The sequence below is a fragment of the Bradyrhizobium sp. SZCCHNR1017 genome, assembly GCF_032381375.1.
Taxonomy (GTDB): Bacteria; Pseudomonadota; Alphaproteobacteria; order Rhizobiales; family Xanthobacteraceae; genus Bradyrhizobium.
In genome coordinates, this window is record NZ_JAUHIR010000004.1 from 171,412 (window position 1) to 228,274 (window position 56,863).

Below are 56,863 nucleotides of genomic sequence, written 5' to 3' on the forward strand. Positions count from 1 at the left end.
GTGGCGACACCACCGTGTTCAACCCATCGATTCCCTACGCCTTCATCGGCAACGCCTCGCTGACGATCATTCCCGGCGTCGTCTCGATCCCCTGGCTGTCGGTGATCGCGCTGCTGGTGATCCTGGGCTCCTGGCTGATCCTGCGCCGGACCGTGCTCGGCGTGCACATCTATGCCGTCGGCGGCAATGAGAGCGCCGCGCGGCTCGCCGGCATCAAGGTCTGGGCGGTGCTGATCTTCGTCTACGGCATGTCCGGCCTGCTCGCCGGCCTCGGCGGCGGCATGCAGGCGGCGCGGCTCTATGCGGCGAACGGCCTGCAGCTCGGCCAGTCCTACGAGCTCGACGCGATCACCGCCGTCATTCTCGGCGGCACGTCGTTCGTCGGCGGCATCGGCTCGATCTGGGGCACGCTGGTCGGCGCGCTCATCATCGCGGTGTTGTCGAACGGGCTCATCTTGGTCGGCGTGTCCGACATCTGGCAATACGTCATCAAGGGCCTCGTGATCATCGGCGCCGTCGCGCTCGACCGCTACCGGCTGCAGGGCTCGGCCCGCACCTGAGACAACATGGCGGGCGCCCCCGGGGCCCGCCACAACGCATTCTTCCACGGCCACTGGTCCGCCGTGCGTAGACGAACAGGAAGGACCAGGGAGGAAACACATGGTCAAGTCGATGTTATCAGCCGGTGCCGCGCTGGCGCTCGTGATGAGCTCCGCGCCGTCATCGGCCAAGGAGCTGAAATCGATCGGCGTGTCGCTGGGTTCACTCGGCAACCCGTTCTTCGTCGCGTTGTCGAAGGGCGCCGAGTTCGAGGCCAAGAAGACCAATCCCAACGTCAAGATCACCGCGGTCGGCTTCGAATATGATCTCGGCAAGCAGGTCACCCAGATCGACAATTTCATCGCCGCCGGCGTCGACATGATCCTGCTCAACCCGGGAGATCCCAAGGCGATCGGCCCGGCGATCAAGAAGGCGCAGGCGGCCGGCATCCTCGTCGTTGCGGTCGACACCGCGGCCGAGGGCGCCGATGCCACCGTGACGACCAACAACGTGCAGGCCGGCGAGATCTCGTGCCAGTACATCGTCGACAAACTCGGCGGCAAGGGTGACGTGATCATCGAGAACGGGCCGCAGGTGTCGGCGGTGATCGACCGCGTCAACGGCTGCAAGAGCGTGTTCGCCAAGGCCCCCGGCATCAAGGTTCTCTCCAGCGACCAGGACGGCAAGGGCTCGCGCGAGGGCGGCCTCACGGTGACGCAGGGCTATCTCACCCGCTTCCCGAAGATCGACGCCATCTTCGCCATCAACGATCCGCAGGCGATCGGCACCGATCTCGCTGCGCGTCAGCAGCAGCGCACCGGCATCATCATCACCGCGGTCGACGGCGCCCCCGACATCGAGGCGGCGCTGAAGGATCCGGCCTCGCAGCAGATCCAAGCCTCGGCCTCGCAGGATCCGTTCTTCATGGCCCGCCGCGCCGTGCAGATCGGCGTCGGCCTGCTCAATGGCCAGAAGCCGGCCTCGACGGTCGAGCTGCTGCCCTCCAAGCTGATCACGCGCGACAATGTCGGCGAGTACAAGGGTTGGACCTCGGAGCGGAAGGAATAGAGCTCGATCGTCGACCCGCATCTGATTGAAAGCATCGAGAAGCGCCGCCCTCTCTCGGGCGGCGTTGTGCTTGGAACCACATTCTGTCTCGTCGGCGTGCCTTCAACGACCGATCGCCGTAGACTCGCGCGTCGATGGCAGATGTGGCAAACAACGTTCTCGACGGGGGAATTCAACCTGCGCTGCGCCCTGTCGCATTTGCGACAAGACTCCCCTGTTTGTCCCGCTTTCCGCTGGTCCGGAACTTGCGTGGGCCTGCCTGACCGCATCAATCAGCAGGCGATCCGATGGCTTTCACCGCAGTCTGTCCGACAAGCGCCATGACCGAAGGCGGCATGGGCCTGTACCAGGTCGGCAAGAAGAGCGTGCTGCTGCTCTGGCCCCGTGGCGGCGAGCTGAAGGCCTATCGCGGCCGCTGCCCGCATGCCGACGTGCCGCTGGCGGAAGCGACCTTCGACGGCCGGACGATCACCTGCCCGCATCATCAATGGGGCTTCGACGCCACCCACGGCAAGTGCGTCACCCACCTCGTCCGCAATGCGTTGCACGCCTACCCGCTGCAGGTCGAGGGCGATGAGATCCAGGTGGATGTCGGGCCGGTGAAGCCGGCACGCGCCGCGAGCTGATCGGGCCCAGGCCGGCCGGGCGCTCGACGGTCGCGCGGCAGACACCTGCCCGCACACCGCCGCAGCTATCCCGTTGCCATCAGCCGCTTCATGAACTGGTCGACCTCGCGACGCAGCGTCTCGACCTCACCATGGACCCGCTCGGAGGCATTGTTGACCCGCGCCGCGATCCGGCCGGTGTCGGCGGCAGCGCTGCTGATCGCGCCGACATTGGACGCGACCCGTGCCGTGCCGGACGAGGCTTCCTGAACGTTGTGCGCGATGTCTCGCGTCGCCGCCGCCTGCTGGTCGACCGCGGCCGAGATGGCGGAAGCGATCTCGTCGATCTCGGCGATCGTTCGCGCGATCGCCTCGACCGACGCGACCGACGTGGAGGTCGAGTGCTGCATCTCGTTGACCTTGGCGCTGATCTCTTCGGTCGCCTTGGCGGTCTGATCGGCAAGACTCTTGACCTCGGCCGCAACGACGGAAAAACCGCGCCCGGCGTCGCCGGCCCGCGCCGCTTCGATCGACGCGTTGAGCGCCAGGAGATTGGTCTGTTCCGCGATCTCGCTGATCAGCTTGACCACGTCGCCGATCCGGACCGCGGCATCGGCCAGTTCGCGGATCTCCCCGCCGGCACGATTGGCCTCGCTGACCGCACGCCCGGCGCTTTCGGTGGAGCGTGAAACCTGCCGGCCAATTTCGGCGATCGAGGACGCGAGCTGATCGGCCGCGCCCGCCGCCGTCTGAACATTGGACGACGCGCGCCCCGAGGCGGCGATCACATCCTCGGTCTGGCGGCTGGTTTCCGTCGCGGCCGTCGCGACGTGGCCGGCATCGGACTCGAGATCCTCCGCCGCACCGACGAGGCTGACGACGATCTGATCGAGTTGGGTGCCGAACTGCCGGGCCAGACCCGCAATGTCGACCACCCGGCGGCCGAGGCTGTCGGTGCCCTGGTTGATGATCGCCGCGGACCGGCGGAATGCGCCAGGCAGGCCTCGCGCCATGATCTTGCGGAAATGCTTGCCGCGGCTGGCATAGTCCATCGAGGCCGACGCTTCGCGCACGAAGGCGTCGGTGATGTCGAGCATGTCGTTGATCGATTTCTGCAACAAACCGATGTCGCCGTGCTGGCGCCGGCTCAGCACCCGCGGCTCAAGGTTGCCTTTGGCCGCGCTGTGACACACCATGGCCGCCTCCGCGACCACGGCGGCCGCCAAGCGCAGCTGCCACAGGGCAAGGCCGAGCAGCAGCGCGACCGCGATGAGCAGCGCTCCGCCTGCCGCGGGCGGGGTCGCGCCGGCGACGACGAGCCAGGCCAGCGCGCCAAGCGCCAGCAGCGCAGCGGCCGCGATCGCGATCTGCGCCTTAGAGAGAGAGCACGAACTCATCATATTCAACGCCTTGTTGTTTGATCACCGCGACCATCATGTCAAAGCTTGCGCGCAGGCCGTCCTTGGCATTGGCGTGGCGCGCCTCTTCGTCGCACAGCGCCTTGTAGATGGACTTGAGCCGCTCGATCGGCGCACGATCGGGTCTGCGGCGGTTGGAATGGTAGCCGATGATATTGCCCTGGTCGTCCAGCGTCGGCGTCACATGGGCGAGCACCCAATAATGGCTGCCGTCCTTGGCCAGGTTGACGACATAGGCGAAGATCTCGCGCTTGGCCTCCAGCGTGTCCCACAGCAGCTTGAAGACGCAGCGCGGCATCTCGGGATGGCGGATCAGGCTGTGAGGCGCTCCCAGGAGCTCGTCATAGCTATACCTGGCCATGCGAACGAAGACGTCGTTGGCGTAGGTGATGCGTCCCTTGCGGTCGGTCTTCGAGACGATCAGGTCTTCTTCGCCGAGCATGTGCTCGATTCCCGTCGGCTTCACAACGTGGGCCATGGCTGGTCCTCCTTGCGGTCATCACGATGCGGGGCGGACAGACGGGATGTCCCGGCCTTCATGGACGGTCCGGTCGACGCGCTGGCGGAACCGGCGTCGTCCGGCATGCGGCCGGGTGTCGCCGAGACCCCCATCGACCGGCTTTCGTCGGCTCAGGAAAAAGGCTGTCCGCCTCACCGGCCTCAATCTGACGTTAACTGTCAAACATCGCGTTAACCGGGAGGTCCGCCAAACTACAGAGACCGCCCGCGGCAGGGACGGGACGCGCCGGCTCGATGGTCGGCGTTGGGTCTGGACCGCTGGCCGGAGGATCGCATCGGCCGTCGCCTTGTCGGAAGGTGTGGCACAAGGACCAGGAGGTGCGTACGTGACGCCACGCAACCTCGTGAGACGCGCACGGGCCGGTCGGGGCGCTCATGCCCGACCGGCCCGGCGCCCCCTGCCTCAGAAGAAGCCGAGCTTCTTCGGGCTGTAGCTGACCAGCATGTTCTTGGTCTGCTGGTAGTGGTCGAGCATCACCTTGTGGGTCTCGCGTCCGACGCCGGACTGCTTGTAACCGCCGAACGCCGCATGCGCCGGATAGGCGTGATAGCAGTTGGTCCAGACGCGCCCCGCCTGGATGTTGCGGCCGAAGCGGTAGCATGTGTTGGCGTCGCGGCTCCACACGCCGGCCCCCAGGCCGTAGAGCGTGTCGTTGGCGATCGCCAGCGCCTCGTCCTCGGTCTTGAAGGTCGTGACCGAGACGACCGGCCCGAAGATCTCCTCCTGGAACACGCGCATCTTGTTGTGTCCCTTGAACACCGTCGGCTTGACGTAATAGCCGCCGGCGAGATCGCCGCCGAGCATGTTGCGCTCGCCACCGATCAGGAGCTGCGCACCCTCGTTCTTGCCGATGTCGATGTAGGACAGGATCTTGGTGAGCTGCTCCGAGGAGGCCTGCGCGCCGATCATGGTGGCGGGATCGAGCGGGCTGCCCTGCACGATCGCGCCGACGCGCTTCAGCGCGCGCTCCATGAAGCGCTCGTAGATCGACTCGTGGATCAGCGCACGGCTCGGGCAGGTGCAGACCTCGCCCTGGTTGAGCGCGAACATCACGAAGCCCTCGATCGCCTTGTCGAGGAAGTCGTCGTCCTCGGCGCAGACGTCCTTGAAGAAGATGTTGGGCGACTTGCCGCCGAGTTCGAGCGTGACCGGGATCAGGTTCTGGGACGCATATTGCATGATCAGCCGCCCCGTCGAGGTCTCGCCGGTGAAGGCGATCTTGGCGATGCGGTTCGACGACGCCAGCGGCTTGCCTGCTTCGAGGCCGAACCCGTTGACGACGTTGAGCACGCCCGGCGGCAGCAGATCGCCGACGATCTCCATCAGCACGAGGATCGAGGCCGGGGTCTGCTCGGCCGGCTTGAGCACGACGCAGTTGCCGGCGGCGAGCGCGGGCGCGAGCTTCCAGGCCGCCATCAGGATCGGGAAATTCCACGGAATGATCTGGCCGACGACGCCGAGCGGCTCGTGGAAGTGATAGGCGATGGTATCGTGGTCGATCTCGGCGATCGAGCCTTCCTGCGCGCGGATCACGCCGGCGAAATAGCGGAAGTGATCGATGGCGAGCGGGATGTCGGCGGCGGTCGTCTCGCGGATCGGCTTGCCATTGTCCCAGGTCTCGGCGAGCGCGAGCTTGTCGAGATTGGCCTCCATGCGGTCGGCGATCCGGTTGAGGACCATCGCGCGCTCGGTGACGCTGGCGCGGGCCCAGCCGTCCTTGGCGGCATGCGCGGCGTCGAGCGCGGCCTCGATGTCGGAGGCATCGGAGCGCGCGATCTGGCACACCGGCTGGCCGGTGATCGGCGAGATGTTGTCGAAGTATTTGCCGGCGTTGGGGGCCTTCCAGGCGCCGCCGATGAAATTGTCGTAACGCGCAGCGAACGGCGGCTTGAACGCCGCATTGACGTCAACCTTGGTCATCTGTCTCTCCCATTCACGCCGATGCACACGGCGTTGGAGACAGGCTCGATCAAACCGACGCAACAGACCAGAGGCCGGAGCGAGCGCGTCCGAGGAAGTGTCGCAGTTCTGCGACATCTTGGCTGCGATTCGACAGCCGCGGCGCGTTCACCGCTCGAGCCCGAGCCGCTTCATCTTCCGGTGCAGGGTGGCGCGCGACATGTCGAGCTCCTTCGCCGCCTTCGAGACGTTGCCGCCGGCGCGCGCCAGCGCGCGCTTCAGAACGGCACGCTCGGCGGCGTCGATGTCGTCGCCCTCGGTGGTTGCGTCCTTGATCAGGTCGCCGGCTGGCACCGGGCGCGCCAGCGCGGACGAAGAAAGGTTGAGCGCACGGCGCGCCGCCCGTGTGGCACCGATGACGAGGTCGTTGCGATCGACCGCCAGCAGCGAGTTGATCTCGCGCTCGCTGTCCGGCGTGAGCACGATGCGGGCGTGCGGAAAGGCCTGGCGGAAATTCTCCGCCTCGATCAGGCGCGCGGCATCCGCGACGGTGGTCGCGATCAGCCGGCTGAAGCCTTCGGTGAGATCGGCACGACAGGAGGAGACGTCGAGCGCGGCCTTGAGCTGACCGTGCTCGTCGAAGATCGGCGCCGTGGTGCAGAACAGGCGCGCGTTGCGCGACAGGTAGTGCTGATCGCGGTCGATGGTCAGCGGCCGCTTCTCGACCAGGCAGGTGCCGATGGCGTTGGTGCCCTCGTGCCGCTCGCTCCACACCGCGCCGGTCCAAAGGCCCCAGGATTCGAAGGTGGCGTCGTCCCCGCGGGCGCCGCGGCGCTCGAGCACGGTGCCGTCGGCATCGGCGAGCAGCACCGAGCAGCCGACGCCCCCAACCGCCAGGAACAGCCGGTCGAGGCTCGCCTGCGCGATCGCGAGCAGCCGCCCGAGCCGCGCGCGCGCGTCCGCGATTTCGGCGGCAGTCAGGCGAGCCGGCAGCTTCGGCGTGGCGGGATCGAGCGCATGGAGATGGCCGGAGCGGCGCCATGATGCCGCGAGCGCCGAGACCGCCGGCGCGCCTCTGTCGGCTCTGCTGTCAGCGTCAGCCTTCGCATCCCCCTTGGCCAAGGCCTCCAGGACGCGATCCGAATGGGCATTCCCGGGCGAACGCCCCATGTCCCTCCTCCCGGCTCTGCCCGCGTTGGCGCGGCTTATTGCTAGACTAGCGCAACTACAGCACCGCGGTTTGACCGGCGTCAAGGAACGCCGACCAGGCTGCAATCCTTCGCTCGCCGCCGGGGCCGCGACCGATGCCTCACTTTCCCCGGACGACTACGGGGGTGTCGCAACACTGCGACACTCCCTCGCCCGAACTGGTCCGTGCGCCCTGAAATGGAGCCGGTGCCTTAAAGCACATTAATCCTCAGCCCGGATGGTTCCCGCACGCGCTTCGCACCGACGAACGTCATTGCCGGTGTCGCGAGGCAACCATGAGAGGGAAACATGCGCCTATCCTTTGCGGCAATACGCTCCATCCAGACCAAGATCGCCTTGATCGCCGGCTTCTGCCTGGCGCTCACCTGCGTCATCCTGATCGGCTACGGTCTGTTCTCGACGCAGAGCATGAACCAGTACGTCAACCACGAGGTGATGCAGCTGGTCGATCGCCAGACCAAGGAGAGCCTGATGAACCGGGCCTCCACCGAGGCCAACGTCATCAAGGCCGAGCTGGAGGTCGGGTTCGACGCCGCGCGCACGCTGGCGCAGTCCTTTGCGGTGTTGGCTGACGCCAAGAACGGGACCGCCACGAGCGCCCGCCGCGCGCAGCTCAACGCCGTGCTGCGGCACGTGCTGGAGCTCAATCCCGCCTTCAACGGCACCTATTCGGCCTGGGAGCCCGACGGGCTGGACGGCAACGATGCGGCCTTCAAGGCCAACAAGGAAATGGGCTCCGACCACACCGGCCGCTTCCTCCCCTATTGGACGCGAAGCGCCGGCGGCGCAATCGCCGTGCAGCCGCTGGTCGAATACGACAGCAGCGAGCGCCATCAGAATGGCCTCGTGAAGGGCGCCTGGTACATCAACCCGAGCACCACCGGGAGGGAGAACATCCTAGGACCGCTGCCCTACATCGTCCAGGGCAAGCCGGTGTTCCTGGCCACGATGTCCGTTCCCGTCATGATTGACGGCAAATTCCGCGGTCTCGCCGGCGCCGACTACAATCTCGACTTCGTGCAGAAGCTGGCGGTCAAGATCAACACCTCGCTGTTCGACGGCAAGGGCAAGGTCGTGATCCTCAACGACACCGGCCTCGTCGTCGCCGACAGCGCCGACCAGAACGTCATCGGCAAATCCGCCGCCGAGGCCGACTCGCGCTGGGCCGACAGCGCCGCCATCGTTCGAACCGGCAAGGGCACCGTTCTCGACGAGCCCAACAATCCCAACGTCGACATCTACGCCCCGATCACATTCGGTCTCACCGACACGCCCTGGTCGGTCGTGATCTCCGTCCCGCGCGACGTCGTTCTCGCCTCCGCACGGCAGCTCGACGCCTCGCTCAGCGGCCGCTCGACCAACAACACGCTGTGGCAGCTCGGGGTCGGAACGGTGATCACGGCGCTTGCGATCTTCCTCATCTGGGTGGCGGCACGGGGCATTGCCCGTCCGATCCAGGATTGCGCCGTGTTTGCCAATGGCATCGCCAAAGGCGACTTCAACCAGACCCTCACCATCGAGCAGGCGGACGAGGTCGGAGCCCTCGCCACCTCCCTGAAAGCCATGCAGGGCGACCTGAAGCAGAGCATCGCGCAGCGCGCCGAGGACCAGGCCGCCGCCGACGCCCAGCGTCGCCACGCGATGAGCCAGATGGCGGATCAGTTCGAGGCGTCCGTCGGCGGCATCGTCGAAACCGTGTCGGCTGCCTCGAGCACGCTGGAGACGTCGGCCGGCTCGTTGAGCGCCACCGCGGAGCGGGCGCAGACGCTGGCTACGACGGTCGCCGTGGCATCGGAGCAGGCGTCCACCAACGTGCAGTCGGTGGCGTCCGCGACCGAGGAGATGGCCTCCTCGGTGACCGAGATCAGCCGCCAGGTGCAGCAGTCCGCGCGCATGGCCAACGAGGCCGTCACGCAGGCACGCTCCACCACGGGGCGGGTCGGCGAGCTGTCGAAGGCGGCCGCGCGGATCGGCGACGTCGTCGAGCTCATCAACAGCATCGCCGGCCAGACCAACCTGCTCGCCCTCAACGCCACCATCGAGGCGGCACGGGCGGGCGACGCCGGACGCGGCTTTGCCGTGGTCGCCACCGAGGTCAAGGCGCTTGCCGAGCAGACCGCGAAGGCGACCGGCGACATCGGCCAGCAGATCGCGGGCATCCAGACCGCCACCCAGGAGTCCGTCGGCGCGATCCGCGAGATCAGCGAGACCATCGAACGTCTGTCGGAGATCTCGGCCACCATCGCCGCCGCAGTCGAGCAACAGGGCGCGGCGACGCAGGAGATCTCGCGCAACGTCCAGCAGGCGGCCCAGGGCACGCAGCAGGTCTCCTCGAACATCACGGATGTGCAGCGCGGCGCAAGCAGCACCGGGACCGCGTCCTCCGAGGTGCTGTCGGCCGCAAAGCTGCTGTCGCGTGACAGTGGCCGCCTGAGGGACGAGGTCGGCAAGTTCCTGAGCTCGGTCCGCGCGAGCTGAGCGCCGGCCGACCAAAACCGAAAAGGCCGCCTGGATGAGCCAGGCGGCCTCGTCGTGTTGGATGCAATGCGTCTGCTGCTGATCTCAGCGGCCGCCGCGCGACAGCATCTCGAAGCGGTAGTTGACGCCGACCATCGCCGTGTGGAGCTGGGTCTTCTGGCTGACGACGTTCGGCCCTCCGGTGATCGCGGCGGCGCCCGGCAGCGTGCCGGTCACGGTGCCGAAATCGGCGTAATCATATTCGGCGAAGGCCGACCAGTTGCGGGCGAACATCCACTCGACGCCGGCGCCGACCGTCCATCCGCTGCGGTTGAACGCCACGCTCGCCGACTGCCCGGTGGCGGTGTTGACGACCGAAACGTTGGTCCGTGTCCACGCCGCACCACCGCGCACGTAGGCCAGGATCTCAGGTGTCACGAGATAGCCGGCACGCACCGTGGCGGTGTAGAGGTTGCTCGTCCGCGTGTTCATCGTCAGCGCCGGCCCGAGCGGGCTCGACGCGTTGATGATGCCGATATCGGCCATGGCCTGGATGCCGACGACGAAGCGGTCCATCTGATAATCGCAGCCGAGCTGCAGGCCGCCGATGACGTCGCTGCCATTGCTCGAGATGGCGGTCGGAATCTGCACGGCAGCGACGGGCAGCGGCGCCACGTTGCCGCCGCCTGCCACCGGCGGCTGGTTCTGCGGCGGCGGGTTGCCATTGTTGCCCTGCGGCGGCGGGTTCGGCTGGCCGCCGCCATTGTTCGGCGGCGGATTCTTCGGCGGCCAGGGCTTGTCCGGATGATACGGCCATCCGCCATGATGGTAGTTGCCGCCCTGCTGCTGCCAATGATCCTTGTCGGGCTGCTTGTCGCCATAGCCGCCCTTGCCGTCATCATTGTCGCGCGGCTTGCCGCCCCAGCCATAGCCGCCATGCTTGTCGTCGTCGCGTTGATCCGGCTTCAGCCAGGCGTAGCTGTCACGCTCGCTCTTCAGCGGCTGCTTCGACCAGCCGAAACCGAGTGGCTTGTCGTATCCGTCGTCCTTCTTCCCACCCCATCCGGAAGCCGGCTTGTCGTGATCGTCCTGCCGATCACGGTGCAGCCAAGCCGATCTGTCGGAGTAGCCGTTTGAATGCAGCTGCGACCAGCCGCTCGACTTGTCATGGTCGTCGTCGTGATGCTTGTCGAACCAGCCGCCACCATATTTGACGTCGTTGTAGTTGTTGTCCTTGTTCTTGGATGGCGCCGACGGCCAGGACGACTTGTTGTCGCCGCCTTTCGATCCAACCTTTGGCCAGTCGTGATCCTTGTCGCCATACGGCTTGCCGGGCTGCCACCAGCCCTTGTCGCCGCGCTCACAGATCGGGGGCTTTTGCGGCGGCTTATGCGGCGGCTTCCACCCGCCGTTATTCCCGCCGGGGTTGTTCGGCGGCGGCGGGTTCGGCGCAGGGTTTGCAACCACAGGCGGCTTGACCACAGGCGGGTTGTTCGCGTTACCGACCGGTTGCTGCACGGGCTGAACGGGCGCGGCAGCGGCATTGGCGACCTGACTCCACGTCTGCTGCTGGCGTGACCAGGCCATCCCGGCATTCGCGCCGGCATGGCAGCCACTCCACCTGTAGGCGAAGACGTCGGGCGGCGGGAGCGGGGGAGGCAGGGCGAGATCAGTCGCCCAGACCGATGTCGTACTTCCTGCGAAAGTAGATAGGCAAAGGCATACGCCAAATACGCGACGCATCGAACTCACAACTCCTGAACACGTGCCGCAACAAACGGCGGCCGCATCAGGAGGGTGAGATTGTGTCGCGAACTGAATTGAAAAATGTCATTCGGAAGGAATGCAGATCGGCCCCCCGACGCGATCGAGATTCGGCTTTGACTGTTGCACGCAAGATGCAGGATTCTGGCAAAAAGAAGCAGCGCGCGACACGATTGCGACAAACGGCGCGATGCGCGATGCCGTCGCGGCTCACGAGTTCATTCGTAGACGAACGTGCGCACCGAACTCACTGGATGCGCTGCGCGCGGCCCCGCGCTCGACGGCATGCTTCCTGATCGCGCGCACCTCGCGATCGTCGTCCTTCACATCTACTACACGTCTCGATTGCATCACATCGAGCAGGGCGGCATATCGGCTGCACGGCCGCCATCGTCTTCGACGCGCCGACGCTCGGCTGTCCATGCGTGTCGACAACCCCTGCTCTTGGTTTCGCCGTTATCGCGCAGCCTGTGCGACGTCATCGATCGGGAGAGAAAGCGGCGGACGCCGCCGTAATCGCACCGAATGAGGCGTGGCTCCGTCAACGTTGCGGCAACTCATCGGGGGCGCGTGCCGCGAAGCATCCATAATTGCGGCCGGTTGTGTCGTGCTCACTCGCCGGGCTCGAAGGCCCCGCAGAGGGTGTCGATCCGATCCTGCACTCCGCAGAGATGCACCCATTTCCGCTCGTTCTGGATTGCGATGAGGATGGAACGGAGCAAGGGCACGGCCGATCGCGACCGGAAATACGGATTTGAGCTCGCCGCCAAATCGTCCGGTCATCAGCACAAGCGCCGCCTGCGCCGCCCGCGCATCATGGCTGGGCTCGCCTCGGCCATGACGACAGACTGAGGCCCGTCGGGCGGATCAGCGCAGCGTGATCCGCCGCGCCGCGCGGTGCGCACGGCACATAGCGTGTCATGCCACCATCATCACGGATTGCGCCGGGAGAACGAGATGGCATAGGCGCCGTTGCGGATGTCGATCATCGGATCGTCGGAGGCCTCGATACCGTCGGTGAGCTGGCCCGGCAGGAACAGCAGCTTCTTCTGCGCGGCGTCGCTGTCTTCGACCGCCTTGTCGATCGTCAGCACGCCGAGCTCGACCAGCTTGCGATCGTCAGGCCACGGTTTGGCCGGATCCTTGGTGTCGTCGCCGGCCGCGGCGAGCTGCGCCTTGAAGCGGAACGTCACCGGCCCCTGCTTCAGCCGCGCCGGCAGCTCGGCCATCAGGAAGTCCGGCGCGCGTTTCGCCGCGTCCTCCTGGTCGATATGCACGACCTTCTCCGGCAGCATCTGCCAGCGCACCGCCTGCTTCTCGCCGGCCTTGTTGACGAGGACGAAGGCGTTGACGCCGAAATAGGCCTCGTCGGCAAGACTGTCTGGCGTCGCGATGGTGCCGAGCGCCGCCGGCACCGAGGGATGGCTGGCGATGAACTGCTCGAGCCTGGTCGGCTTGACCGCGTTCGGTCCAGAGTCCGCGATCGCCAGGAACAGATCGCGCAACTCCGCACCGGTCGAGACGGGGAAGAATTTCAGCGAATTGATCACGAGGTCCATGTCGCTGCCATCGGCGAGATGAAACTTCACCGCCATGCCGTGCGGATTGGCGTCGCCGGAGCCGTCCGGCAGGTTCGGCACGCCGGTGGAGTCCGAGAACCGCACCGTCACCGGAATCTCGCCGCCGCTGAACAGCGACGCCTTGCTCAAGGTTGCCGCCTCGGTCGACGGCTTGAACTTGCCCTCGACCACGACGCCCTTGGCGTGATTGGCGCGAAAGCCGGCGTGCACGCCGAACACCTTGTTCATCGCATTGACGAGTTGCTCCTCGACCGGCGGTTCCTGCGCGAGGGCAGCGGCGGGCAACGCGAGAGCAATCCCGGCCAGCGCGGCAACGAGTGTGCGTATCGTCATGAGCGGCGTCCTCCTGTATGAGCGATGCAGCATAGCAGCATGAATTGACGCGTGAGCGATTTTCGAGCGCGGCCGATTGGGCGCCCATCACAGCGGCATGATCCACCTTGCGGTCTGACAGGAGCCATCACGCCCCATCACCGCTCCTTGCGGCGAGATGGCGAATGTCTCTATTGTAGCCACACGTGCCCGGTCTGCCTCCCTCCGCCCTGCGGTGCGGATCCGGGGATCGTGCCCCCTCCGACCCTGACGCCGGACGGCGCGCCCACGACGGAGTTTCGACTGTGTCCGCACCGGAAAGCTTCCCCATCGACAAGATCCACATCCCCGACAAGAAGCGCAAGGCGCTGAAGCAGGACGCGATCGACGCGCTGGCCGAAAGCATTTTGGAGGTCGGCCAGCGCGAGCCGATCCTCGTCCGCCGCGACAAGGACCATTTTGTCCTGGTCGAAGGTCTGCACCGCCTCGAAGCCTGCAAGGCCCTCGGCGAAAGCGCCATCATGGGTCTGCTGATCTCCGCCGAGGAAGCCCGCCAGCGCGAGCTGCCACCGCCGCCCGTCGATCCTGAGCGCGAGAAGATGGAGCGGCTGCGCAAGCTGCGGCTGGAGAAGGAGGAAGCGGAGAAGCTCACAACGGCGCCGAGGGGCGTCTCTGGCGCCCATGCCGCGACGCGCCCGCGCGCGCCGACGGAGACGACGAGCCGGAGCAACAGGCCTGCCACCGCGAAACCATCGCGCCCCGGACAAGGATCGTCGCCCCGGACCTTGTCGGATTGGATCAAGCAACAAGAGCGCAGCGGCGGGCGATACTGACGGTTTCAACGCGCGAGTTCCTCCCCGGCCACGGTCTGATTGAGCGGCAGTCCTTCTGGCGGGTCAGCGCAGCGCGATCCGCCCGGCGGCCTCTCCGATGCGCCTTGCGCAGCGGGATCAGGCTGCATGCAGATCGGACCGGCCTGGATCTGCCCGTAGGCGCCGCGAGTCCGTCCCGCATGTTGCTCCGCGGAGGACGGTGCGGGACGGGATCGCTAGGCAACTCGGATCAAGCCCGTCCGACTCAGCGCGACGCGAGGGAGCGCGGCAATCACTGCGAGCATGCCAAAGGCTGCGACGTTGGCCCCCACGTCCCTCGTCGCAACCGCCTTCGGCTGAAAAAGCCTATTCTCGGAGAAGATGCTCGCCGTCTGGATCATCGACTTTTTGCGCGCTTACGGGTTCGGACGCCGTTTCCGGTATTTCACGATTGCGCCGATGCGAGGTCTGTCGCTCGGCCAGGGGCTTATCGCGGCCGCCAAGGCCGATACGATTTCGATCGCGTCTTGGCCGGTCGGAATGCACGGCTTCACACTTGCCATTTCCACGGCCTCCGACACGTGCTCGGCACGCGACTGGAGGTCTACGGCTCGTGAAGGTCAGCAGCCCGGAGTTCCGTGCTCCTGGGTTCCTCACTTCCCACCCGGCGAACTGGTGGCTTCTGACTCGGGGCTCGAAGGAGAAGAAGTAGCGACCTCCGCGGCCGATCGAGGCCCGTTTGGTATTGAGCTGCGGATTGTCTCACGCCCCCCGCTATACCGACAGTGCCAGAGATAGTCCGCCATGCGCCGAGGAATTGGGTTGGCAAACCGGATGGGGGCCCTTCTCGGCCCCGAACGGGTACGGATGCGGCGCGTGGAACCCCTGCTTCGACGAGACATTCTTTTCTCGTCCGTTGAATCACCGCCGCTGCCCCGCGCTCGTCGGCCATGAATCTTGGAGCGTTGACTTGACCTCATTTGAGCAGAGGCCGCTCGGCCCGATCATCATCCTCGTGGCAGCCGCCGCCGGCACGCTGCTCGGCCTCTACGACTACCTAGCTCCTTTGACCGGGGTCACTGGCGCCCCGGGCGCGTTGCTCGTCATCGGATCCAGTCTGGCACTCGTCTTCGACGCCTTCGTCCTGTGGTTTGGTCGAAGCGGGTGGCTCTTCTGGGTGTTCTGGTCCCTCGGGCTGCTCGGCGCGCTCGGCACAATAACCGCCGCCTGCTTTCTGCATGCGTGGTGGCTGGCGGCGGCCACGGTCGTCGCACTCGTCGGATTGATTGTGACGCTTGTCGCCCCACCCCAGCCAAGAAGAGCCGTGGCATGAGAATCCGTTCATTCTGCCGTAGCGCCCCATTTGCGGCGCTTACGCTGGCGGTCATGGTCGCGCTGCCGCCGGCGATTGCACAGAACGACACTGCTCATCCGGCTGCCACCCCCGGAAGCATTCCAGGCCCAGAGCAGCATGGGCCTTCGAGCACTGGCTCGGAGCAGCCCCACAGCAATGCCGGTCGCGCATCGTCAGCACCGGGCAACGAGCAATCGGGAGCTGCCGACGCAGGCGCTCAGCTGCCGTCCGGCAGCTTGCCCACGCCGAAGCCGATCCCGCTCGTCCCGACCCATGCCGTCTGGAATACGTTTCACGGTCAGCTCAATGCCCAGAAGTACTCTCCCCTGACCCAGATCACAGCCGACAATGTCCGATCGCTGGTAAAGGTGTGGGAGTATCACACCGGCGACGTTTCGGATGGGTCGGGCAAGCTGCCGACCAGCGTCTGGTCCGCCACGCCGATCTTTGCCAATGACACGCTCTACATCGGCACGCCGTTCTATCGCGTTGTTGCGCTGGAGCCCGCGACCGGAAAGGTCAAATGGACCTTCGACTCCAAATCGACGCTCAAGGCCTTGACCCAGCCGGCGCTGAAGAACCGCGGGGTCGCCTATTGGGAGGCAGCGAATCCCGTCGCGGGCCAGCCGTGCCAGAAGATCGTCTATCTCGGCACCATGGACGCGCAGCTCTTTGCCATGGACGCGGATACTGGCAAGCTCTGTCGTGATTTCGCGAACGGCGGCGTCCTCAACGTCGATCAGTGGAACGACGTGAACAACAAATATCCGCTTTCGTTGCTTCAGCCGCCGACGGTCGCGGGCAATCACGTGATCCTGGGCTGGGCCGGCAAGGACTGGGCCTATGCTGAAGCACCGCCCGGCACCGTATTCTCGCTCGATCCGCAAACGGGCAAGCGACAATGGTCCTTCGCTACGCTGCCGCCGAAGATCGCGTCCCGCACCGGCACCGCCAATGTGTGGACGGGCATGTCGGTCGACGAGGGACTTGGATTGGTCTATCTCCCGGTCTCCAGCCCCTCCCCGAACTACTGGGGCGGCAACCGCACCGAGCCGATCCCGTTGGCCACATCGACAACGGCCCTCAACCTCGAAACCGGCGAGGTCGTTTGGTCTCGCCAGTGGGTGCACCATGACATCTGGGACTACGACATCAACTCCGCGCCGACGTTGATGGACATCACCGTCGATGGGAAGCAGATCCCAGCGCTGATGCAGGCAACCAAGATGGGGTTCCTCTTCGTCGTCGACCGACGCACTGGCAAGGACGTCTGGCCGATCGAGGAGCGCAAGGTGCCTGGTGGCGACGGCTCGATCCAGGGCGAAATCTACGCGCCGACGCAGCCGTTTCCGATCAGGCCGGCGCCGCTGCTCGACCAGTCGAAGAAGCCTCCCATCTGGTGGGTCGCCGACGCCCTCGGGCTCGGCCAATGCTCGAGGCTCTGGAAGAGCCTCAATTACGCCGGCATGTACTCACCGCCGACCCACAAGGACAGCGGCGTGCTCGCCTATCCCGACTCGGCCGGCGGCGTGCAATGGGGCGGCGTAGCCTTCGATCCGCGCGGCAAGACCGCGATCGTCAACTTCTCGCACGTGGTGCAATCCATCAAGCTCTACCCCCGGAAAGAATATGAGCAGCGCGCAGCCGGCTCGGGCAACGAGCAAGGCTTCTATCCTCAAGAGGGTGCGCCATACGGCATGTCACTCGACAACGCGCTGAACTGGCTCGGCATGCCCTGCTGGAAGCCGCCATTCGGCGAGATCGCCGCCATCGACATGACCACCGGTGACATCAAATGGCGCCGTCCCATCGGCGCCTCCCAGAAGTGGGGCTTCTACATGCCGGAGTCGATGGGATCGGTGACGATCGGCGGCCCGGCGGTTACGGCCGGAGGCGTGATCTTCATCGGAGCCTCGATGGACGCCAAGGTGCGGGCCTACGCGCTGGCCGACGGCAAGGAGCTCTGGTCCGACATCGTCCAGGCCCCCGCGGTCGCCAATCCCGCCGTCTATGAGTACAAGGGCCGCGAATACGTCGCCTTCATCGCGGGCGGCAACACGATCCTCAAGGACCAGGTCGGCGATCAGGTCGCCGTCTACGCTCTACCGTAGTGCGGCGGTGCTCGCCAGCTGGCTTGCGCTGAACCGTAGCGGAATGGCTTCCGTGCCTACGCCGCGGCGATACAGCTGCCGTCGCATTCGCTGCGCAGATGGCGCGGCCGACTGGACCGCGGCGAGGTCGCGATCGCCGGCGGGCGCATCCTCATCCCTCCGCCCGCCGTTACCACGTCTTTAGGCGAGGTCCGCCTTCATCAGGTCGCGCAGCGCTTTCGGTATGGGCTGCGCCCTGCCGCCGCTGATGAACGCAACTCTGACGTCGGCCTTGACGAGCACCTCCTCGCCGCGCCTGACCTCCTGCGCCAGCGTGATCGACGCGCCCTTCACCGCCACGGGCCAGGTGACGACGTCGAGCACGTCGTCCATACGGGCCGGCCGCAGGAAGTCGAGCGTCATCGAGCGCACCACGAAGGCGAAGCCCGGGGCCTCGCTTGCCGCCTCCGCGAACAGCGCGTGCTGCTCGGCGCCCATCAGCCGCAGATGATTGGTGCGGCCGCGCTCCATGAAGCGGAGGTAGTTGGCGTGATAGACGATTCCGGAGAAATCCGTGTCCTCGTAGTAGACCCGCACCTGCATGTGGTGGCGGCCGTCGCGGATCGCGCCGTCGAGATGTCGTTGGGTCAAGGGAAGCCCTCGATAGCCGGAAATGGCGATCGTTTCGCCCAGTTCAACGGCCAACGCAAGAGCAGGCCAGCGCGAGCCGGCTAGGACGTCACCTCGACGGGTTCCCTGCCGACGTTGACCAGCACGATCTCCGGCGGCATGCCGATCCGGACTGGCATGATGCTGCAGCCGAGGCCGCCGGAGACGATCACGTCGCATTGGGTGCGGATGTGGCCGTAGGCCAGATTGACGCCATTACGCGCGGGAACGGCCGGCGACCAGCCGAGCACGCGGATCTGGCCGCCATGCGTATGCCCCGACAACTGCAGCGCCACGCGCGGCGGCACCCGGAGCGCGACGTCGGGCTCGTGCGCCAGCAGAATTACCGGGGCGCTGTCCGTCACCTTGCGCAGCGTCGCTGCGAGATCATCGATGCCGATCCGCGGCATCGGCCGGAAGCGCCGCGCTGGCATGTAGGCCAACTGATCGCCGAGGCCGGCAAGCCAGAAGGCATGGCCATTCTTGGTGAGACGCACGACGTCGTTCTCGTAGACGGGAATACCGGCGGCCTCGAGCGCCTTCTGGGCATACGGCGCGCCGCGGCCGTCGCGCTGCACGGTTCGATCATCCCAATAATCATGATTGCCCAGGATGGCGTGCACGCCCAACGGCGCCTTCAGGCCGCCGAGCACCGGCGCCCAGGCATCGGCGTCGATGCGTCCGATGTGATGACGATGACCGGCGACGTAGTCGCCGAGCAGAACGATCAGATCCGGCTGCAGCGCGTTGGTTCGCTGGACGATCCCGTCGATATGAGCGAGCGACATCCAGGGATCGCAGGCATGGATGTCGGCGATGGCCGCGATCTTCAGTCTTAGCCCAGCCGGCCAGTTGCGTGGATGGATGTGATAGTCGGTGACGCCCAGGCGGAGCGGCTCGACGCCGACGCCGTAGGTCGCGGTCGAAAAACCGGTGGCGGCAAGACCGCCTGAGAATGACAGAAAGCGACGGCGTGACAGCATCGATAAACTCCTCGCAGCGGCTCCCTTCTCCCTGATCATTGCAACCGATTTCGGGTGCGTCTGTGCAGATTGTCAGCAGTTTCGTTAATCATCGTCCTCGCTGCCGAACAGACCGAACTGGCCGGGATCGCGGTTCGAGGGCTCGGCCAGGCCGAGATGCCTGAACGCGTGCGACGTCAGCAGCCGGCCGCGCGGCGTACGCTGCAGATAGCCGCATTGGATCAGATACGGCTCGATGATGTCCTCGATGGCATCGCGCGGCTCCGACAACGCTGCCGCCATGGTCTCGACGCCGACCGGCCCGCCGCCGTAGTTCAGCGCGATGGTCGAGAGATAGCGCCGGTCCATCGCGTCCAGCCCGGCGGCATCCACTTCGAGCGCGCTCAGCGCGTGATCGGCGATGGCGCGATCGATCGCACTGGCGTTGGCGGCCGACGCGAAGTCGCGCACGCGGCGCAGCAGCCGGCCGGCGATCCGTGGCGTGCCACGGGCGCGCCGCGCGATCTCGTTGGCGCCGTCGGCGGTCATGCCGACCCCGAGCACGCGGGCACCGCGCGTGACGATGCCTTCGAGCTCCTCCACCGTGTAGAAGTTCAGTCGGATCGGAATGCCGAACCGGTCACGCAACGGATTGGTCAGCAGGCCTGCGCGCGTCGTCGCGCCGACCAGCGTGAACTTCGACAGGTCGATCTTGACCGAGCGGGCCGCGGGGCCTTCGCCGATGATGAGATCGAGCTGGAAATCCTCCATCGCCGGATAAAGGACCTCCTCGACCGCCGGGCTGAGACGATGGATCTCGTCGATGAACAGCACGTCGCGCTCTTCGAGATTGGTCAGCAGCGCGGCGAGATCGCCGGCCTTGGCGATGACCGGGCCCGAGGTGGCGCGGAAGCCGACGCCGAGCTCACGCGCCACGATCTGCGCCAGCGTCGTCTTGCCAAGTCCGGGCGGACCGACGAACAGCACATGGTCGAGCGCCTCGCCGCGCTTGCGCGCCGCCTCGATGAAGATCGAGAGGTTGGCGCGCGCCTGCTGCTGGCCGACGAACTCCGACAGCTGCTGCGGACGCAGCGCAGTGTCGCCGACATCGTCGGAGCGCCGCTCCGGACTGACCATGCGCGCCGGCGGCTTCATTCGTTGCCGCGCCTGTATTTGTTCGGCAGCAATTCGCCGATGGTCACCGCCGCAGGCCCCTTGCCGTTCGACGGCACGATGACGCGCGCCTTGGCATCATAGTCGTGGATCAGCTCGCGGCAGGTGCCGCAGGGCGAGACCACGGCGACCTCGCCGGGCTCGCCGGGCTTGGGATGGCGCACGGCAACGATGGTCTCGATGCCGTGGTCGCCAAACTCGGTGATGGCGCGGCCGATCGCGATGGCCTCGGCGCAGACAGCGTTGCGGCCGAGATAGGCATCGATGTTGACGCCAGTGATGATGCGGCCGTCGCGCGTGCGCATGGCGGCGCCGACCTCCTGCCAATCGTTGCGATAGCGGCTCTTGACCGCTGATGCGGCCGCCTCGATCAGCTCCTTGTCCTTCTTGCTCACCATGGGGGAAACGGATGTCCTTCTGCTCGCCCGGCCGGGCGACGATAGCCTATTTCGCCAGCTCCTTGAGGCCGAGGCGAATGAGTTGCGCGGTCTCGGCCTTGTCGCCGGCCGCGCGTGACGCGGCGGCAATGGCGGCAGCCGCCTGCGGCTGGCCATAGCCGAGATTGATGAGCGCGGAGATCGCGTCCGCGATCGGCTGCGGCGCGCGGGATTCTTCGATGGCGCCGGACAGCCTGACGACACCGGGATCGACATCGGCGAACGCCGGCGCCTTGTCCTTCAGCTCGGTGACGATGCGCTCGGCGACCTTGGGGCCGACGCCCGGCGTGCGCGCCACCGCGGCCTTGTCGCGCAGCGCGATCGCATTGGCGAGGTCCGCCGGCGGCAGAGTGCCTAGGACCGCGAGGGCGACCTTGGCGCCGACGCCCTGCACCGTCTGCAAAAGGCGAAACCATTCCCGTTCGACATCCGAGCGAAAACCGAACAGCTTGATCTGGTCCTCGCGCACATAGGTCTCGATCGACAATGTGGCGGCTTCACCGGGCGACGGCAAGGCCTGCAGCGTCCGCGCCGAGCAGTGCACCTGGTAGCCGACGCCGCCGACGTCGAGGATGACGAAATCCTCCGCGTAGGAATCGATCAGCCCCTTCAGCTTGCCGATCATAGCCCGGCCACCTTCATGCGCAGCGCCTGGCCCTGGCGGTGATGGGCGTGGGTGATGGCGATGGCGAGCGCGTCCGCCGCGTCGGCCGACGGCGGCTCGGCCTTCGGCAGCAGGATCTTCAGCATCACCGCGATCTGGCCCTTGTCGGCATGACCGGCGCCGACCACGGTCTTCTTGACCTGGTTGGGGGCGTATTCGGCGACCGAAATTCCGAACATCGCCGGCGCCAGCATGGCGATGCCGCGGGCCTGGCCGAGCTTCAGGGTGGCGACGCCGTCCTTGTTGACGAAGGTCTGCTCGACCGCGGCTTCCATCGGCGCGAACCGGCCGAGCACCGCCGATAGCCCCTCATGGATCGCCAGCAGCCGGCTCGCCAGCGGCAGATCATCGGGCGGCTCGACCGAGCCGCAACCGACATAGATCAGCCGGTTGCCCTCGCTCTCGATCACGCCCCAGCCGGTGCGGCGGAGGCCGGGATCGATCCCGATGATGCGGATTGCTGCGCGAATCGGCTGGGCTTTCATGGATTAGAGATAGCCTCGCGCCGCACCGATGGAAACATAAACGGAACGCACGAACGACGTGGTTGAGCGTCCGTCAACCGCTCATCTTCGCCATCAGGGCGTCCGAGATTTCGAAATTGGCGTAGACGTTCTGGACGTCGTCGTGTTCGTTCAGGAGGTCCATCAGCTTCAGCAGCTTCTCGCCGGTCTCGTCGTCGACGGCCACCGTGTTCTGCGGCTTCCAGGTCAGCGCCGCCTTGCGCGGCTCGCCGAACTTGGCTTCGAGGTTCTTGGCGACTTCATGGAAACTGTCCGGCGAGGCATAGACCTCGTGGCCGCCCTCGCCCGAGATCACATCGTCGGCGCCGGCCTCGATCGCGGCGTCCAGCACGGCATCGTCGGAGGCGACGCTGCGGTCGAATTCGATGATGCCGACGCGGTCGAACATGAACGAGACCGAGCCGGTCTCGCCGAGGTTGCCGCCTGATTTGGTGAAGAAGGAGCGGATGTCGGACGCGGCGCGGTTGCGGTTGTCGGTCAGCGCCTCGACGATGACGGCGACGCCGCCCGGGCCGTAGCCCTCGTAGCGGATCTCGGCATAGTTGTCGCCCTCGCCGCCGAGCGCCTTCTTGATGGCCCGCTCGATGTTGTCCTTGGGCATGTTCTCGGCCCGGGCGGCGACCACGGCGGCGCGCAGCCGCGGGTTCATCGCCGGATCGGGCGTGCCGAGCTTGGCGGCGACGGTAATTTCGCGCGCCAGCTTGCCGAACAGCTTGGACTTCATCGCATCCTGCCGGCCCTTGCGATGCATGATGTTCTTGAATTGGGAATGGCCGGCCATGCGAGGTCTCTTGCAATCGTAGGGGATCAGGTGGGGAAGCGCGGCCTTATAGGCCGGGAATCGTCAAAATCAAAGATTTGAGGTAGTTTCAGGGTGGCTGCCCCCTCCTCGGAGAGCCAGTTGGCTGCCCCGCACCATAAGCCAAATGTTAACCATGGCTTCACAGTCAAGTGCAACGATGCCGCCCCTCTGCACCTTTTCACCCGCACCGGGGCCTACCCCATGGCGTTTGGTTTCTTTGCAAGGCGAGCCTCTGCGCCCGAGCCGGTGGCCGAACCGAAGCCGGTGGCCGCGCCGGAGCCGCTGGCGTCGTCGGATGCCGATTCGGCCAAGGCCATCCTCGACCTGCTGGAGCTGGAACTCGGCGGCATGATTCGCCAGCTGGAGCGCGCCGCCGATGCGGTCGCCAGCGGCGCCGAGGCGACGGCGGGGACGCTGACGGACATTCGCCAGCGCGCCGATGCGCTGAGCGGACGCAGCAGCACCGCGCAAGGAACGGCGGCGACGTTCGCCCACGCCGCAGAGAAGGTGACCCAGTCCGCCCACGGTATCCGTGCCCAGGTCCAGGACGCCGGCCAGCTCGCCGACCAGGCCAGCGCCGCCGCCTCGGAAGCCCGGGCCAACGTCGACCGCCTGCGCGAATCCTCGGCGGCGATCGGCAACGTCGTCAACCTGATCTCCCAGATCGCGCGCCAGACCACCTTGCTCGCGCTCAACTCGACCATCGAGGCCGCCCGCGCCGGCGAGGCCGGCCGCGGCTTCGCGGTGGTGGCCACCGAGGTCAAGGCGCTTGCCGTCCAGACCCAGAACGCGACCGAGGAGATCACCCGCAAGATCGAGGCACTGCAGAAGGACGCCGCCGGCTCGGCCGAGGCCGTCCACCGCATCTCCCAGGCGATCGAGGCGATCCGCCCCGTCTTCACCAACGTCAACGGCGCCGTCGCCGAGCAGAACCAGACCACCGGCGAGATGTCGAACAATGCGGCCCAGGCCTCGCAGTTCATATCCTCGGTGGTCGACAGCGCCGCAGACATCAGCAACGCCACCCAGCAGGCCGAGAGCTATGGCGAGCGCGTCACGAACGCCGGCCGCGCCGTGACCATGTACGCCCAGAAGCTGAAGGCGCGCTGCGCCGTGCTGCTGCGGCAGGGCGATCGGCCCGTGCGCAGCGGCAGCGAGCGTCTGCCCTGTCACCTCAAGCTCGAGATCAAGTCGGGCGCACGCACGATCGGTGCGCCGGTCTATGAGATTTCCAACGACGGCCTTCTGATCACCGGCCCGGATGCGAGCCGCCTGCCCGTGAACGAGCGTCTCGACGCCGTGCTGGAGGACGTCGGTCCGTGCCGCCTGCGCGTCACCGAGCAGGTCAAGGCCGGCGCCCAGGCGCGGTTCGATGCGCCAAGCGCCGAGCTGCGCGAGAAGATCGAGGACAAGCTCTGGGCGCTGCATGAGGAGAACAACGAGTTCGTCACCCGCGCCATGGAAGCCGGCACCGAGCTGAACCGGATGTTCGAGAGCGCCGTTGCGCGCGGCGAGATCACGCTCGAGGACATGTTCGATACCAACTATGTCGAGATCCCCGGCACCAATCCGCAGCAGCACCGCAGCCGGATCCTCGACTGGGCCGAGCGCGTGCTGCCGTCGTTCCAGGAGGCCTTCCTCGCCAAGGACCAGCGCATGGCGTTCTGCGTCGCGATCGACCGCAACGGCTATCTGCCGGTGCACAACCGGATCTATTCGCATCCGCAGCGGCCGGGCGATACGGCCTTCAACACCGCCAACAGCCGCAACCGCCGCATCTTCAACGATCCGGCCGGGCTCGCGGCAGGCCGCAACCAGCGGCCCTATCTGATCCAGAGCTACGCGCGCGACATGGGCAACGGCAACACCATCATGATGCGCGAAATCGACGTGCCGATCCGGGTTCGCGGCCGGCACTGGGGCGGCTTCCGCACCGCCTACAAATTGTGAGCCAAGCCGTGATTTTCTGATCCTTTCAAGCCCGGGAGTCTGGACATGTCGGTCGCGCAACGCGCCATTCTGGAAAGTCACGACGCGCGCACCGGCGCCGAACGGCTGATGGACGAGATCGCCGACCGCATCGGCGGTCTCGGCGTCGAGCTCGCCGATGTCGCCGGCAACGTCCAGGAGGTCGCCAACCGCGTCAGCTACCAGTCGCAGCGGTTCGGGCATCTCCAGGCCACCGCCAAGACCATGGTCGCGGCCAATCACGACATCGCCACCGCCTCGCAGGCGGTGCAATCGGCCACGACCGCCGCGGTCGGCGACATCGCCCAGTCGCGCAACGTGGTCGACACCGCGGTGCGGCACATCGCCGAATTGGTCGAGTCCGTCGAGCGCATCGAGCAGCGGCTCGGCTCGGTCGGCGATGCGCTGTCGCAGGTCGCCAAGGTCTCGGTCGCGATCGAGGCGATCGCCAAGCAGACCAACCTGCTGGCGCTGAACGCAACCATCGAGGCGGCCCGTGCCGGCAGCGCCGGCCGGGGCTTCGCTGTCGTCGCAAGCGAGGTGAAGTCGCTCGCCGAGGCGACGCGGCAGGCCACCCAGGAGATCGGCGATACCCTGCGCGGGCTCGACTCGCAGGTGAAGAGCCTGCTCGGCGAGAGCGGCCAGGCCTCCTCCCGCGCCAAGACCGCGGGTGAAGGCGCCCAGCAGATCGGCGGCATCATCGTCCGCGTCCAGGACGGCTTCACCAGCGTCGGCCAGGAGATCGACGGCGTGGCGAAGGCCGCGACCTCCAACCTCGCGCATTGCGACGCCGTGATCAGCGAGCTCAACGAGCTCGCCAAGGGCGTCGACCAGTCCTCGGTCGAGCTCAAACAGGCCGACAGCCGGATCGCCAAGCTGCTCGATCATTCCGAGGCGCTGATCGGGCTGATCGCCGAGAGCGGCGTACAGACCGCGGACGCGCCGCTGATCAAGACCGTCGTCGACACCGCCCGGCAGATCTCAGCGACCTTCGAAACGGCGATCGACCGCGGCGAGATCACGCTCGCCGACCTGATGGACGAGAGCTATCGCGAGATCCCCGGCACCAATCCCAAGCAGTACATGACGCGCTACGTCGAATTCACCGACCGCGTCCTGCCGGCGATCCAGGACCCGATCCAGGGCAGCGATCCGCGCATCGTGTTCTGCGTCGCCTGGGCGCGCGGCGGCTACCTGCCGACGCACAATCCGAACTACCGCAAGCCGCAGGGGCCCGATCCGGTCTGGAACAACGCCAACTGCCGCAACCGCCGGCTGTTCGAGGACCGCGCGGTGAAGAAGGTCGCCGCCGCCAGCAACAAGCCGTTTCTGCTGCAGACCTACCGCCGCGACATGGGCGGCGGGCAGTTCGTGCTGATGAAGGACCTCTCGGCGCCGATCTTCATCAAGGGCCGGCATTGGGGCGCGTTCCGGATGGGTTTTCGGCTCAAGGCCTGATCCAGGCTCTCATCCTCCCCAGAACGAAGGCTTCGCCGGCGACAGCCGGCCGCCGATGCGCACCGGCGCGATCTTGATCGCAAGCCCGGTGCCGTTGTCGGTCTCGACCGCCACGCCGCTCAACGTCGCCTCGCCGGAGGCCGGCTCGAAGCGCGCCGACGGGATGCCCGACTGGAAGCGGCGCAGCGGCTCGTCCTTCTGCATGCCGATGATGGAGTCGTAATCGCCGGTCATGCCGGCATCGGTCATGTAGGCGGTGCCGCCGGGCAGGATCTGGTGATCGGCCGTTGGCACATGCGTATGGGTGCCGACGACGAGGCTGGCGCGGCCGTCGCAGAAATAGCCCAGGCCCTGCTTCTCGCTGGAGGCCTCGCAATGCACGTCGACCACGATCGCATCCGCCGCCTCGCGCAGCGGGCAGGCGCCGAGCTCGCGGCCGACAGCCGCGAACGGGTCGTCGAACGGCGTCATGAACACGCGCCCGAGCACGTTGACCACCAGCGCGCGGGCGCCGTTCTTGGCGTCGACCAGCGCCGCGCCACGGCCGGGCGTGCCCGCCGGATAATTCGCAGGGCGCACCAGGCGCGGTGCGCGCTCGATGAACACCAGCGCCTCGCGCTGGTCCCAGGAGTGGTTGCCGAGCGTGACCGCGTCGGCGCCGGCGTCGACCAGCTCCTGATAGATCGCCTCGGTGATGCCGAATCCGCCGGCCGCGTTCTCACCATTGACGATGACGAGATCGAGCGCCCAATCGCGGATCAGGCCTGGCAGGTGGTCCGAGACGGCGCTGCGGCCGGCCCGGCCGACGACGTCGCCGACGAAGAGAATTCGCAACTCAATTGCTCCGGAAATCCAAGGTCTCGCGCTCGGTTAGCACATAATCCAGCGCCGCGTCGTGGGCCAAGGCCGGGATCGCCTCGGTTTCCTGCACGGCAAAGCCGAGGCCGACGCCGATGAGGTGATGCGATTTACGCAAGTGCGAGAAGGTGTAGTCGTAGTAGCCGCCACCGTAACCGATGCGATGGCCGGTGCGGTCGAAGGCGGCGAGCGGGACCAGCATCACGTCCGGCACCAGTTCGGCCGCAACAGGCGACGGCTCGGGGATACCGAGCGAGCCCAATGTCAGCCGATCACCCGGCGACCACGCCCGGAAGGAGAGCGAATGGCCGCGCGCCAGGATGACCGGCAGTGCCAGCCGCGCACCCTTCGCCGCCAGCACGCGCATCAGCGGCACCGGATCGAGCTCGTTGCGAATCGGCGCATAGCCCGAGACCACCTGGCCCGGCTCCAGCGCGAAGGGGAGCCCGCGCGCCGCGATGGCCTGCGCGGCGGCGCTGCGCGCCTCGTCGCTCAGCGCGTCGCGCGCGGCGAGGGCTGCAGCTCGCAGCTGCTGCTTGGTGTGCTGGACGGCCTTCATCGGCATGCGGCGGGATCTCCGTCAAGAGCTCGCGGACGCGGGCACTCCAACGTTCTCAGAAACGCAGCAGGTCGGCAATCAAGGGGACAGAACAGAGGGAGAGAGACAAGCGCGAAGCCGCAATCGCCGTTGAAACGCTCGATCCCGGAGTTCCCTACGAAAGTAGGTGGGCACCATATGTCCAGGTCCACGGACCTGGCCAGGGACAGTTCCCTAAAGGATCGATAAGGCCCCGGGGATATGTTGGTTCCGGACGCGCGTCGCAGCCTCGCTGACGCAATGTAACCATGGCGGGGTGATTTTGCCAGCGGTGGAAGCGGATTGACGCGCGCTGCCGTTGTCCAACCTCGGCGTCGTCGCCCGGCTTGACCGGGCGCCCCCGTACGCCGAGGCAGCAGTGGTTGAGCCGACAGGCCGCGGCGTACCGGATCGCCCGCTTTTCGCGGGCGATGACAGTTGTCGGGTGGTAGGAGCCGGGCCGAACACGGCAGAGCAGATCAGAATAGGCATGGCATCGCGTCCTCGTGGCGCTCGGCGTCCGAGTTGTTCATTTGGCTCGCCCTCTCGACACAGAGGGCACAGGGAAGGCCGGGCGTCGGCTGACGCCCGTGGCCCGCCTGCGTAAAAAATGCAGGCGGCAGGTACCACAGGTGCAGCCGGAAACACCCGGCCTTCCCTGCGCGACGGTTTGAACGGCTGCTTCGCGATCTCCCTGGTGCGCCGGGCTTGTTGGCCACCATGCGCGACAACGCGCTTGCGCGCGTTGCGCGGGACACCAGCATCGGGGTGTCAGGACCACGCGACTTGACCGTACGTGCATCGCCGTTCGTCCGCGCGATCAACTCACGCTGCGGCAATCCACGCCCATCGCATCCCACTGCCAACGCCTCGTGACGGTCGCGACACGCCCCTCATGCGGCAGCAGGACGAGCGGAAGCATCCGCCTGATTTGCCCGACACGGCAAGCCATGCGGCCTGCGACATCGTAACGCGACGGGCAGTCTGCGCATGATCGACATGCGCGGTTTGCCCGTCGTGCAGTTTACGACGTGCATCTGCTCCCGTGCCGCCAGCTCAACATTCCGCCGTCGTCCCGGCCTCGCGCGCCCTTGCGCCGAGGCAATTCAGGATCTCTCCGCAGATGCAGCCTGGATTGCTTCGCCTCGCCACTGCGCTCGCAATGACGCCGTGGTGATGACGGCGCTCCCGCGGCAGCGCCGCGTCGGCAGCGCATAGTCTTGCCACGATTCAGGCTCATCGACTTGGAGCTGAGGTTGTGGCAGATCATGCCTACATCCCAATGCCCTGTATCGTACATTGGAGTCCTGGCATGCGCTTCGATCTCAAAACCGTCACGGCCGCCTGCGCGCTACTGATCGCGTCGGCTGCTGCGAGCCTCGCCGCCGACGTCAAGATTCATCGCGTCTCGATCCAGGTCGATCAGAACGATCCGGCAATCATGAATCTGGCGCTGAACAACGCCACCAACATCATGGAGACGTTCAAGGAGAAGGGCGAGGAGGTCGAGATCGAACTCGTCACCTATGGACCCGGGCTGAACATGCTGCGCGAGGATACCTCGCCGGTGAAGGACCGGCTCAAGCAGATCGCCGAGCTCAGCTTTCCCGCCAAGATCAAGTTCTCCGCCTGCAACATCACCAAGCGCGGCATGGAGAAACGCGAAGGACATCCGATTGCGATCGTCGCCGAAGCGAGCCTGGTGCCATCGGGCGCGGTGAGGCTGATGGAACTGCAGGAGAGCGGCTGGAGCTATCTGAAACCTTAGGTAGTTTCTGCCCCAAAACTGCCAGCTTTAGGGCTCATTGAGATACGACCTTGGATTGAGCTGTGTCATCAGTCTGCTCGGGGGATGGCGAGCAGACGCGATCGGGGACTAGTCACATGCACAGAGTACTCGCCCGGCCGGCGCTGCTGGCGCTGGCAACGCTTTCGGCTGCCTTGCTCACCCCCGTCGGCGCGGTGCTTGCGCAAGGGCAGTCCGCCGCTCCGCTCTCGATCAAGCCTGCGCGCGCGTCGGAACGGCGGGCCGTCGAGCCTCGGGTCTCCGAGACCCGCGCCCCCGAGCCACGGAGCGCCTCGGACGAAGCCGCCATCAAGACGCGCATGAACCAATGGACCGTCGGCCTGGCCGCGGGCCTGCCCGACGGCGGCTTCGTGCGCTTCGCCAGCGAGATGGCGCGGACCATGGACGACGGCGACAACATGCGCCTGATCCCGATGGTGACGCGCGGCACCACCTCGAACATCGCCGACCTGCTCTATCTGCGCGGTGTCGACGTCGCGATCACCTATGCCGATGCATTCGACTTCTATGCCAGGCAGGCCGGCCTTTCCAATATCAACGACCGCATCCGCTACGTGCTGCGCTTCTTCATCTCCGACGTGCACATCTATGCGCGCGAGGAGTTCAAGTCGCTGCAGGACCTGAAGGGCCAGAAGGTCGCGGTGGGCACGGCGGGCGTGGCCGCCGCCCACACCGGCCCACTGATCTTCCGGCGCCTCGGCATCGACATCGAGCCGGTCGCGGTCGGTGGCCCCGTCGCACTGGAGAAGCTGCACAAGGGCGAGATCGCCGCGATGGTGTATGTCGCCTCCAAGCCCGGCGAACTGTTCAGCGGCAAGAAGGCGGATCCTGGATTCCACTTCGTGCCGGTGCCGTACACGCAGCAATTCTCGGACTTCTATTATCCGACCAGCATCAAGGCCGACACCTATCCAGGGCTGGTCGCACCCGACACCGCCGTGGAAACCATCGCCGTGCCGTCGGTGCTGGCCGTCTACAACTGGAAGCCGGGCAGCGACCGCGCCGACCGCGTCAACCGCTTCGTCGACACGCTGTTCACCAACCTCGCGCGGCTGCAGCAGCCGCCGTTCCATCCGGGCTGGAAGGATCTCAATCTCGAGGCCCAGGTGCCGGGCTGGCAGCGCTATCCGTATGTCGACGCCGTGCTGGAGCGGATGAAGAAGGAGGCCAATGTCGGCCTGCCGCCCGCCGCGGCCGGCAGTCTCTCGCAGCAGGAGCGCTTCGATGCCTTTCTCGAATCGCAGGCCAAGGCGCCGACCTCGAAGGCGGAGAAGGAGGAGCTGTATCGCTCCTTCCTGGACTGGAGCCGCAAGCGGCAGAAGTGAGCAGGCGATGGGCTGATGACAGCGGGCGAGGTGGTGGGCTGTCGACCATAAGTTCATTTGCATTCTCGCCCTAACGCTGGCGTGTTGCGAGAAGCTGAAAAATAGTGGGACGAGACATGGCGGCTCGGACAGTCTGCTCCCTCTCCCCGTTCTCACGGGGAGAGGGTTGGGATAAGGGGCCGACGCACGGGGAGTGCACGTGGTGAGACCTGTCCCCCCTCACCCGGATTGCATCTCACGATGCAATCCGAGCTCTCCCCGCAAGCGGGGCGAGGTACACCGAGCAAGCCGCCAAAGCGATCTTCCGACCCGCGACGATCAGCTCAACAACAACGCCATCCCCGGATCCCCCTTGGCCATCGCGCGCTGATAGGCCGGGCGCGCAGCGATGCGGGCGAGATAGGCGCGGATGTTGGGGAAGGGTCCGAGATCGTAGGGCAGGAAGTAGCGCATGGTGGTGAGCGAGAAGACGGTCATGATGTCGGCGGTGGTGAGCGCGTTTCCCGCGAGATAATCCGCCTCGCCGCAACGCGCCTCGACCAGCGCGAAGGCACGGTCGAGCCTCGCCCTGATGGCGCCGAGAACCGGATTGTCGTCGGGCAGATGCAGCCGGTTGAGGATCATCAGTCGGCCCATCGCCGCCTGCAACGTACCGTTGGCGAAATGAAGCCAGTAGAGGAACGGCGCGAAGCTGGGATCATCAGGCCCAGGCCGCAAGCGGTCTTGGCCGTAGGTCGCGGTGACGTAGTCGACGATCGCGCCGGATTCGGCGAGCACGAGATCGCCATCGGTGATCACGGGCGCCGCGCCGATCGGATGCAGCGCCTTGTACTCGGGCGGCGCCAGCATCGTCCGGGCGTCGCGCGTGTAGCATTTCAGTTCGTACGGAATTTCCAGCTCCTCGCAGAGCCAGACGATACGTTCGGACTGCGACTTGCCGAGGTGATGAACCGTGAGCATGCGCTATTTCACCATCGCGCCATAGACGATGTCCTGCACCTGCTCGCGATAATATTTGCGCAAGTCCCCGGGCGCCGCCGTGCCGACCACGACGACGAGACGCTCCCTGGGATCGCAGAAGAACTGCGTGCCATAGGCGCCGTTCCAGCTGAACTCACCGGGATTGCCGGGCACCGCCGACAGGCCCTCGCTGACGCGCACGGCGACGCCGAGCCCGAAGCTGAAGCCGGCGCGATGCGGCTCCACATTGGCGACGGTGTTCTTGATCTCGGGCCCGAGATGGTTGGAGGTCATGTGGTGCACCGTCTTCGGACTCAGGATGCGCGCGCCGTCGAGCTCGCCGCCATTGAGCAGCATCTGGCCGAAGCGGACGTAGTCGCCGATGGTGGCGAACGAGCAGACGCCGCCGCAGTCCGACTTGGTCGGCGTGTCCAGCAGCTTGATCGCCTGCGGCTTGCCGGTCAGCGGATTGTTCGGAAACGGATGCGCCAGCCGCGGGCGCTGTGCGTCGGTCGGCGCGAACGTCGCATCGGCCATGCCGAGCGGCTTCCAGAGATTGGCCGACAGATATTCGCCGAGCCGCTGCTCGCTGACCTTCTCGATCACGGCGCCGAGCACGTCGATGGAGAAGCCGTATTCGAACTGCGTGCCGGGCTGATGCGCCAGCGGCAGCTTGGTGATGCGCTCGATGAACGCCTGGGTGTCGCCTTCGATCGCAGGCGCGGTGCCGTCGGGATAGAGCCGCGCCACCGCGCTCGAGCTGTCCGGCCGGCCGCCATACATCAGGCCCGAGGTGTGGCGGTAGAGATCATGGATCAGGATGGGGCGGGCCTGCGGCACCAGCAGCAGCGCTCCGTTTTCCTGGGTGACGCCGACCTTCATGTCGGCGAATGCCGGATAGTAGTCGGCGAGCCTGGCCTGCAGCGGCAGCCGCCCCTGCTCCATCAGCATCAGCCCGCCGACCGCAGTCAACGGCTTGGTCATCGAGGCCAGGGCGAAGATCGCGTCGAGCGGCATCGGCGTGCCCTTGACCGGATCGAGCTGGCCGTAGGCCTTGTAATGCACGAGCTTGCCGTCGCGCGCGATCGCCACGACCGCGCCGGGCACGCGCTTGGCGGCGATCTCGCGGGCGAAGAAATCATCCATGCGCGCGAGACCCGCCGGCGAGAAGCCGACCTCGTCGGGCTTGGCTTCGGGCAGCGGCGCGGCCGCGAGCTGCGTGATGATCATGGTGAAGGCTGTGGCTACGGCCGCCTTGAGCAGCGTCTTCATGGGCACTCCCTGATGCGCGGACGATCCCGTTTGTCGCCACGGGATTCAATGGCTCCGCCTGGACAATGAGTAGAGGACACAGGGAGGAACGACAAGCGGTCGCAACACGATCGCATCGCGATGACGTGATCGGCCTCGCTGCCGCACAACGGCGTATCCGCGCGACCAATCGGAGGGAGACGGGCGAGACCGCTGACACGCGAGATCACGCATGCTGAGGACGATCGGACTCATCCTTCACACGCTCTGGGCCATTTGTACGCTTGCGACCGGAGCCTTCGTCGGCGCAGCCGTCGGCTTTCACTATCATGGCTGGATCGGCGCCATTGTCCTCGGCGTCATCGGCCTGGGCGTCGGTAGCCTGGCGGCGGCCTACCCGCTGGAGACGATCGCGACGCTGTTGGAGGGTCTTTGACGCGAGGGCCATGTAGCCCGCATGAGCGAAGCGACGCCCGGGAAAGCGCGGGCACCGAGATGGTCTCGGATATCGCTGACCTTCATTGAGGCTACGGGCTGGGAACCGCCATGCCGGCCCCGTGTTGTTCGATGCAACGCGTTCGTCCAAACAGCCGCGCCATGACCGGACCCGAGCTCGCCAATCACTATCGCGGCTATATCGTGTGCCTGAATGCGCAGGCTTGGCCGCAGCTCGGCGATTTCGTGCACGAGCACGTCGTTCACAACGGCCGGCAGCTCGGACTCTCCGGCTATCGCGACATGCTGATCGGAAACTTCGCCGACATTCCCGATCTCCGTTTCAACATCGGCCTGCTGCTATCAGACCCGCCCCGCGTCGCGAGCCGGCTGTACTTCGACTGCACGCCATCCGGCGAATTTCTCGGGCTCGCCATCGACGGCCAGCGCGTCGCCTTCACCGAGAACGTGTTCTACGAATTCCGCGAGCGCAAGATCGTGGAGGTGTGGTCGGTCATCGACAAGGCCGCAATCGAGGCGCAGCTGTGAATGCGAACGCGTGGCGGCACCAGCCGCCCCAATGGGCTCAAGGCCGGGACGACACCTTGGATGAGGCGGCAGGTCAGACAATCGCTGATGGAGAGACCCACAACACGATGATACGTTGTCGCGAGGGCTTGAATCGTCTCACCCGATCGCCACACCACCGCCGATGGTGCGGTTCAGCACCTGTGTGGTGCGCTCGATGCGCTCGGCGGCGGCGTTCAGCGCCTTCGCCACCGCGACCTGCGTGGCACGGGCGCGGTCGCTGGCCTGGTTGCGGACGTTGCGCAGGCCTTCGAGCTCCTGCTCCAGCACCTGGACGCGCTGATTGGCATCGATCAGCTCATCGCACACGGTGAGCGCCGCCATCACGGTGAGTCGGGCGTCGCCGATCTCGCCGAACTTGCCGCGCAGATTGGTGATGCGCGTCTCGAGACTCTCCGCGAGCTTCAGCAGCCGCAGCTCCTGGCCCTCCTCGCAGGCCATGCGATATTGACGGCCGTTGATGGTGACGTTGATGTGGCTCATTCCTCGTCCTCATCATCATGCGCGGCGTCCTGCCCGTCGCCACCAGCGAGCACCGCGCGGATCGTGCCGATCGCGGTGTCCAGGCGTTCGGCGATCTCGCGGTTGGTGCGCTCGAGCCGGCGCGTCTTCATCAGGGAGCCGTCGAGCTCGTCGGCGAGACGCGAGCGGTCGGCGCCGAGCGCCTGGATGCGCGTCGCCAGCTCGTCCTCGTCACGATCCGCCTCGCGCCGCCGCTCGACCGCGCTCTCCAGCGCGTCGAGGGCCGTCATCAGTCGCCGCGTCGCCGCCTCGAGATCGGCGGCGCCGGGTTCCACCTGGCCGGTAAGATTGGCAGGGTGATCGTTCATGGCACGGATGCGAGGCCCTCGGAGCAAGCGGGATGCGACAAAAGCGCTGTCCGGCAAGCGGTTACGGGCAAAATCTTACGTGGTGGGCGAGCCAAGCGCAACGCTCGGCCGAAACTATGCACTACTAAGCAACTTTTGGGAGGTTCCCGGCGTTGCAGAACCTTTGATTCCCGGAACCGAGGTGCTAATCAGCCCGCAAAATCCCGGCCCGCCAGCAATACCGGCGGCGCTCCTGTCATCAGCATTTCACGTTTGGACGGATTCCAGCATGACGCAGGTCGATCATTCCCGCATGGCCAACGCCATCCGCGGGCTCGCAATGGACGCCGTCGAGAAGGCCAAATCGGGCCATCCCGGCCTGCCGATGGGCGCGGCGGACGTCGCCACAGTGCTGTTCACCCGCGTGCTGAAATACGATGCCGCAGCGCCCGCCTGGCCGGACCGCGACCGCTTCGTGCTGTCGGCCGGCCACGGCTCGATGCTGCTCTATGCGCTGCTGTATCTGACCGGCAACGAGGAGATGACGCTCGACCAGATCAAGCGCTTCCGCCAGGTCGGTTCGCTCACCCCCGGCCATCCGGAGAATTTCCGCACCAAGGGCATCGAGACCACCACCGGCCCGCTCGGCCAGGGCATCTCCACCGCGGTCGGCATGGCGCTGGCCGAGAAGATGCTGCAGGCGGAATACGGCAAGAAGATCGTCGACCACCACACCTATGTGCTGGCCTCGGACGGCGACCTGATGGAGGGCATCTCCCAGGAAGCGATCGCGATGGCCGGGCACTGGAAGCTCAACAAGCTGATCGTGCTGTGGGACGACAACGGGATCTCGATCGACGGCCCGCTGTCGATCGCCGACTCGGTGGACCAGGTGAAGCGCTTCAAGGCGTGCGGCTGGGCCGCCGAGCTGATCGACGGCCATGATCCCGAGGCGATTGCGGCCGCGATCGCGCGGGCGCAGAAGTCGTCGAAGCCGTCGCTGATCGCCTGCAAGACCACCATCGGCTACGGCGCGCCGACCAAGGCCGGCACCTCCAAGGTGCATGGCGAGGCGCTCGGCGCGGAGGAATTGAAGGGCGCCAAGGAGAAGCTCGGCATTTCGCAGGAGCCGTTCTCCGTGCCCGACGACGTGCTCGCCGCCTGGCGCGAGGCCGGCCGCCGCGGCGCAACCGCACGGGCGGAGTGGGAGACCCGGCTCGGCGAGATGGGCCCGCGCAAGCGCGCCGAGTTCGAACGGCGGCTGCGCCACGAGCGGCCCGCCGCGCTGGCGAAGGCGCTGAAGGACCACAAGAAGGCGCTGCTGGAGACCCCGCTCAACGTCGCCACCCGCAAATCGTCGGAGGCCGCGATCGAGGTGATCGCAGCCGCCATGCCGTTCGAGTTCGTGGCCGGCTCCGCCGACCTCACCGGCTCCAACAACAACAAGGCGAAGTCGGCCGTCTCGTTCTCGGCCAAGACGCCGAAGGGCCGCTTCATCCACTACGGCATCCGTGAGCACGGCATGGCCGCCTGCATGAACGGCATCTTCCTGCATGGCGGCTTCGCGCCGAACGGCGCCACCTTCCTAGTGTTCTCGGACTACGCGCGCGGTGCTATCAGGCTGTCGGCGCTGATGGGCGCGGGCGTCGTCTATGTGCTGACGCATGATTCGATCGGCCTCGGCGAGGACGGCCCGACGCACCAGCCGGTCGAGCATCTGGCGGCGCTGCGCGCGATCCCGAACATGCGCGTGTTCCGGCCGTGCGACGCGGTCGAGACCGCCGAATGCTGGGAGCTGGCGCTGAACCGCACCAACGGCCCGACCGTGCTGGCGCTGACGCGGCAGAACCTGCCGCAGCTGCGCACCTCCGCGCCGGCGGACAATCCGTGCAGCCGGGGCGGCTACGAGCTCGTCGCCGCGCAGGGCGAGGCCAAGGTGTCGCTGTTCGCGACCGGCTCCGAGGTCGAGATCGCCGTGGCCGCGCAGAAGCAGCTCGCCGAGCGTGGCATCCCAGCCCGCGTCGTCTCGGTACCGTCGCTGGAGCTGCTGCTCGAGCAGCCGGCCGAGGCCAGGGCCAAGATCATCGGCAACGCTCCGGTCAAGATCGCCATCGAGGCCGCGGTGCGCTGGGGCTGGGACGCGGTGATCGGCCAGGACGGCATCTTCATCGGCATGCATTCGTTCGGCGAGAGCGGCCCGGCCAAGGAGCTCTACAAGCATTTCGGCATCACCGCCGAGGCGGCTGTCGCGGCGGCCGTACAGCGGCTGGCGTAAAGCCCGCTCGATCCTGCGCGGCGGTTCACCAAATCAGGAGCGCCGCGCGAACATGATTCGCGACGGTTGAGCGAGCGCAAAAAAAGGACTACGAAAGGGCCATATCGTCCGCTCGCGCCCGGCAGAACCGGGCGTCAACAGGTCCAAACCCTCGTAGAGCCCTTGCCAGGGGCCGGCTGCGAGGGACGAGAAACGTCATTGAAGGAGACGAAAATGGCAGTCCGGGTCGGGATCAACGGGTTTGGCCGCATCGGCCGCAACGTTCTGCGCGCCATCGCGGAATCGGGTCGCAAGGACATCGTGGTGGTCGGCATCAACGATCTCGGCCCGGTCGAGACCAACGCCCACCTGCTGCGCTTCGACAGCGTGCACGGCCGCTTCCCCCATACCGTGACCGTCGACGGTGACACGATCGATATCGGCAACGGCAAGATCAAGGTCACCGCCGAGCGTGATCCGTCGAAGCTGCCCTGGAAGGACCTCGGCGTCGACATCGCGCTGGAATGCACCGGCATCTTCACCTCCAAGGACAAGGCCTCCGCGCATCTGACCGCCGGCGCCAAGCGCGTGCTGGTCTCGGCCCCGGCCGACGGCGCCGACGCGACCATCGTCTACGGCGTCAATCACACGACGCTGACCAAGGATCACCTCGTCGTCTCCAACGGCTCCTGCACCACCAACTGTCTGGCGCCGATCGCCAAGGTGCTGAACGACACCGTCGGCATCGAGACCGGCTTCATGACCACGATCCACGCCTACACCGGCGACCAGCCGACACTCGACACCATGCACAAGGATCTCTATCGCGGCCGCGCGGCGGCGATGTCGATGATCCCGACCTCGACCGGCGCGGCCAAGGCGATCGGCCTGGTGCTGCCCGAGCTGAAGGGCAAGCTCGACGGCGTCGCGATCCGCGTGCCGACGCCGAACGTCTCGGTGGTGGATCTCAAGATCGTCGCCAAGCGCAACACCGACCCGAAGGAGATCAACGAGGCGATGAAGCGCGCCGCCGAGCAGGAGCTCAAGGGCGTGCTCGGCTACACCACGTCGCCGAACGTCTCGATCGACTTCAACCACGATCCGCACTCCTCGACGTTCCACATGGACCAGACCAAGGTCATGAACGGCAACCTCGTGCGCGTGATGTCCTGGTACGACAACGAGTGGGGCTTCTCCAACCGCATGGCCGACACCGCCGTCGCGATGGGCAAGCTGCTCTAACTCTCGCCCAGTCATTCCGGGGCGCCTTGCAGAGAGGCCCCCGGAATCTCGAGATCCGGGTGCGGTCCTGCGGACCGCCCCGGAACGACGGCTGAGGAAGCGCGATGACCCTTCCCAACTGGCTTGGAATCCCCGGCGCGCTGCTGCTGATCGGCCTGATTGCCTATGGTTTCCGCCAAGGCATGCGGGTGACGACGAAGCAGGAAGGCGATCCGCCGGAAAACACCAACGGCTACAATCAGCCCTGATAGTCCCTCGTTCAACGGTGGCTTCAATGAAACAATTCCGCACCCTCGACGACGTCGACGTCAAAGGCAAACGCGTGCTGCTGCGCGTCGACCTGAACGTGCCCATGGAGAATGGCCACGTCAGCGATGCGACGCGCCTGGAGCGCGTCGCGCCGACCATCAATGAGATCGCGACCAAGGGCGGCAAGGTCATCCTGCTCGCGCATTTCGGCCGGCCGAAGGGGCGCGATGCCAAGGACTCGCTGAAGCCGGTCGCCACTGCGCTCTCGCAGGTGATCAAGCGTCCTGTCGCCTTTGCCGACGATTGCATCGGCGAGCCGGCGGCGACCGCCATCGCCGCGATGAAGGACGGCGACGTGCTGTGCCTGGAGAACACGCGCTTCCACAAGGAGGAAGAGAAGAACGATCCGGCGTTCGTCGCCGAGCTCGCCAAGCTCGGTGACATCTGGGTCAACGACGCCTTCTCCGCCGCGCACCGCGCCCACGCCTCGACCGAAGGCCTCGGCCACAAGCTGCCGGCCTATGCCGGCCGCACCATGCAGGCCGAGCTCGACGCGCTCGACAAGGCGCTGGGCCGGCCGGCCAAGCCGGTCATCGCGATCGTCGGCGGCGCCAAGGTCTCCACCAAGATCGACCTGCTGGAAAACCTCGTCACCAAGGTCGATGCGCTGGTGATCGGCGGCGGCATGGCCAACACCTTACTGCATGCACAGGGCGTGCAGATCGGCAAGTCGCTGGCTGAGAAGGATCTCGCCGCCACCGCGCTCAGGATCATGGAGAAGGCCGAGGCCTCGAACTGCGCCATCATCCTGCCGGTGGATGCCACCGTTTCGTATCACTTCGCGGCCAACTCGCCGTCCTTCGCCTATGGCCTCGACGCCATCCCGCCGGACAGCATGATCCTCGACGTCGGCCCGCAATCGACCGCCCGCATCCATGCCGCGATCGACGACGCCGCGACGCTGGTGTGGAACGGTCCGCTCGGCGCCTTCGAGCTGACGCCGTTCGACCGCGGCACGATGGTCGCCGCCAAGCACGCGGCCGAGCGTACCAAGGCCAAGAAGCTGGTTTCGGTGGCCGGCGGCGGCGATACCGTCGCCGCGCTCAACCAGGCCGGAGTTGCCTCGGACTTCACCTATGTCTCGACCGCCGGCGGCGCTTTCCTGGAGTGGATGGAAGGCAAGCCGCTGCCGGGCGTCGAGGTGCTGAAGATCTGATTTCTCGAACGTTGTCGGCCATGGATGTTTCTGTTATGTTCCATCCATGGTCGAGACTCCGACAGACCATTCGATCCTGATCAAGATCCAGGAGAGCATTGCTGCGCTCCGGACAGAGGTCGGACAGTTCAGGCTGGATAATCGAGCCGAGCACGAGCGCATGGAAGCCTTGATCCGCAGGCAGCGTCGGGACTCTGCCGGCATGCTGGTGATGATGCGCGCGGCCGCCGGTGACTTAGACGTGCGTGTCACCGAGGTCGAGGAACGCATCACCGCTCTTGAAGCCAGGAAGACCTGATCTCCCATCGTTGAGCTACCGGCAACGCGCCAGCCCTACGCGCTAACCCTAGACGTATCCTGACCGCCTCCTCCTCCAGGCTGCGTCGCCACTGCCCTTGGAATCCGCCCACCACCGCGTTATGCACGGTGCAGCAGTTTCGGCGCGTTCGCATCCTGCCGCACGGTCCAATCCTTAATCTCAGGGAGTTCCAGCCATGGCTCGTATCACGTTGCGTCAATTGCTCGACCACGCGGCGGAAAATGACTACGGCGTCCCGGCGTTCAACATCAACAACATGGAGCAGGCGCTGGCCATCATGGAGGCGGCCAATGCGGTCGACGCGCCGGTCATCATCCAGGCCTCGCGCGGCGCCCGCTCCTATGCCAACGACGTCATGCTCAAGCACATGATGGACGCGGTCACCGAGATCTATCCGCACATTCCGGTGTGCGTGCATCTCGATCATGGCAACGGTCCCGACACCTGCATGACCGCGATCCAGTCCGGCTTCACCTCGGTGATGATGGACGGCTCGCTGAAGGCCGACGGCAAGACCCCGGCTGACTGGGACTACAATGTCGGGGTCACCAAGACGGTCGCCACCATGGCGCATCTCGGCGGCATCTCGGTCGAGGGCGAGCTCGGCGTGCTCGGCTCGCTCGAGACCGGCATGGGCGACAAGGAGGACGGCCACGGCGCCGAGGGCAAGCTGTCCCACGACCAGCTGCTGACCAATCCGGACGAGGCCGTGAAGTTCGTGCGTGAGACGCAGGTCGACGCGCTCGCGATCGCGATGGGAACGTCGCACGGTGCTTACAAATTCACGCGCAAGCCGGACGGCGACATCCTCGCCATGAACGTGATCGAGGAGATCCACCGCAAGCTGCCGAACACGCATCTGGTGATGCACGGCTCGTCCTCGGTGCCGCAGGATCTGCAGGAGATCATCAACACCTATGGCGGCAAGATGAAGCCGACCTGGGGCGTGCCGGTCAGCGAGATCCAGCGCGGCATCAAGAACGGCGTCCGCAAGATCAACATCGACACCGACAACCGCATGGCGATGACCGGCCAGATCCGCAAGGTGCTGTCGGAGCACCCGGAGGAATTCGATCCGCGCAAGTACCTGAAGCCGGCGATGGAGGCGATGGCCAAGCTGTGCAAGCAGCGCCTGCAGGAGTTCAACACCGCCGGCCAGGCCTCGAAGATCAAGCGCGTGCTGACGACGGCCGAGATGGCCAAGCGCTACGCCAACGGCGAGCTCGCCCCGAAGATCGCGTGAGCGTTCGTCGTGTAGTTCGACCTTCGCCCTGAACTCGGTGTGCTCCCCTCCCCCTTGCGGGTAGGGCTATCGCATCTGGCGCTTTACGTCTTGCGCCCGCCTTTTTCCACTTCGTCATGGCCGGGCTTGTCCCGGGCATGACGGAGTAACTCGTTGGCAGCAGTTCGTGCCGCGATTGCCGAATTTCGTCAAATGCGATCGCCCTGCCCGTACGGGGAGGGGAGCCGACTGCCGCTGAGTTGACAAGGTTGCACCATCAGCAACCTCCCCTTCACCTCTCCGAGAGTCCGCCTCACCTGCGGCCAATGTTTGCTCGGCAACCGCCCGAGAACCGTCTATTTTGATGGGCAGGGCAGGTGCGTCTGGAGCCAAGCATGAACCTCTCCGCACTGAACACCACGGCCCTTGCCATGGTCGCGCCGGGCAAGGGCATTCTCGCCGCCGATGAATCCACCGGGACGATCAAGAAGCGCTTCGATGCCATCAAGGTCGAATCGACCGAACAGAACCGCCGCGACTATCGCGAGATGCTGTTCCGCAGCGCAGGCATGTCGTTCATCTCCGGCGTCATTCTCTATGACGAAACCATCCGGCAGAACGCCGCCGACGGCACCCCGCTGGTGAAGCTGATCGAAGCGGCCGGCGCCATTCCCGGCATCAAGGTCGACGAGGGTACGCAACCGCTGCCCGGCTGCCCCGGCGAGCGGGTCACGGCCGGGCTCGACAGGCTTGCGGATCGGCTGGCGACGTACTACGCGCTGGGTGCGCGCTTCGCCAAATGGCGGGCCGTGATCGATATCGACAAGGACAACATCCCTTCGATGACAGCGATCCATGTCAACGCGCATGCGCTCGGCCGCTATGCCGCCCTGTGCCAGGCCGCGAACATCGTGCCGATCGTCGAACCGGAGGTGCTGATGGACGGCGATCATGACATCGCTCGCTGCTTCGACGTCACGCGCCGCGTCCTGAACGAGGTGTTTCGTGAATTGCGCATCCAGCGCGTCGCGTTGGAAGGCATGATCCTGAAGCCCAATATGGCGGTCCCGGGCAAGCAATCGCCGGACCAGGCCGGGGTGCAGGAGGTCGCCGAAAGGACCGTCCAACTGCTGAAGGAATGCGTGCCTGCGGCGGTGCCCGGCATCGCCTTCCTGTCCGGCGGACAATCCGACGAGAGCGCGACCGCGCATCTCGACGCGATGAACCGGCTCGGTCCGCTGCCCTGGAGGCTGACCTTCTCCTATGGCCGTGCCTTGCAGGCCGCGCCGCAACAGGCATGGGCCGGCAAGGCGGCGAACATCCCCGTCGGCCAGCGGGCCTTCACCCACCGCGCTCGCATGAACGCGCTTGCCAGCCGCGGCCAGTGGACCGCCGCGCTCGAGAAAGAGGCCGCCTAGTGTCCGGCAAGACGACATCCGCGCGGCCCGCGCCGCGCCTGTATCTGGCAACGCCGGTCGTAACCGACGCGGCGGCGCTGGCCGCCGGCCTGCCGGCGATCCTCGCCAGCGCCGATGTGGCGGCGGTGCTGGTGCGGCTGAAGGAGAGCGATCCGCGCAGCATGATCACGACGGTCAAGACGCTGGCGCCGGCGATCCAGGGCGCCGGTGCGGCGCTGCTGATCGACGGCCATCCCGACATCGTGGCCCGCGCCGGCGCCGATGGCGCGCATCTGACCGGCGTCGCCGCGCTGGAGGAGGCGCTGCCCGGCCTGAAGCCGGACCGCATCGCCGGCTGCGGCGGCCTGTCGACACGCCATGATTCGATGCGCGCCGGCGAGCTCGGCGCCGACTATGTGCTGTTCGGCGAGCGCGACGCGCAGGGACGGCGGCCCTCGCCGGATGCCGTCAATGAGCGCCTGGCCTGGTGGGCCGAGCTGTTCGAGCCGCCCTGCGTCGGCTATGCGATCTCGCTCAAGGAGGCCGCGGACTTCGTCGCCGCGGGAGCCGATTTCGTGCTGGTCGACGACCTCGTCTGGAACGACGCCCGCGGTCCGGCCGCCGCTCTTGACGAGATCAGCGCCGCGATCCGCAGCGCCCATGCGGCCGTGCCGGCCGACGCGCCGGGACAGAGCTGAACCGCCGCCGATGACGATCCTGCGCCTGACATGTGTTGTTGCTGCGCTCGCCATGGCGACGACGGGCGCGGCCGCGCAGATCTCGTTGACGCCGCCTGCTCAGCAGCCGCCGACGGAAAAGCCCAAGCCGGTCGAAAGGCCGGCGGAGAGGCCCAAGCCGCCGGCACCGTCTGCTGCGAAGAAGCCAGCCCCTGCCCCGTCGGCCAAGCCGGCCGCCCCGGCGCCGGCCGCGACGCCACAGCCCGCCGCCAATGATCCCAATGTCGACCTGGTCTACGGCGCCTATCAGCGCGGCCAGTACAAGACCGCCTTCGATCTCGCCACGCCGCGGGCGCAGGCCGGCGATCCCAAGGCCATGGCGATGCTCGGCCAGCTCTACGAAAACGCCATGGGCATCCGCCGCGACTACGACAAGGCGGCGATCTGGTACAAACGCGCCGCCGAGGCCGGCGACCGCGAAGCGATGTTCGCGCTGGCGATGATGCGGCTGGCCGGGCGCGGCGGCCCTGTCGACAAGCTCGAGGCGGTCAAGCTGCTGGCCTCCGCCGCCAAGCTCGGCGAGCCCAAGGCGGCCTACAATCTCGCGCTGCTCTATCTCGACGGCCAGACCTTTCCGCAGGACCTCAGACGCTCGGCCGAGCTGCTGCGCCTTGCTGCGGATGCCGGCAACGCCGAGGCGCAATACGCGCTGGCGACCTTCTACAAGGAAGGAACCGGCGTGCCGAAAGACCTCGAGAAGGCCGCTCGCCTGCTGCAGGCCGCGGCGATCGCCGACAATGTCGACGCCGAGGTCGAATACGCGATCGCGCTATTCAACGGCACCGGCGTGCCGAAGGACCAGCCCGCGGCGATCGCGCTGCTGCGCAGGGCCGCGCGGCAGAACAGCCCGGTCGCCCAGAACCGACTGGCATGGGTGCTGCTGTATGGAATCGCCACCCAGATGGACAAGGTCGAGGCCTACAAATGGCACCTGGTGGCCAAGACCGCCGGCAAGGGCGACCCCAAGCTCGACGAGAAATTCGCCGACATCCCCCCCGAAGACCGCGCCAAGGGCGAACAGGCCGCCAAGCGCTGGCTGGGCACCATCAAGTGATCGGCCGCTGATCCGGCCTTGACGCGGCGGCCCCGGCAGGGCACCCACAGCCAGCCATTTCACCCGCCTTCGTCCGCTTCCGGGGAAGGCGCGCACCGCGAGGTGCGGTCAGCCCAGCGCATCGAGCTCATGATCCATTCCGCCCTCATCAATGTCATGGTCAAGGCCGCGCGCCGCGCCGGCCGCAACCTCAAGCGCGATCTCGGCGAGATCGAGCATCTGCAGGTGTCGCTGAAGGGACCGGCGAACTTCGTCTCGCGCGCCGACAAGAAGGCCGAGGAGATGCTGTACGAGGATCTCTCCAAGGCCCGGCCCGGCTACGGCTTTCTCGGCGAGGAAGGCGGCAAGCGGGAAGGCAGCGACAAGTCGCACACCTGGATCGTCGATCCGCTCGACGGCACCACCAACTTCCTGCACGGCATCCCGCAATTCGCGATCTCGATCGCGCTCCAGCGCGAGGACACCGTGATCGCCGGCGTGATCTACAACCCCGCCAATGACGAGCTCTACATCGCCGAGCGCGGCAAGGGCGCGTTCCTCAACGACCAGCGGCTGCGCGTCGCCGCACGGCGCCAGCTCCATGAATGCGTCATCGCCTGCGGCCTGCCGCATATCGGCCGCGGCGACCACCAGCTGTTCCTGCGCGAGATGACCTCGCTGCAGGTCAAGGTCGCAGGGCTCCGCCGCTTCGGCGCCGCCTCGCTCGACCTCGCCTTCGTCGCCGCCGGTCGCTTCGACGCCTATTGGGAACGCGACCTGCAGCCCTGGGACATCGCGGCCGGCCTGATCATGGTGCGCGAGGCCGGCGGCACCGTATCGGGCATCGACGGCAAGGAGGACGCGCTGGCGACTGGGCACGTCGTGTGCGGCAACGAGGTCATTCACCGCGAGCTCGTGAAGGTGCTGAAGGCGGCGGCGTAGTTTTGATTCTGCGCGGCCACGCCGTTCGCCTTCTTATAGAATGCCACACCGCTCGCGTCACATACGGTGTCGTCCCGGCCTTGAGCCGGGACCCATAACCACCGGCTGTTCTGATGGAGCGAGATGGGGCGACCTGCGCGCCTCAAACATCTCCCTGGGGGTATGGGTCCCGGATCTGCGCGCGCATACGCGCGCTTGTCCGGGACGACGCCGAGGATGGAGTTGGCGGCCGAGCTCTACCGCCGGAAAGCTATCTACAGCCTGAACGCTATCTGCGCCCGCTGGTGAACGCCTGCGGCGTCGCGCCGGGCAATGCCGGGGAATTGATGTCGCTGTCGATGCGGTCGGACGACTGGCCGGCATAGCTGAAGCCGAGCGACAGGCTGACATTGGACGTCGGCTTGAACTCGACGCCGCCATTGATCGCGTAGGCCGGCGTAGACGTCGAGCGTCCGTCGAATGTTGCGAACGGGCCGCCCAGGCCGGGATTGTATTTCAGCGTGTCGAAGCCACCGTAGAGGCTGACCCCGCTCTTGAACGTGTAGCCGTACTGCGCGCCCTCGGTGGTGTACGAGCCGAGCGCCCCATAGCGATTGACGATGTTCGAGCTCAGGCCGACTCCCGAAAGCGCCGCCCAATTGTTCGTCACGCTGTAGCGCCGCGCGAAGAAGCCGCTGTCGGTGCCGTTCGTCGTGAAGCTCGGAAAGTTGCCGTAGGAGTCGAGGCTGCCGGCATCGCTGAAGCCGACCGGCCAGCCCGGCAGCCAGTATTTGACGGGACCTGATTGGGCGTGAGCCGCGTGGCTGACGAAGGAGAGACCAGCAAGCGCGATTGCGAAGACAGATTTGCGAGAGACCATCGACATGCCGTGACCGTTTACATGCTGTGGGAGCATACACGCGGAGAGCGGCGAACTCCAGCCGGTGTCGGTGGAGTTCCGTTCTCCCGGCACGAGCGGTGTGCTCCCCTCCCCCTTGCGGAGAGGGGAGCGGACCGCCTGCGAGGCAAGACCGCGGCACAATCCTCCGAAAAGGCCTATTCAACCTCACTCACGGCTTCACCGGCGCCGGCGGCCCATAAGCCTCAAGCTCCGCCACCGGCTCCGTCTTCTCCCGATCCCCCGCGAGCACGCGCTGGACCGAGACGAAGAACACGGGGACCATCAACAGCGCCAGGATCACCACCGCGATCATGCCGCCCATCACGTTGGTGCCGAGCGCCTGCTGGCTGGCACCGCCGGCGCCGGTCGCCATCGACATCGGCAGCACGCCGCAGACGAAGGCGAGACCGGTCATGATGATCGGGCGGAAGCGCAAGGAGCAGGCCTCGATCGTCGCCGCGACCAGCGGCTTGCCGTGGGCGCGCAGATCCTTGGCAAACTCGATGATCAGGATCGCGTCCTTGGCGGCGAGACCGATGATGGTGATCAGCGCCACCGTGAAGTACACGTCGTTGGACAGGCCGCGCAGATTGGCGGCGACGACGGCGCCGAGGATGCCGAGCGGCACGGTCAGGAGCACCGCGAGCGGGATCGTCCAGCTCTCGTAGAGCGCAGCGAGACACAGGAACACGACCAGCGCCGAGAGACCGAGCAGCAGCGGCGCCTGCGAACCCGACAGCTTCTCCTGCAACGACTGTCCGGTCCATTCATAGCCGAAGCCACGCGGCAGCTTGCCGGCGAGCCGCTCCATCTCCTTGAGCGCGTCGCCCGAGGTGTAGCCCGGCTTGGCCTCGCCGGAGATGCGGATGGCCGGATAGTAGTTGAAGCCGGCGATCTGGGTCGGCCCCTTCGCCCACTGGATGGTGGCAAAGGACGAGAACGGCACCAGCTGGCCCTTGGTGTTCTTGACGCTGTAGTTGAGGATCTCGTCCGCGTTCATGCGGCTGATGCGATCGGCCTGGACGACGACGCGCTGCATGCGGCCGCGGTTCGGGAAGTCGTTGACGTAGGTCGAGCCGAGATTGGTCGAGATCGTGGTGTTGATGTCCTCGAAGGTGACGCCGAACGCGCCCGCCTTCTCGCGGTCGATCATCAGGTTGACCTGGGGTCCCTGCGGCAGGCCCTCGACATAGACCTTCTGCAGCACGGGGCTGGCATTGGCCTCGGCGATCAGCTGGTCGGCGGCCGCGGTCAGCGCAGCATAGCCCTTCTGGCCGCGGTCCTGCAGGCGGAAGCTGAAGCCCGAGGAGTTGCCGAGATTGTCGATCGGCGGCGGCTGCAAGGCGGTGATCTTGGCGTCGCGCAGCGAGGCCAGATCGCGGTTGATGTCGGCGACCAGCGCCGCAGCGCTGTCGCCTTTGCCGCGCTCCGACCAGTCCTTCAGCGAGATGAAGGCCTGCGCGGTGTTGACGCCCTGGCCGGCATAGCTGAAGCCGGTCAGGAAGGTGACGTCCTCGATGCCTTCGCGCTTGGCGAGATACTTCTCGACCGCCTCCACCGCGGCCTGCGTCCGCGCGTAGGACGAGTCCGCCGGCGTCTGGACGTCGGTGGTGATGAAGCCCTGGTCGTCGACCGGCAGGAAGCCGCCGGGCAACTGGATGAAGGCGAAGGTCAGCCCGACCAGGAAGATCGCATAGATCAGCATCAGCCGTCCGGTACGCTTCAGCGCGCCGCCGACCACGCCGGTGTAGCGGTTGCGGCTGCTGTCCATGAATCGGTTGAACCAGCCGAACACGCCCTTCTTTGCGTGGCCGTGGCCGGCCGTGACCGGCTTCAGCAGCGTCGCGCACAACGCCGGGGTCAGCGACAGCGCCAGCAGCGCCGAGAAGCCGATCGCCGCCACCATGGTGACCGAGAACTGCCGATAGATGATGCCGACCGAGCCGGGGAAGAACGCCATCGGCACGAACACCGCCATCAGCACCAGCGTGATGCCGATGATGGCGCCGGTGATCTGGCCCATCGCCTTGCGCGTCGCCTCCTTCGGCGACAGCCCCTCCTCGGTCATGATGCGCTCGACGTTCTCGACCACGACGATGGCGTCGTCGACGAGGATGCCGACCGCGAGCACCATGCCGAACATCGTCAGCATGTTGATGGAGTAGCCGACCAGCATCAGCGTTGCGCAGGTGCCGAGCAGCGCCACGGGCACCACGATGGTCGGAATGATGGTGTAGCGGATGTTCTGCAGGAACAGGAACATCACCACGAACACCAGCACCACGGCTTCGACCAGAGTCATCAGCACCCGCTTGATCGACGCCTTCACCACCGGCGTGATGTCGTAGGGGATCTCATAGCTGATGTTGGAGGGGAAGAAGCGCGACAGCTCCTTCATCTTGGCCTCGACCGCGCTCGCGGTCGCCAGCGCATTGCCGGTCGGCGACAGCAGCACCGAGAGACCCGCAGTCGGCCTGCCGTTGAGGCGGGTGTTGAACTGATAGCTGAGGCCGCCGATTTCGACGCGCGCGACATCGCGCAGCCGCACCGTCGAGCCATCGGGATTGGCGCGCAGGATGATCGATCCGAACTCGTCGGGCGAATCGAGCTGGCCCTTGACCAGCACCAGCGCCGAGGTGCGCTGCGAGGTCGTCGCGGGCTCGGCGCCGAGGCTGCCCGAGGCGACCTGCGCGTTCTGCGCGCCGATCGCCTTGGTGACGTCGTCGGCGGTGAGGCCGTAGCCGATCAGCTTGGCGGGATCGAGCCAGACCCGCAGCGAGCGCTCGGTCGAATACAGCGTGGCGCGGCCGACGCCGGGAATGCGCCGGATTTCGCCGAGCACGTTGCGGATCATGAAGTCGCCGAGCCCGACCTCGTCGAGGCTGCCGTCGGTCGACTGCAGCGTGATGATCTGCAGCACGGCGGCGGAGGCTTCCTCGACCAGGATGCCCTGCTGGATGACGGCGCGCGGCAGCCGCGCCTCGACACGCTTCAGGCGGTTCTGCACCTCGACCGAGGCGTCATTGGTCGACGTGCCCGGCACGAAGTTCGCCGTGATCTCGACCTGGCCGAGCGAATCGCTGGTGGATTCGAAGTTGAGAATGCCGGAGGCGCCGTTGAGCTCCTCCTCGATCAGCCGCGTCACGCTGTTGTAGAGATTCTCCGGCGACGCGCCGGGGTAGCTGGTCGAGATCGAGATCGAGGGCGGCGCGATGATCGGATATTGCGCCACCGCCAGCAGCGGAATCGCGATCGCGCCGATCAGGCAGATGAACAGCGCGACCACCCAGGCGAAGATCGGCCTGTCGATGAAGAAGCTCGGCATGGCGACTTACCGCGTCGCCGACTTCGATTCGAGCTGCGTCGCGGCGCTGACCTCGGTCCAGACCTGGGGCGCGACCCTGTCGCCGGCGGCGAACTTCTGGAAGCCATCCACCACGACCTTGTCGCCAGCGCGCAGACCGTCGGTGATCAGCACCAGGCCATCCTGGGTCGGGCCGGTACGGACCGGCCTGGCGATCGCGCGGTTGTCGTCGCGGATGACGTAGACCTCGGACCCGCCGGCGGCGTTCCGCTGCACCGCCTGCTGCGGCACGCCGACGGAGTCGCTGTCGATGCCCTGCTCGATGCGGACGCGGACATACATGCCCGGCAGCAGCTCGCGCTTCGGATTGGCGAACTCGCCGCGCAAGGTGACCTGACCGGTGGCGGCATCGACCTTGGCGTCGGAGAACAGCAGCTTGCCCGGAATCGAATACGGCGTGCCGTCGTCGAGCACGAGCCGGACCTTGATCGCGTCGGGCGCGATCTGGTCGAGGTCGCCGGACTCGAACGCCCGGCGCAGGCGGTTGAGCTCGCTCACCGACTGGGTGAAGTCGGCATAGATCGGATCGAGCTGCTGGATCGTGACCAGCGAGGTCTCGTTCTGGACCGCGATGGCGCCCTCGCTGACCTGGGCCGCGCCGACGATGCCGTCGATCGGCGCGCGCACGGTCGCATAGTCGAGATTGAGCTGGGCACGCGCAAGATCGGCCTTGCGGGCCTCGATGTCGGCCGCTGCCTCGCGCTCGGTCGAGATCGCCTTTTCGTTCTCGACCGCCGGGGCTGCGCGCTCCTTGAACAGCAGGCTGATGCGGTGGGCCTGCTGCACCGCGCGCTCATGCACCGCCTCGGCCTTGGCCAGCGCCGCCCGGCTCGACAGGATCTCCACCTCGAACGGCTTCGGATCGATGCGATAGAGCGGATCGCCCGCCTTGACCTCGCTGCCCTGGCGGAACAGCCGCTCGACGATGATGCCCGAGACGCGCGGACGAACGTCGGAGACGCGGGTCGGCGCGATGCGGCCGGGCAGCTCGCGCACGATCGCTCGCGCCTTCTGCTCGACGGTCACGATGCCGACGTCCGGAATGACGATCTGCTCATTGGCGGAGGCTTGAGCCTGGATGGGGTCGTTACAGCCGGCCAGCAGCGGCGCGGCGGCCGCGAGCATCAATGCACTGCTGACCAGCGACGCGCGAAAACGTGACATGCGTGGAGGAGCCCCCTCGATGATGATGAAAGCCGGTCGACCGGATGGCCCAGTCATGGCGCCATTCTGGCGCTCGCCTTGCTGCAACATAGAAAAGAGCTGCTGCGACGCAACGCGAAACCCGGGCGGCTTGATGTCACACGAACTACGTAACTGATAGGACAAGCTTTTTCTGGACTCACCTAATTGTGAGCGCTTTGTGGCAGCAGGTTCCCAGCAGGTTTCGCACAGCGAAACGCGAATCCCCCTTCGGCACTGCGGCATCCCGCCGCAGCGAACAAATTAGTTCGCCGGCCGCAGGCGGTAGTGACTGACGCCCCATTCACGGCCTTCGTCGTGCCCAAACAGACCCGCGGTGGCGAGGAAGAACCAGCGCCAGCGGCGCATCCACAGTGCCGTGTCGTCGCCATAGACCGGCTGCAGCACCTGCAGGATGCGGTTGTAGTCGGCATCGAAATTGGCGAGCCAGTCCCGTGCCGTGCGCTGATAATGCGTGCCGCTCCAGCGCCATTCCTTCTCGACCGCGAACAGATCCGCGTACTGCCGGATCAGCCCGTGGCTCGGCATGATGCCGCCGGTGAAGAAGTGCTGCGCGATCCAGTCCTCGCGATCGTTGCGGTCGAACAGGTAGGATCCGGTGCGGTGGGTGAAGATGTGCATGAACAGGCGGCCGTCCGGCGCGAGCCATGACCGGACCCGCGACAGCAGCTCGCGCCAGTTCATCATGTGCTCGAACATCTCAACCGAGACGATGCGATCAAAGCGCGCGTCGGGAGCGAACCCGTTCATGTCGGCGGTGACGACCCGCAGGTTGAGCAGGCCGCGCGCGGCCGCCATCTCCTCGATCGCGCGGCGCTGCGAGTGCGAGTTGGAGACCGCCGTGATCTTCGCACGCGGGAACTGCCGGGCCATGAACAGCGACAGCGAGCCCCAGCCGCAGCCGAGCTCCAGAATGGTCTGGCCATCCTGGAGATCGGCATTGGCGACGGTCTGGCGCAGCGCCTCCTCCTCCGCCTCCCGCAGGGTCGAGACCGGCTCCTTGTAGAAGCAGCAGGAGTATTTGCGGTTCGGCCCGAGCACGCGGGCGAAGAACGCCGCCGGCACCTCATAGTGCTGGCTGTTCGCCGCGTCGGTATGCTCGGCGATCGGCCGCGTCGTCAGCAGGCGGGCGAACTCCGCGTCACCCATCGCATCGGCCCCGCCGAGCCGCGCCGCCGTGCGCGCGCACAATTCGGAGATCGCCGAGCGGATGACGGCATCGGGCAGCGGCACACGCTCGGCGGCGCCGATGATGGTCGAGATGAAGCTCATGCGGTGGCTCCGTTACTTCGTAAAAGGATTTGGCGGCAGGGGAAAGAACGCGCTGGTGCGCGCCTGATAGGCCCGGTAGCGATCGCCGCGCGAGCGCAGCATTTGCTGTTCCAGCGGCGGGATGCCGGTGACGTGGACCAGGATCCAGTACATGAACAATGGCGCGAGCAGGCTGGCGAGGCCCCACGGATGGTCGAACGACAGCGCGATGACCGGATAGGACAGCCAGCACACCCACTCGAAGAAATAGTTGGGATGGCGCGACCGGCGCCACAGGCCGACGTCGCACACCTTGCCCTTGTTGGCGGGATCGGCGCGGAACGCCTTGAGCTGAGCGTCGGCGACGCCCTCGCCGGCGATGCCTGCGAACAGCACGAGGATGCCGAGATAGTCCTGCAGCCGAAGCTCGGCGGCCGGCGCATGGGCGGCGACGAACATCGCGAACACCAGCGGGATCGAGCCCCAGGCCTGCTGCTGCAGGAACAGGAACATCTTTCGCGGTGCGGCCGCGCCCCATTGCCGGGCAAACTCCGCGTAGCGCGGGTCGTCGGAGATGCCGCGGCTGCGCGCTGCGACATGGCCGCCGAGCCGCAGCGACCAGACCGCCACCAGCACCGCGACCAGCCACTGCCGCGCGTTGGGGGCGACGCCGCCGGCGGGCCAGATCGCGCCGGCGGCGCCGACCAGCCCGACGGAAAATGTCCAGATCGTGTCGACCCAGCCGGAGTTGCCGGTGCGCTGCTGCACGACCCAGGCGAGCCCCATCAGCACCGACATCGCCACGGCCATCGCCAGCAGCGCCTGCAGATATTCAACGACGGTCATGACAAAGCCAGGGCGTTCCCGTTAGATATGAGCCACGGGACTAACTACGCCGCGGATGCCCGCCGGTTTCAGCCATAGTTCCGCGCAGGGACGGGATTGCGCTGATCGCGGCTTTTTTCCCGCCGCTGCTGTGCCATAGTGGATTTCAGGGACCGGTCCCCGCAACGGATGTCATCGACAATGCCTCAAGGCTCCCCTTCCCGCTCCGCGATGGATCTCGAACCGACCAAGCTGTCCACGCCCCGGATCTTCCTGGTGCGGATGCTGGTCTTCCTGGTGCTGTGCGCCCTGGTCGGTGTCGTGCTGTACAAGCAGATCATCCTGGCGTTCTTCGCCAATCCCGGCCTGAACGCGCTGATCGGGGCGGTACTGTTGATCGGCGTCATCCTGGCGTTCCGCCAGGTGGTCCGGCTCTATCCGGAAGTGTCCTGGGTCAACAATTTCCGCATCGCCGATCCCGGCCTGGCGGTGCCTCGCCACCCGGTCCTGCTGGCGCCGATGGCCGCGATCCTCGGCCGCGAGCGCTCGGGGCGAATGTCGATCTCGCAGCAGACCATGCGGCACCTGCTCGACTCGATCGCCACCCGGCTCGACGAGGCCCGCGACATCTCGCGCTACATGACCGGCCTCCTGGTGTTCCTGGGCCTGCTCGGCACGTTCTGGGGCCTGATCGAAACGGTCGGCTCGGTCGGCAAGGTGATCGAGGGGCTCAAGGTTGGTGGCGACGCCGGCGCGCTGTTCGATACGCTGAAGGGCGGCCTTGCCGCGCCGCTGGGCGGCATGGGCATCTCGTTCTCGTCCTCGCTGTTCGGCCTCGCTGGCTCGCTGATCCTCGGCTTCCTCGACCTGCAATCGAGCCAGGCGCAGAATCGCTTCTATACCGATCTGGAGGACTGGCTCGCCGGCACCGTGCGGGAATATGGCGGCAGCGGCGACACCGGTGCCGACCTCTCGGTTGCCATCGAGCGGCTGCGCACCGCCTTGGAGGACGGCTCCAACCGCGGCGCCACCGCGGCGATGGCCAACCTCGCCGAGGCGATCCAGGGCCTGGTCGGGCACATGCGCACCGAGCAGCAGATGATCCGCGAATGGGCCGACGGCCAGGGCGAGCAGAACCGCGAGATCAAGCGGCTGCTGGAGCGGCTGGCGCGGCAGACCGAGAAGAGTTGAGCTGCTCCGCCGGCCGGCCGAAGACGAACTAGGAGACGCTGAATGGCGCTTGCCCGTACCCGCCGTGGAGATTCCGGCCTCAACTACTGGCCGGGCTTCGTCGATGCGCTGTCGACGCTGGTGCTGTCGATCGTGTTCCTGCTGACCGTGTTCCTGGTGGTGCAGTTCTTCCTGTCGCAGGAGGTCACCGGCAAGGACAAGGCGCTGGAGCAGCTCAACGCCAAGATCGCGCAGCTCAACGAGATGCTGTCCCTGGAGAAGCTCGGCAAGCTCTCGCTGGACGACCAGGTTGCGCAACTGCGCGCCGGGCTCGCAAGCGCCGAAGCCGAGCGCGACCGCGTCAAGGGCCTCTATGACGGGCTCGCCAATGCCGGCAGCAATGCCGCCGGCCGCGCCAACGAGCTCAACCGGGCGCTCGACTCCGAGAAGCAGGTCTCGGCGCGGGCGCTGGCCCAGATCGAGGTGCTCAACCAGCAGATCAGCGCACTGCGCCGCCAGCTCGCCGCGCTCGAGGATGCGCTCGACGCCTCGGAGAAGCGCGACAAGGAATCGCAGAGCCGCATCGCCGATCTCGGCTCGCGCCTCAACGTCGCGCTGGCACAGCGGGTCCAGGAGCTGACCCGGTACCGCTCGGAGTTCTTCGGCCGGCTGCGCGCCATCCTCGGCAACCGTCCCGACATTCGCGTCGTCGGCGACCGCTTCGTGTTCCAGTCCGAGGTGTTCTTCGACACGGGGCAGGCCACCCTGCTGCCCGAGGGCCAGCAGGAGCTGAACTCGGTGGCGACGGCGCTGGTCGATCTCGACAAGCAAATCCCCGCTGAGATCTCCTGGGTGCTGCGGGTCGACGGCCACACCGACGTTCGTCCGATCAACAGCCCGGTGTTCAAGTCGAACTGGGAATTGTCCTCGGCGCGCGCCATCTCGGTGGTGCAGTATCTGATCTCGCTCGGCGTCCCGGCGCAGCGCCTGGTCGCGGCGGGCTTCGCCGAATTCCAGCCGCTCGACCCCGCGAACACCGAGGACGCCTTCCGCCGCAACCGGCGTATCGAGCTGAAGCTGACGGAGCGGTGACGTCGAGCTCCACCCTGCGCCCCTATCGCGCCGACGACGAGGACGCGGCAATCGCGCTGTGGCAGGAGACGTGGCAGCTCGCCTATCCCGCCATCGACTTCGCCGCGCGCGTTCCGTGGTGGCGCGAACGCTGGCGCAGCGAGCTGGTGCCGAAGGCCGATGTGATCGTGGCCGAGGCGGAGGGCGTGCTCGCCGGGTTCGTCACGATCGATGCGACGGGCTATCTCGATCAGCTGGTCGTCTCGCCCGAGCATTGGGGCTCGCCGCTCGCTACTCAGTTGGTCGATGCAGCGAAGGAGCGATCACCTCACGGCATCACGCTGCTTGTGAACAAAGACAACGCGCGCGCGATCCGCTTCTACAAGCGCAACGGCTTCATTGAAGCCGGCGAGGACGTCAACCCGACCTCGGGCCGTCCCGTGCTGCGGATGGTGTGGATGCCAACACAATCTGTTGAATCCGAGATGGTGCCGCAATGACGCTGCGCTCCCTCTCCCCGTTCTTACGGGGAGAGTGTTGGGGTGAGGGGCAGCCACGCGCACCGACCGTGCGGAGAGCCCCCCTCACCCGGATTGCATCTGACGATGCAATCCGACCTCTCCCCGCACGCGGGGCGAGGTGCACCGAGCGCGCCGCGATTTCTATTCACACAATTGCTGGCGCAGGGAGCTAACGACTTCTCTGCTCGACCCGTTTCGTATTGTCCTCAAACGCCGCGAAACAGCACACCGATCGTCAGCACCACGAACGCGATCGCCAGCGCGTCGAAGGCGTGGGCGGCCGACAGCAGCGGCACCGAGGCGTGCATGTAGTGCGCGAGCATCGCGACGAGGGCGAGCACCAGCGCAATTGCGAAGATGACGAACGAGGGCGGCGTGAGGGCAAAACTGCCACGACGATAAGGCATGTCCGTTGCTCCTGTTGGGACCCGGCACGCCTGCTACGAGCGGCGCGCCATCTGTTCCGGCAGGGAACGTACAAGGCGGGAGAAAGGTTGCAGGGTCGGGAACGAGAATTCCGAGGGTGTTGCCGGCCGTCCACGGTGTTGCAGGAACTACACGCCCTCGAACTGCAGCCGGGCCAGCCGCGCATAGAGACCGTTGGCCGCAACCAGCGACGTGTGGGTGCCCTGCTCGACGATGCGGCCGCGATCCATGACCAGGATGCGGTCGCAGGACAGCACCGTCGCGAGGCGATGCGCGATCACCAGGGTGGTACGGTCCTTCATCAGCCCCTCGAGCGCGGTCTGCACCAGCGTCTCGCTCTCGGCGTCGAGCGCCGAGGTCGCCTCGTCGAGCAGCAGCAGCGGCGCATCGCGCAGGATGGCGCGCGCGATGGCGATGCGCTGGCGCTGGCCGCCCGAGAGCGTGACGCCGCGCTCGCCGAGCGAGGTGTCGAAGCCGTCCGGCAAGCGGCGGATGAATTCGCTGGCATGAGCGAGATCGGCGGCGCGCTCGACCTCGGCGTCGGTCGCCTCCGGCCGGCCGAAGCGGATGTTCTCGCGCGCACTGGCGGCGAACACCACGGATTCCTGCGGCACCAGCGCGATGCGCTCGCGCATCCTGCGCGGGT

54 protein-coding genes and 1 other RNA gene (2 of these 55 running past the window's edge) are annotated in these 56,863 nt (G+C 66.5%); 28 read left to right on the forward strand and 27 right to left on the reverse strand.

Annotated elements, in window-relative coordinates; all coding sequences use genetic code 11:
• From QW863_RS12965 to QW863_RS12975, 3 genes are all read left to right on the forward strand, one after another.
• Positions 1-560, forward strand: the 3' portion of a protein-coding gene (locus QW863_RS12965) for an ABC transporter permease subunit (RefSeq protein WP_315713943.1). 481 nt of this gene lie to the left of the window's left edge; only the last 560 of its 1,041 coding nucleotides appear in the window; the start codon falls outside the window, past its left edge; its stop codon occupies positions 558-560.
• Between the two features lie 100 nt (positions 561-660).
• Positions 661-1,608 (forward strand): ABC transporter substrate-binding protein, encoded by a 948-nt coding sequence (locus tag QW863_RS12970; protein ID WP_315713942.1) that lies wholly within the window; start codon positions 661-663, stop codon positions 1,606-1,608.
• 287 nt (positions 1,609-1,895) lie between these two features.
• Positions 1,896-2,234: a Rieske 2Fe-2S domain-containing protein gene (locus tag QW863_RS12975; protein WP_315713941.1), complete on the forward strand. Its 339-nt coding sequence runs from the start codon at positions 1,896-1,898 to the stop codon at positions 2,232-2,234.
• Positions 2,235-2,299: 65 nt separating this feature from the next.
• Here the strand turns inward: QW863_RS12975 and QW863_RS12980 are convergent, their stop codons facing one another.
• The 4 genes from QW863_RS12980 to QW863_RS12995 all read right to left on the reverse strand — a co-directional run bounded on the left by QW863_RS12980 (position 2,300) and on the right by QW863_RS12995 (position 7,220).
• Positions 2,300-3,610, reverse strand: coding sequence for a methyl-accepting chemotaxis protein (locus QW863_RS12980; RefSeq protein ID WP_315713940.1), 1,311 nt, complete (start codon positions 3,608-3,610; stop codon positions 2,300-2,302).
• Positions 3,588-4,109 carry a PAS domain-containing protein gene (locus QW863_RS12985; protein WP_315713939.1) on the reverse strand — a complete coding sequence of 174 codons (522 nt, stop codon included), beginning with the start codon at positions 4,107-4,109 and terminating at the stop codon, positions 3,588-3,590. The genes QW863_RS12980 and QW863_RS12985 overlap by 23 nt, the downstream gene beginning before the upstream one ends.
• Before the next feature lie 444 nt (positions 4,110-4,553).
• A complete protein-coding gene (adh, locus tag QW863_RS12990; protein ID WP_315713938.1) occupies positions 4,554-6,071 on the reverse strand; it encodes an aldehyde dehydrogenase in 1,518 nt (505 codons plus the stop codon).
• A gap of 147 nt (positions 6,072-6,218) precedes the next feature.
• Positions 6,219-7,220 carry a helix-turn-helix domain-containing protein gene (locus tag QW863_RS12995; RefSeq protein ID WP_315713937.1) on the reverse strand — a complete coding sequence of 334 codons (1,002 nt, stop codon included), beginning with the start codon at positions 7,218-7,220 and terminating at the stop codon, positions 6,219-6,221.
• Between the two features lie 327 nt (positions 7,221-7,547).
• Here QW863_RS12995 and QW863_RS13000 point away from each other — a divergent pair, with 327 nt between their 5' ends.
• On the forward strand, positions 7,548-9,737 hold the full coding sequence (locus QW863_RS13000) for a methyl-accepting chemotaxis protein (RefSeq protein ID WP_315713936.1): 2,190 nt from the start codon (positions 7,548-7,550) through the stop codon (positions 9,735-9,737).
• Between the two features lie 84 nt (positions 9,738-9,821).
• Here the strand turns inward: QW863_RS13000 and QW863_RS13005 are convergent, their stop codons facing one another.
• Entirely contained in the window at positions 9,822-11,303 is a 1,482-nt protein-coding gene (locus QW863_RS13005; RefSeq protein WP_315713935.1) for an outer membrane protein, read from the reverse strand.
• Positions 11,304-12,188: 885 nt separating this feature from the next.
• Here QW863_RS13005 and QW863_RS13010 point away from each other — a divergent pair.
• On the forward strand, positions 12,189-12,332 hold the full coding sequence (locus QW863_RS13010; protein ID WP_315713934.1) for a hypothetical protein: 144 nt from the start codon (positions 12,189-12,191) through the stop codon (positions 12,330-12,332).
• Between the two features lie 80 nt (positions 12,333-12,412).
• Here the strand turns inward: QW863_RS13010 and QW863_RS13015 are convergent, their stop codons facing one another.
• Complete coding sequence (locus tag QW863_RS13015; protein ID WP_315713933.1) at positions 12,413-13,393, reverse strand: catalase family peroxidase; 981 nt, start codon at positions 13,391-13,393, stop codon at positions 12,413-12,415.
• 284 nt (positions 13,394-13,677) lie between these two features.
• Between QW863_RS13015 and QW863_RS13020 the strand changes: the two genes are divergently transcribed.
• From QW863_RS13020 to QW863_RS13035, 4 genes are all read left to right on the forward strand, one after another.
• Positions 13,678-14,205 (forward strand): ParB N-terminal domain-containing protein, encoded by a 528-nt coding sequence (locus tag QW863_RS13020; protein ID WP_315713932.1) that lies wholly within the window; start codon positions 13,678-13,680, stop codon positions 14,203-14,205.
• A 360-nt stretch (positions 14,206-14,565) separates the two neighbouring features.
• Positions 14,566-14,982 (forward strand): DUF4396 domain-containing protein, encoded by a 417-nt coding sequence (locus tag QW863_RS13025; RefSeq protein WP_315713931.1) that lies wholly within the window; start codon positions 14,566-14,568, stop codon positions 14,980-14,982.
• Positions 14,983-15,154: 172 nt separating this feature from the next.
• A complete protein-coding gene (locus QW863_RS13030) occupies positions 15,155-15,517 on the forward strand; it encodes a hypothetical protein (protein WP_315713930.1) in 363 nt (120 codons plus the stop codon).
• A gap of 257 nt (positions 15,518-15,774) precedes the next feature.
• On the forward strand, positions 15,775-17,649 hold the full coding sequence (locus QW863_RS13035; RefSeq protein ID WP_315713929.1) for a pyrroloquinoline quinone-dependent dehydrogenase: 1,875 nt from the start codon (positions 15,775-15,777) through the stop codon (positions 17,647-17,649).
• A 180-nt stretch (positions 17,650-17,829) separates the two neighbouring features.
• On the opposite strand, the gene ybgC is transcribed toward QW863_RS13035, so the two are convergent.
• The 7 genes from ybgC to QW863_RS13070 form a co-directional block, all read right to left on the reverse strand.
• Entirely contained in the window at positions 17,830-18,279 is a 450-nt protein-coding gene (ybgC, locus tag QW863_RS13040) for a tol-pal system-associated acyl-CoA thioesterase (protein ID WP_315713928.1), read from the reverse strand.
• 80 nt (positions 18,280-18,359) lie between these two features.
• Positions 18,360-19,280, reverse strand: a complete 921-nt coding sequence (locus tag QW863_RS13045) for a metallophosphoesterase (protein WP_315713927.1) — start codon at positions 19,278-19,280, stop codon at positions 18,360-18,362.
• Positions 19,281-19,364: 84 nt separating this feature from the next.
• Positions 19,365-20,414 carry a Holliday junction branch migration DNA helicase RuvB gene (gene ruvB / locus QW863_RS13050; protein ID WP_315713926.1) on the reverse strand — a complete coding sequence of 350 codons (1,050 nt, stop codon included), beginning with the start codon at positions 20,412-20,414 and terminating at the stop codon, positions 19,365-19,367.
• Positions 20,411-20,830: a cytidine deaminase gene (locus QW863_RS13055; RefSeq protein WP_315713925.1), complete on the reverse strand. Its 420-nt coding sequence runs from the start codon at positions 20,828-20,830 to the stop codon at positions 20,411-20,413. Before QW863_RS13055 ends, ruvB begins: the two co-directional genes overlap by 4 nt.
• A 46-nt stretch (positions 20,831-20,876) precedes the next feature.
• Positions 20,877-21,494 (reverse strand): Holliday junction branch migration protein RuvA, encoded by a 618-nt coding sequence (gene ruvA / locus QW863_RS13060; protein WP_008961684.1) that lies wholly within the window; start codon positions 21,492-21,494, stop codon positions 20,877-20,879.
• Positions 21,491-22,018, reverse strand: a complete 528-nt coding sequence (gene ruvC, locus QW863_RS13065) for a crossover junction endodeoxyribonuclease RuvC (RefSeq protein WP_315713924.1) — start codon at positions 22,016-22,018, stop codon at positions 21,491-21,493. The genes ruvA and ruvC overlap by 4 nt, the downstream gene beginning before the upstream one ends.
• Before the next feature lie 73 nt (positions 22,019-22,091).
• The gene (locus tag QW863_RS13070; RefSeq protein WP_315713923.1) at positions 22,092-22,838 is read right to left on the reverse strand and encodes a YebC/PmpR family DNA-binding transcriptional regulator; all 747 of its coding nucleotides are present in this window, start codon (positions 22,836-22,838) and stop codon (positions 22,092-22,094) included.
• 222 nt (positions 22,839-23,060) lie between these two features.
• On the opposite strand from QW863_RS13070, the gene QW863_RS13075 reads away from it, so the two are divergent.
• Positions 23,061-24,809, forward strand: a complete 1,749-nt coding sequence (locus tag QW863_RS13075) for a methyl-accepting chemotaxis protein (protein ID WP_315713922.1) — start codon at positions 23,061-23,063, stop codon at positions 24,807-24,809.
• 45 nt (positions 24,810-24,854) lie between these two features.
• Positions 24,855-26,285, forward strand: a complete 1,431-nt coding sequence (locus tag QW863_RS13080; RefSeq protein ID WP_315713921.1) for a methyl-accepting chemotaxis protein — start codon at positions 24,855-24,857, stop codon at positions 26,283-26,285.
• A gap of 9 nt (positions 26,286-26,294) precedes the next feature.
• Here QW863_RS13080 and QW863_RS13085 read toward each other — a convergent pair whose 3' ends face one another.
• The 3 genes from QW863_RS13085 to ssrS all read right to left on the reverse strand — a co-directional run bounded on the left by QW863_RS13085 (position 26,295) and on the right by ssrS (position 27,974).
• Positions 26,295-27,119, reverse strand: a complete 825-nt coding sequence (locus tag QW863_RS13085) for a TIGR00282 family metallophosphoesterase (protein WP_315713920.1) — start codon at positions 27,117-27,119, stop codon at positions 26,295-26,297.
• A 1-nt stretch (position 27,120) separates the two neighbouring features.
• Positions 27,121-27,702 (reverse strand): 5-formyltetrahydrofolate cyclo-ligase, encoded by a 582-nt coding sequence (locus QW863_RS13090; RefSeq protein ID WP_315714372.1) that lies wholly within the window; start codon positions 27,700-27,702, stop codon positions 27,121-27,123.
• 110 nt (positions 27,703-27,812) lie between these two features.
• Positions 27,813-27,974, reverse strand: a non-coding RNA gene (ssrS, locus tag QW863_RS13095) — 6S RNA.
• A 1,058-nt stretch (positions 27,975-29,032) separates the two neighbouring features.
• Between ssrS and QW863_RS13100 the strand changes: the two genes are divergently transcribed.
• Both QW863_RS13100 and QW863_RS13105 read left to right on the forward strand, forming a co-directional pair.
• A complete protein-coding gene (locus QW863_RS13100) occupies positions 29,033-29,488 on the forward strand; it encodes a DsrE family protein (protein WP_315713919.1) in 456 nt (151 codons plus the stop codon).
• Positions 29,489-29,604: 116 nt separating this feature from the next.
• A complete protein-coding gene (locus QW863_RS13105) occupies positions 29,605-30,852 on the forward strand; it encodes a TAXI family TRAP transporter solute-binding subunit (protein ID WP_315713918.1) in 1,248 nt (415 codons plus the stop codon).
• A 318-nt stretch (positions 30,853-31,170) separates the two neighbouring features.
• On the opposite strand, the gene QW863_RS13110 is transcribed toward QW863_RS13105, so the two are convergent.
• On the reverse strand, positions 31,171-31,812 hold the full coding sequence (locus tag QW863_RS13110; RefSeq protein WP_315713917.1) for a glutathione S-transferase family protein: 642 nt from the start codon (positions 31,810-31,812) through the stop codon (positions 31,171-31,173).
• Between the two features lie 3 nt (positions 31,813-31,815).
• Entirely contained in the window at positions 31,816-33,084 is a 1,269-nt protein-coding gene (locus QW863_RS13115) for a serine hydrolase domain-containing protein (RefSeq protein WP_315713916.1), read from the reverse strand.
• Positions 33,085-33,295: 211 nt separating this feature from the next.
• On the opposite strand from QW863_RS13115, the gene QW863_RS13120 reads away from it, so the two are divergent.
• Positions 33,296-33,499 carry a hypothetical protein gene (locus QW863_RS13120; protein ID WP_315713915.1) on the forward strand — a complete coding sequence of 68 codons (204 nt, stop codon included), beginning with the start codon at positions 33,296-33,298 and terminating at the stop codon, positions 33,497-33,499.
• A gap of 161 nt (positions 33,500-33,660) precedes the next feature.
• Positions 33,661-34,047 (forward strand): ester cyclase, encoded by a 387-nt coding sequence (locus QW863_RS13125; RefSeq protein ID WP_315713914.1) that lies wholly within the window; start codon positions 33,661-33,663, stop codon positions 34,045-34,047.
• Between the two features lie 138 nt (positions 34,048-34,185).
• Here QW863_RS13125 and QW863_RS13130 read toward each other — a convergent pair whose 3' ends face one another.
• On the reverse strand, positions 34,186-34,569 hold the full coding sequence (locus tag QW863_RS13130) for a cell division protein ZapA (protein WP_284423241.1): 384 nt from the start codon (positions 34,567-34,569) through the stop codon (positions 34,186-34,188).
• Entirely contained in the window at positions 34,566-34,916 is a 351-nt protein-coding gene (locus tag QW863_RS13135) for a DUF4164 domain-containing protein (protein ID WP_315713913.1), read from the reverse strand. The genes QW863_RS13130 and QW863_RS13135 overlap by 4 nt, the downstream gene beginning before the upstream one ends.
• Positions 34,917-35,184: 268 nt before the next feature.
• Here QW863_RS13135 and tkt point away from each other — a divergent pair, with 268 nt between their 5' ends.
• From tkt to QW863_RS13185, 10 genes are all read left to right on the forward strand, one after another.
• Positions 35,185-37,170: a transketolase gene (gene tkt / locus QW863_RS13140; RefSeq protein WP_315713912.1), complete on the forward strand. Its 1,986-nt coding sequence runs from the start codon at positions 35,185-35,187 to the stop codon at positions 37,168-37,170.
• Positions 37,171-37,383: 213 nt separating this feature from the next.
• Positions 37,384-38,391: a type I glyceraldehyde-3-phosphate dehydrogenase gene (gap, locus tag QW863_RS13145; RefSeq protein WP_315713911.1), complete on the forward strand. Its 1,008-nt coding sequence runs from the start codon at positions 37,384-37,386 to the stop codon at positions 38,389-38,391.
• 104 nt (positions 38,392-38,495) lie between these two features.
• A complete protein-coding gene (locus QW863_RS13150) occupies positions 38,496-38,639 on the forward strand; it encodes a hypothetical protein (protein ID WP_315713910.1) in 144 nt (47 codons plus the stop codon).
• Between the two features lie 26 nt (positions 38,640-38,665).
• Positions 38,666-39,856, forward strand: a complete 1,191-nt coding sequence (locus tag QW863_RS13155; RefSeq protein ID WP_315767832.1) for a phosphoglycerate kinase — start codon at positions 38,666-38,668, stop codon at positions 39,854-39,856.
• A gap of 46 nt (positions 39,857-39,902) precedes the next feature.
• Complete coding sequence (locus tag QW863_RS13160) at positions 39,903-40,154, forward strand: hypothetical protein (RefSeq protein WP_315713908.1); 252 nt, start codon at positions 39,903-39,905, stop codon at positions 40,152-40,154.
• Positions 40,155-40,350: 196 nt separating this feature from the next.
• Positions 40,351-41,418, forward strand: coding sequence for a class II fructose-bisphosphate aldolase (fba, locus tag QW863_RS13165; protein ID WP_315713907.1), 1,068 nt, complete (start codon positions 40,351-40,353; stop codon positions 41,416-41,418).
• A 374-nt stretch (positions 41,419-41,792) separates the two neighbouring features.
• Positions 41,793-42,815 (forward strand): class I fructose-bisphosphate aldolase, encoded by a 1,023-nt coding sequence (locus QW863_RS13170; protein WP_315713906.1) that lies wholly within the window; start codon positions 41,793-41,795, stop codon positions 42,813-42,815.
• The gene (locus tag QW863_RS13175; RefSeq protein ID WP_315713905.1) at positions 42,815-43,492 is read left to right on the forward strand and encodes a thiamine phosphate synthase; all 678 of its coding nucleotides are present in this window, start codon (positions 42,815-42,817) and stop codon (positions 43,490-43,492) included. The genes QW863_RS13170 and QW863_RS13175 overlap by 1 nt, the downstream gene beginning before the upstream one ends.
• 10 nt (positions 43,493-43,502) lie before the next feature.
• Entirely contained in the window at positions 43,503-44,585 is a 1,083-nt protein-coding gene (locus QW863_RS13180) for a tetratricopeptide repeat protein (protein ID WP_315713904.1), read from the forward strand.
• A 129-nt stretch (positions 44,586-44,714) separates the two neighbouring features.
• Complete coding sequence (locus QW863_RS13185; protein ID WP_315713903.1) at positions 44,715-45,506, forward strand: inositol monophosphatase family protein; 792 nt, start codon at positions 44,715-44,717, stop codon at positions 45,504-45,506.
• 268 nt (positions 45,507-45,774) lie between these two features.
• On the opposite strand, the gene QW863_RS13190 is transcribed toward QW863_RS13185, so the two are convergent.
• The 5 genes from QW863_RS13190 to QW863_RS13210 all read right to left on the reverse strand — a co-directional run bounded on the left by QW863_RS13190 (position 45,775) and on the right by QW863_RS13210 (position 53,050).
• Complete coding sequence (locus tag QW863_RS13190; protein ID WP_315713902.1) at positions 45,775-46,371, reverse strand: hypothetical protein; 597 nt, start codon at positions 46,369-46,371, stop codon at positions 45,775-45,777.
• A gap of 184 nt (positions 46,372-46,555) precedes the next feature.
• Positions 46,556-49,711 carry a multidrug efflux RND transporter permease subunit gene (locus QW863_RS13195; protein ID WP_315713901.1) on the reverse strand — a complete coding sequence of 1,052 codons (3,156 nt, stop codon included), beginning with the start codon at positions 49,709-49,711 and terminating at the stop codon, positions 46,556-46,558.
• Positions 49,712-49,717: 6 nt separating this feature from the next.
• Positions 49,718-50,914, reverse strand: coding sequence for an efflux RND transporter periplasmic adaptor subunit (locus tag QW863_RS13200; protein ID WP_315713900.1), 1,197 nt, complete (start codon positions 50,912-50,914; stop codon positions 49,718-49,720).
• A gap of 282 nt (positions 50,915-51,196) precedes the next feature.
• Complete coding sequence (locus QW863_RS13205) at positions 51,197-52,225, reverse strand: cyclopropane-fatty-acyl-phospholipid synthase family protein (protein WP_315713899.1); 1,029 nt, start codon at positions 52,223-52,225, stop codon at positions 51,197-51,199.
• A 12-nt stretch (positions 52,226-52,237) separates the two neighbouring features.
• On the reverse strand, positions 52,238-53,050 hold the full coding sequence (locus QW863_RS13210; protein WP_315713898.1) for a DUF1295 domain-containing protein: 813 nt from the start codon (positions 53,048-53,050) through the stop codon (positions 52,238-52,240).
• 180 nt (positions 53,051-53,230) lie between these two features.
• Here QW863_RS13210 and QW863_RS13215 point away from each other — a divergent pair, with 180 nt between their 5' ends.
• Genes QW863_RS13215 through QW863_RS13225 form a run of 3 tightly spaced genes read left to right on the forward strand, consistent with a single transcriptional unit; the run spans position 53,231 to position 55,770 of the window.
• Entirely contained in the window at positions 53,231-54,220 is a 990-nt protein-coding gene (locus QW863_RS13215; RefSeq protein WP_315713897.1) for a flagellar motor protein MotA, read from the forward strand.
• 42 nt (positions 54,221-54,262) lie between these two features.
• Positions 54,263-55,291, forward strand: coding sequence for a peptidoglycan -binding protein (locus QW863_RS13220; RefSeq protein ID WP_315713896.1), 1,029 nt, complete (start codon positions 54,263-54,265; stop codon positions 55,289-55,291).
• Positions 55,288-55,770 carry a GNAT family N-acetyltransferase gene (locus QW863_RS13225; protein ID WP_315713895.1) on the forward strand — a complete coding sequence of 161 codons (483 nt, stop codon included), beginning with the start codon at positions 55,288-55,290 and terminating at the stop codon, positions 55,768-55,770. The genes QW863_RS13220 and QW863_RS13225 overlap by 4 nt, the downstream gene beginning before the upstream one ends.
• Positions 55,771-55,997: 227 nt before the next feature.
• Here the strand turns inward: QW863_RS13225 and QW863_RS13230 are convergent, their stop codons facing one another.
• The gene (locus QW863_RS13230; protein WP_006614616.1) at positions 55,998-56,198 is read right to left on the reverse strand and encodes a hypothetical protein; all 201 of its coding nucleotides are present in this window, start codon (positions 56,196-56,198) and stop codon (positions 55,998-56,000) included.
• Between the two features lie 147 nt (positions 56,199-56,345).
• Positions 56,346-56,863, reverse strand: the final stretch of a protein-coding gene (locus tag QW863_RS13235) for an ABC transporter ATP-binding protein/permease (protein ID WP_315713894.1). It continues 1,339 nt past the right edge of the window; the window shows 518 of its 1,857 coding nt (coding positions 1,340-1,857); its start codon lies beyond the right edge, outside the window — the gene reads right to left on this strand; its stop codon occupies positions 56,346-56,348.

Coding starts and splice junctions, on each gene's coding strand:
- QW863_RS13135 (WP_315713913.1), bottom strand. CDS start 34,916: ATGAACGATCACCCTGCCAATCTTACCGGCCAGGTGGAACCCGGCGCC.
- QW863_RS13075 (WP_315713922.1), top strand. CDS start 23,061: ATGGCGTTTGGTTTCTTTGCAAGGCGAGCCTCTGCGCCCGAGCCGGTG.
- QW863_RS13160 (WP_315713908.1), top strand. CDS start 39,903: ATGGTCGAGACTCCGACAGACCATTCGATCCTGATCAAGATCCAGGAG.
- QW863_RS13210 (WP_315713898.1), bottom strand. CDS start 53,050: ATGACCGTCGTTGAATATCTGCAGGCGCTGCTGGCGATGGCCGTGGCG.
- QW863_RS12995 (WP_315713937.1), bottom strand. CDS start 7,220: ATGGGGCGTTCGCCCGGGAATGCCCATTCGGATCGCGTCCTGGAGGCC.
- QW863_RS13200 (WP_315713900.1), bottom strand. CDS start 50,914: ATGTCACGTTTTCGCGCGTCGCTGGTCAGCAGTGCATTGATGCTCGCG.
- ruvC (WP_315713924.1), bottom strand. CDS start 22,018: ATGAAAGCCCAGCCGATTCGCGCAGCAATCCGCATCATCGGGATCGAT.
- QW863_RS13110 (WP_315713917.1), bottom strand. CDS start 31,812: ATGCTCACGGTTCATCACCTCGGCAAGTCGCAGTCCGAACGTATCGTC.
- QW863_RS13005 (WP_315713935.1), bottom strand. CDS start 11,303: ATGGCCTGGTCACGCCAGCAGCAGACGTGGAGTCAGGTCGCCAATGCC.
- QW863_RS13195 (WP_315713901.1), bottom strand. CDS start 49,711: ATGCCGAGCTTCTTCATCGACAGGCCGATCTTCGCCTGGGTGGTCGCG.
- tkt (WP_315713912.1), top strand. CDS start 35,185: ATGACGCAGGTCGATCATTCCCGCATGGCCAACGCCATCCGCGGGCTC.
- QW863_RS12980 (WP_315713940.1), bottom strand. CDS start 3,610: ATGAGTTCGTGCTCTCTCTCTAAGGCGCAGATCGCGATCGCGGCCGCT.
- QW863_RS12975 (WP_315713941.1), top strand. CDS start 1,896: ATGGCTTTCACCGCAGTCTGTCCGACAAGCGCCATGACCGAAGGCGGC.
- QW863_RS12985 (WP_315713939.1), bottom strand. CDS start 4,109: ATGGCCCACGTTGTGAAGCCGACGGGAATCGAGCACATGCTCGGCGAA.
- QW863_RS12970 (WP_315713942.1), top strand. CDS start 661: ATGGTCAAGTCGATGTTATCAGCCGGTGCCGCGCTGGCGCTCGTGATG.
- QW863_RS13045 (WP_315713927.1), bottom strand. CDS start 19,280: ATGCTGTCACGCCGTCGCTTTCTGTCATTCTCAGGCGGTCTTGCCGCC.
- adh (WP_315713938.1), bottom strand. CDS start 6,071: ATGACCAAGGTTGACGTCAATGCGGCGTTCAAGCCGCCGTTCGCTGCG.
- QW863_RS13100 (WP_315713919.1), top strand. CDS start 29,033: ATGCGCTTCGATCTCAAAACCGTCACGGCCGCCTGCGCGCTACTGATC.
- QW863_RS13230 (WP_006614616.1), bottom strand. CDS start 56,198: ATGCCTTATCGTCGTGGCAGTTTTGCCCTCACGCCGCCCTCGTTCGTC.
- QW863_RS13105 (WP_315713918.1), top strand. CDS start 29,605: ATGCACAGAGTACTCGCCCGGCCGGCGCTGCTGGCGCTGGCAACGCTT.
- QW863_RS13080 (WP_315713921.1), top strand. CDS start 24,855: ATGTCGGTCGCGCAACGCGCCATTCTGGAAAGTCACGACGCGCGCACC.
- QW863_RS13220 (WP_315713896.1), top strand. CDS start 54,263: ATGGCGCTTGCCCGTACCCGCCGTGGAGATTCCGGCCTCAACTACTGG.
- QW863_RS13000 (WP_315713936.1), top strand. CDS start 7,548: ATGCGCCTATCCTTTGCGGCAATACGCTCCATCCAGACCAAGATCGCC.
- QW863_RS13115 (WP_315713916.1), bottom strand. CDS start 33,084: ATGAAGACGCTGCTCAAGGCGGCCGTAGCCACAGCCTTCACCATGATC.
- QW863_RS13215 (WP_315713897.1), top strand. CDS start 53,231: ATGCCTCAAGGCTCCCCTTCCCGCTCCGCGATGGATCTCGAACCGACC.
- QW863_RS13170 (WP_315713906.1), top strand. CDS start 41,793: ATGAACCTCTCCGCACTGAACACCACGGCCCTTGCCATGGTCGCGCCG.
- QW863_RS13130 (WP_284423241.1), bottom strand. CDS start 34,569: ATGAGCCACATCAACGTCACCATCAACGGCCGTCAATATCGCATGGCC.
- QW863_RS13125 (WP_315713914.1), top strand. CDS start 33,661: ATGACCGGACCCGAGCTCGCCAATCACTATCGCGGCTATATCGTGTGC.
- QW863_RS13010 (WP_315713934.1), top strand. CDS start 12,189: ATGGAACGGAGCAAGGGCACGGCCGATCGCGACCGGAAATACGGATTT.
- QW863_RS13155 (WP_315767832.1), top strand. CDS start 38,666: ATGAAACAATTCCGCACCCTCGACGACGTCGACGTCAAAGGCAAACGC.
- fba (WP_315713907.1), top strand. CDS start 40,351: ATGGCTCGTATCACGTTGCGTCAATTGCTCGACCACGCGGCGGAAAAT.
- gap (WP_315713911.1), top strand. CDS start 37,384: ATGGCAGTCCGGGTCGGGATCAACGGGTTTGGCCGCATCGGCCGCAAC.
- QW863_RS13055 (WP_315713925.1), bottom strand. CDS start 20,830: ATGGTGAGCAAGAAGGACAAGGAGCTGATCGAGGCGGCCGCATCAGCG.
- QW863_RS13180 (WP_315713904.1), top strand. CDS start 43,503: ATGACGATCCTGCGCCTGACATGTGTTGTTGCTGCGCTCGCCATGGCG.
- QW863_RS13205 (WP_315713899.1), bottom strand. CDS start 52,225: ATGAGCTTCATCTCGACCATCATCGGCGCCGCCGAGCGTGTGCCGCTG.
- ruvA (WP_008961684.1), bottom strand. CDS start 21,494: ATGATCGGCAAGCTGAAGGGGCTGATCGATTCCTACGCGGAGGATTTC.
- QW863_RS13015 (WP_315713933.1), bottom strand. CDS start 13,393: ATGACGATACGCACACTCGTTGCCGCGCTGGCCGGGATTGCTCTCGCG.
- QW863_RS13070 (WP_315713923.1), bottom strand. CDS start 22,838: ATGGCCGGCCATTCCCAATTCAAGAACATCATGCATCGCAAGGGCCGG.
- QW863_RS13025 (WP_315713931.1), top strand. CDS start 14,566: ATGCTCGCCGTCTGGATCATCGACTTTTTGCGCGCTTACGGGTTCGGA.
- QW863_RS13185 (WP_315713903.1), top strand. CDS start 44,715: ATGATCCATTCCGCCCTCATCAATGTCATGGTCAAGGCCGCGCGCCGC.
- QW863_RS13150 (WP_315713910.1), top strand. CDS start 38,496: ATGACCCTTCCCAACTGGCTTGGAATCCCCGGCGCGCTGCTGCTGATC.
- QW863_RS13120 (WP_315713915.1), top strand. CDS start 33,296: ATGCTGAGGACGATCGGACTCATCCTTCACACGCTCTGGGCCATTTGT.
- ruvB (WP_315713926.1), bottom strand. CDS start 20,414: ATGAAGCCGCCGGCGCGCATGGTCAGTCCGGAGCGGCGCTCCGACGAT.
- QW863_RS13190 (WP_315713902.1), bottom strand. CDS start 46,371: ATGTCGATGGTCTCTCGCAAATCTGTCTTCGCAATCGCGCTTGCTGGT.
- QW863_RS13090 (WP_315714372.1), bottom strand. CDS start 27,702: ATGAAGGCCGTCCAGCACACCAAGCAGCAGCTGCGAGCTGCAGCCCTC.